This window comes from Chryseobacterium sp. KLBC 52 (assembly GCF_003347605.1).
Classification (GTDB): Bacteria; Bacteroidota; Bacteroidia; order Flavobacteriales; family Weeksellaceae; genus Chryseobacterium.
In genome coordinates this window covers 1-57,671 of sequence record NZ_QDFZ01000007.1, presented here as the reverse complement: position 1 = coordinate 57,671, position 57,671 = coordinate 1, and the positions used below count along the sequence as shown (strand labels likewise).

The window sequence follows — 57,671 nt, the reverse complement described above, 5'->3', positions numbered from 1 at the left end:
TCGTATCCGGTTCAGGAACCAATTTGCAGAGAATCATTGATACTATTGATTCCGGAGAAATCCAGAATGCAAAAGTAACTTTAGTTGTGGCAGACAGAGAATGTTTCGGATTGGAAAGAGCAAAGAATCACAATATAGAAAACATACTGATTCCGAGAGGAAAGAATTTCAGCAGTGAATTGGCTAAAGTAATCCCTGAAAATACAGATTTAATCGTATTGGCAGGATTTTTATCCATCTTAAAATCTGAATTCTGCGAGAGCTGGAATGGTAAAATAATCAATATTCATCCTGCTTTACTTCCGAAATTCGGAGGAAAAGGAATGTGGGGGATGAACGTTCACAATGCAGTTATTGAAGCCAAAGAAGTAGAAAGTGGGGCAACTGTACATTTTGTGACACCAGGGATTGATGAAGGAGAAGCTATTCTTCAGAAGTCTTTCGAAGTAACCGCTGAGGATACTCCTGAAACGCTGGCTCAGAAAGTTCACCAGATTGAATATGAAATATTCCCGATAGCGATCAATAAGGTCCTGGGAAATTAATAAATATAACCAATGTACCAGTGTACCAATTTACCAATGTTAAAGGTATTGTTACATTGCTAGACTGATACATTGCTGCATTAGCAAATAATCTAAGTAAAATAAAAGTAAGTTCGGAGGTGAAAGACCCGGACACAGTTTGAAATAGCTGTAAAAAGTAAAAAATTGAAAGTAAAATGAGTAAAAAGAGAGTTTTAATCAGTGTTTCTGACAAAAGTGGATTAATTGAATTCGCGCAGTTTTTGGAAGCTCAGAATTATGAGTTGATCTCTACAGGAGGAACGTTCAAACATTTGAAAGACGCTGGTTTAAATCCTATTCAGATTGATGAGGTAACCAATTTCCCTGAAATGTTGGATGGAAGAGTGAAAACTCTACACCCGAAAGTTCACGGTGGATTGTTGGCTGTTCGTAACAACGAAGAGCACATGAAAACCGTTCAGGAACACGGAATTGGTCTGATTGACATGGTGATCGTAAACCTTTACCCTTTCTTTGAAAATGTAAACAAAGACATTTCTTTACATGAAAAAGTAGAGTTTATCGATATCGGAGGTCCTTCAATGCTTCGTTCCGCAGCGAAAAACTTTGATTCTGTAACGGTAATCACTGATGTAGAAGATTATGCAGCAGTGAAAATTGAAATGGAGCAAAACGGTGATACATATATCGAAACCCGTAAAAAGCTTGCAGGAAAAGTATTCAACCTTACCTCTGCGTATGATGCTGCAATTTCAAGAATGCTTTTAGATGAAGAATATCCTACTTATCTGAATGCTTCTTATAAAAAAGTGGCTGACTTAAGATACGGAGAAAACCCTCACCAGACAGCAGCTTACTACGTTTCTACTTTCGAGAACGGAGCGATGAAAGACTTCGAGCAGCTTGGAGGGAAAGAACTTTCTTTCAACAATCTTCGTGATATGGACCTTTGCTGGAAAGTTGTCACTGAGTTCAAAGAAGAAATGGCTTGTTGTGCGGTAAAACACTCTACACCTTGTGGTGTTGCAATCGGAACTTCAGCATTGGAAACATACCAGAAAACATTCGAATGTGATCCGGTTTCCATCTTTGGCGGAATTGTTGCAATGAACTATAAGATTGATGCAGCTACAGCTGAAGAATTAAATAAAACTTTCCTTGAAATTGTAATGGCTCCTGAATTTGATGAAGAAGCCCTTGAAATTTTGAGAAAAAAGAAAAACCTGAGAATCATCAAAATCGTAAACCCTGTTTCAGACAAACAGACCTGGGTGAAAGTAGACGGAGGAATCCTTGTTCAGGATAATGACCTGCACTTCTCAGACGATATCAAAGTGGTAACTGAAGTACAGCCTACAGAAGAACAGAAAAAAGCATTACTTTTCTCTCAGAGAGTCGTAAAATATGTGAAGTCTAATGCCATCGTAGTTTCCAACGGAATTCAGGCGTTCGGTATCGGAGGCGGTCAGGTAAACAGAATCTGGGCAACTCAGCAGGCTATCGAAAGGGCAAAAGAAAAATTCTCAGGAGATTTGGTACTGGCTTCAGATGCATTTTTCCCTTTCCGTGATGTGGTAGATTTCTGCGCTCAGGAAGGTATCAAGGCGATTATTCAGCCGGGTGGAAGTGTAAAAGATCAGGATAGTATTGAGGCTGCCAACGAGCACAATATTCCAATGATGTTTACAGGTGTCAGACACTTTTTCCACTAATTAAAATAGAATTAAAAAATAATTAGGGATTGTATTTTTAGCATTCAAAATTATATATTTGTAAAATAAGACTAGATAATAATATAAAGTATGAGAATATTAATCATAGGTGAAGGCGGTAGAGAATCTGCTTTAGCGGCAAAGCTTCAGAATGACTCAAGAATTTCTAAAATGTTTTTTGCCAACGGGAATGCTACTACCGATGTAATAGGGAAAAATGTTCATTTATCAGAAATCAAAGAACTTAGAGATTTCGCTATTAAAGAAAAAATTGATCTTACGATCGTAGGTCCTGAAGCTCCTCTTGTAGCGGGTATCAAGGACGAATTTAAAAAGCATGATCTTAAGGTTTTCGGGCCTACTCAAAAAGTAGCGAGCCTGGAAGGAAGTAAAGCTTTCTCTAAGAAATTTATGCAGACCTATGATATCAAAACAGCTAAAGCTGTAGTATTTGATTCATATAACGAAGCTAAAGAATATGTGCAGACACAGCAGTATCCTTTGGTAATCAAGGCAAGTGGTTTAGCTGGCGGAAAAGGTGTTGTTATCTGTGACAACCTTGAAGAAGCTGAAGCTACAATCCATGATTTCATGATCAGAAGAATCTATGGTGATGCTGGTATTCGTTTAGTTATTGAAGAATATTTACAAGGTTTTGAAGCTTCTATTATTGCTTTCTCTAACGGGGAAAAATTATTCCCATGTGTAGCAGCTAAAGATTATAAAAAAGCTGGAAACGGAGATACAGGACCTAATACAGGAGGTATGGGTTCAGTAGCACCAAGCCCGGAATTTACTCAGGAGCACTACGCAGATTTTGAGAGAAATATCTTGGAACCTACTGTTAAAGGTCTTAAAGCTGAAGGTTTCGGATTTAAAGGAATCATCTTCTTCGGATTGATGGTAACGAAAAACGGAGCTTACCTTCTGGAATACAACATGAGATTCGGAGATCCTGAAACTCAGGTATTGATGGCATTGATGGAAAACAATCTTCTGGATGTGATTCAGGATTGTATGGAAGGAAAAGAAATTGAGCTTAAGTTTAAAGACGAAAAAGCAGTTTGTCTGGTAATGTGTTCAGGAGGTTATCCGAGAAACATCGAAATAGGTTTCGAAATTACCGGAGAAGAGAAATTGAAACACAGTAAATTGTTATACGCAGGAGCAATCAGCAAAGGAGATAAAGTAGTTTCCAATGGAGGTAGAGTACTGAACATTGTGGCTACAGGAGCTACTTACGAAGATGCCCGCAAAAAAGTTTACGAAGACGCAGGTCACGTACATTTCGATTACGGCTTCTACAGAGAAGACATCGGAAAGTTTTAATAAAAATCACGAAAAAAGATTTGGAGCTAATCCAAGTCTTTTTTTGTAAAACAGTTAATAATTAGAAGTTAGACGCTAGAGGTTAGAAATTAGTTGCTGAAAATGGAATTGGGAAATTATTTCCAAGCCAGAAGCCATTAGCCAGTGGCCATTAGCTCTATCATTTATCAATCATCATTTATCAATTATCAAAAATGAACAACGGTATTATTATTTTAGATTTCGGATCCCAGTACAACCAGCTTATCGGAAGAAGAATCCGTGAGATGGGCGTGTACTCTGAAATCTTGCCTTACAATACACCATTACAAGATATTTTAGCAAAGCAGCCAAAAGGAATCATCCTTTCCGGTGGACCAAGTTCTGTAAATGCAGAAAATGCTCACCTGGTTGAAAAAGAATTATACGAGCAAGGAGTTCCTGTATTGGGAATCTGCTACGGAATGCAGATGACTGCTCACCTTTTAGGAGGTAAAGTAAACAAAGGAGAAAAAGGAGAATACGGTAAAGCCAACTTAGAGATCGTTAAAGAAAGTTCTTTATTAAAAGGAGTGACTCAGAACTCTGTGGTTTGGATGAGTCACTTTGACGAAGTAGGAGAATTGCCTGCAGGTTTTGAATTAAATGCAAAATCAGGAGTCATTGCTTCTATCGCTAATGAAGATAAAAAAATCTTCTGCGTTCAGTTCCACCCGGAAGTTTCTCATACAGAAGAAGGTGGGAAGATGCTTGAAAATTTCGTTTTCAGCATCTGTAACTCAGAAAAAAACTGGAAACTGACTAACTATATCGAAAAAACAGTTGAGGAGATCCGTGAGAAAGTTGGAGACAACAAAGTAATCCTTGGACTTTCAGGAGGTGTAGACTCTTCTGTAGCCGCTGTTTTGATCCACAAAGCCATCGGTGATCAGTTAACTTGTATCTTCGTAGATACGGGATTATTGAGAAAGGATGAAGGCAAAAAAGTAATGGATCAGTATGGAGAGCATTTCCATATGAACATTAAAATGGTAGATGCTAAAGAAAGATTCCTTTCAAAACTAGCGGGAGTAGACGATCCTGAAGCAAAGAGAAAAATCATTGGAAACGAATTCATCCATGTTTTTGACGAAGAATCTCACAAAATTGAAGGGGCTAAATTCTTAGCTCAGGGAACCATTTATCCTGACGTTATCGAAAGCCAGTCTGTCAACGGACCATCTGCTGTAATCAAGTCTCACCACAATGTTGGAGGGCTTCCTGAAGATATGGAATTCGAATTATTAGAGCCATTAAGAGAGCTTTTCAAAGACGAAGTAAGAAGAGTAGGAGAAGAATTGGGTATTCCTCATCACCTGGTATACAGACACCCTTTCCCAGGTCCTGGATTAGGAATCAGAGTATTGGGAGCGGTAGATGCTGAGAAAGTAAGAATCCTTCAGGAAGCTGATGATATCTTCATCGAAGAATTATATAAAAATGACCTTTACGAAAAAGTATCTCAGGCATTTGTAGTACTTCTTCCTGTAAAATCTGTAGGAGTAATGGGTGATGAAAGAACTTATGAATATACTGCTGTAGTACGTTCTGCCAACACCATCGACTTTATGACAGCAACATGGAGCAGACTTCCTTACGAGTTCCTGGATACCGTTTCCAGCAGAATCATCAACGAAGTAAGAGGAATCAACAGAGTAGCTTACGATATTTCAAGCAAACCACCTGCAACCATTGAGTGGGAATAATTTTTGACTTGAATTTAAAATATAAATCCTGCCCGTTTTTGGGTGGGATTTTTTTGTTAAAACTGTTTCAATGAAGACATGATCAATAAAATATTTAAAGCAATTAATAAGCAATATATCAGTTTGAAGAGTATATGCTTATGGAAAATAAGATAGTTTAAAAATATTGATCCTGCTACATGTACATAAATAAAAGTTTTCACTTCCTCGGCATTGAGTTCAGATGCCGAAAATAAGTTGAAATTATGTGAAAGATTAATGATTGAGTAAGGATAAAAGATTCTTAAAATCAAAATAAGTAAGGTGCTTATAAGTAAAGTTACTGCGTATGGTTTCATTATCATTAGCTAATAAAAAATTTAATTAATCCTTATTGTCCGATAAAAAGTATAAATACATTGAAAATATCAATTTTTACATCATGAATTAACAGGTCGCTCCTCCGGAGCTATAATTTTAAAACAAATATGTTCTATTAACAGTTAGCTCCTAGTGGAGCTTGATTTGATCCCGTAGGGATCTGCTGTTAATAGAAAAAAAGAAGTTCCCATAAAAATAAAGCTCCGGAGGAGCGACCTGTTAATTACGCTTTAATGTAATCGGACAAGAATGATTTTTAATTGACATTGTAAAAATAAAAATCTTCAGCAGAAAAAGCATTCAGGCTTTCCATAAAATCAAAATAAGCATTATAAAAATCAGGATCTACAGAAAGGTATGGATTAGATAGCTTATCGACAAGAATGTATTCTATATCATAAAATGCATGCAAAATATTTTTTATTTGTAACGCATATTGACTTTCTATAAAAATCAGAGGATAATTCAAACAGATATATCCGATGGTTTTATCTCCCAACAGCAGAACAACAACTTTTTCTGTATCCATTTCCATACTAATATTATAATGGGGTTTAAGGGTTTCCATTACAAAGCCAAAATCAGAATGTTTCCAGTAATTATTTGAGTAAACTGCTGCTTGTAAAATCTCAGAGATATCCACTGTTAAATTTTGTATAAATAGTTGGGAAGTACTTTTCTATAAGGATTAAAGTAAAATATTTTCACTAAATTTAAGTAAAATTACATCAAATGCAAATAGAAACAAGAAACCTGACCCTTCAGGATTATAATGAGCTGGCGGAAACGATGAAAAGGGCCTACCCGCAGATGTCGGAATCTATCTGGTCCAAAAAAAGTATTGATAAACTCACAAAAATATTTCCGAACGGACAGATCTGTATCACCGTTGACGGAAAACTGGCTGCTGTAGCACTTTCCATTATCGTTAATTACGAAGAATTTGGAGATGATCATACCTACAGCGATATTACGGGAAATTACACATTCAATACCCACACTTCAACGGGGAATGTTCTCTACGGAATTGAAGTTTTTGTCGATCCGGAGTTCCGTGAACTGCGTTTGGGAAGAAGGCTTTATGATGCCCGAAAAGAGCTTTGTGAATTATTAAACCTGAAATCTATTGTTCTGGGTGGCAGAATCCCGAATTATCACAAATACAGCCATGAATTTTCTCCAAGAGAATATATCCGAAAAGTAAGAGATAAGGAAATCTATGATCCTGTATTATCTTTCCAGCTTTCCAATAATTTTCTTCCGATAAGAATCCTGAAAAAATATCTTCCGGAGGATGAAGCTTCCAGAGAGAATGCAGTTCTTCTACAGTGGAATAACATTTACTACAGCAGAAAACCAAATACGATGCAGGACAGCATTATTCGTCTTGGATTGGTACAATGGCAAATGAGAACCTTTAAAGATATTGAGGCGTTTTATGAGCAGGTAGAATTCTTTGTCAATGTGATGGGAGATTATAAGTCTGATTTTGTCCTGTTCCCGGAACTCTTCAACACGCCTTTGCTGGCTCCTTTCAATAATCTTTCCGAAAGAGACAGTATGATAGAACTGGCTAAGCTTACCGAGCAGATCAAAAATAAAATCTCAGAACTGGCGATCAGTTACAACGTGAATATTATTTCCGGAAGTATGCCTGTTTTTGATAGTGATAATAATGATTTGTACAATGTAAGTTACCTTCTTCATCGTGACGGACGTATGGATGAATACAGAAAAATTCACATTACTCCGAACGAAAAAAGGTACTACGGAATGAAAGGCGGAAATGAAATCAAAGTCTTTGATACCGACTGTGGGAAAATAGGACTTGTCATCTGCTACGACGTAGAATTCCCGGAACTCCCAAGAATTCTGGCTGATCAGGGAATGAAAATCCTGTTTGTACCGTATCTGACAGACACTCAGAATGCCTATATGAGAGTACGTCACTGTGCTGCTGCAAGAGCCATAGAAAATGAATGTTATGTGGCCATTGCCGGTTGTGTAGGAAACCTTCCGAAGGTAAACAATATGGATATTCAGTTCGGACAGGCTGCCGTATTTACTCCTTCCGATTTTGCTTTCCCATCTAATGCCGTGAAAGGGGAGGCTACTCCTAATACAGAAATGACCCTGATTGTAGATGTCGATCTTAACCTCTTGAAAGATCTCCATCACAACGGTTCTGTTCAGGTCATGAAAGACCGCAGAAAAGACCTTTACGAAACGTACCTTAAATAAAAAATATCAGCGGCAGCTCCATTGGAGCTGCCGCTGATATTTTTTTTCCAACCAGACCGAACTATTCTTTCTTAGCGGATTCTCTGATTAAATCCTGATTGTTTTTATAAACCTCATATTGCTCAGGACTCAGTATCTTTTTAAAATCTTTATCAAGGACTTTAAAATCACTGATGATAACCTTTTTTGCCTTATTGCTGTCAGCATCTTCAGGACTCGCATTTTTCTTGTTGAGACGCTTTCCAAAATCTTTCTGAACTTTCTGTACTCCTTTGAAGTTGATCTCGTATACCTGCTCAACTTGTCTTTCAGTCAGATCCAGAATAGGAACCATAATCAATGTTCTGAAAAGCGCAATCTTTTCTGCCCGGTCTTGTTTTACGATTGCCATTTGCTCCGGAGTAAGGATTTGTTCCATTGCCTTATGACGCTGAGCGATGATGCTAACAAATTCGTCAGCAATTACTTTGTTGTTCTGGGAACTGCTATTATCACCAGCTTTATTATCAAGAGCAATAAGCGCATCTGCAGTCATTTTATTGATCTCTGTCACTTTACTAACCTGTGATTCTGTAAGTCCTAAATAACTCATTTCTTTTGTGGCTACTTCGGCAATAGAATGAGCTGATGCTACCTGCGCTTTTATTTGTGTTGTAAACAGAACTGCTGATACAATAAGACCAGCTGAAATAATTTTTTTTAACATAGTGTTGTATTTAAATATTTATAAATTTTTTTGTTCTTCCAGATGGAAATAATGTGCCGGAAATTGAGGTACGTAGGCATTTTTCAGGGCAAAAAAAATACCCGAAGAATATTTCTTCGGGTACTGTATAATTCTGTATAAAATCTGATCTTACATATACTGAGGGCATACTACAGCAGGACAGATCAGTCCAGGACATTTTGGTCTTCCGTCTGTAGGGCAGCATTGGTTTGAGCAGTTTCCGATAATGATTCCGCTTCCTGCAATTCCTTTTAATTGCTCTCTTGATAGTTTGTTGTTGCGTAAATTTTTCATGTTCTAATACTTTTGATTTGTTTTAATTTGTACGTTGTAAATATATTAATTTTTACAATATATGATGCGTTTTTATTGATATTGGTGTATTTTATTCTTTAAAATACTGATTATGTGTTGTTATTTTTAATTTTATTCGTTAGCGTTGTTATCATAATTGTTTTCATAAAGGAACAATTTTTGGAGTAAATTGCACCTACTATTGATACACTATGTTTGATAAGCCTCAAAGAAAACTGAAAAGATCCGCAAGACTGATTTCCGTACTAAGTAAATATGGGTTCAAAGATCTTCTGGCCAGAATGAATGGAAATAAACAGGAAGAAACTTCTGGTCATTCAGATGAAATCATTTCAAAAGGAACCGTTTACGAAAGAATAAGACTCGCTCTCGAAGAGCTGGGACCTACGTTTGTAAAACTGGGGCAGACATTCAGTAACAGGGAAGACTTATTGCCGCCGGAATTGATCCAGGAGTTGCAAAAACTTCAGGACAAAGTGGATACAGTAGATATGGATGTAGAAGAAGCGCTGGAAACTGAGTTTAATATTTCCGTCAAAGATTATTTCAGTGAAATCGAGAAAAAGCCTTTGGCTACAGCTTCTATTGCACAGGTTTACAAAGCTGTTCTGCTGGATGGCAGTCCTGTAATTTTAAAATTGAGAAAACCCGATGTACAGTCAGTCATTGAAGATGATTTACTGTTGATCAAAGATATTGAAAAGCTCATATCTGCCTATTCGGAAATAGGAGAAAAACTGAATCTGAAGCAGGCGATTTCTACCTTTGAAAGATCTTTACTTGAAGAAGTTTCTCTGATCAATGAAAAAAATAATATCCAGCAGTTCCGACTGAATTTTAAGAACAATAAAGAAACCTATGTTCCTAAAGTGTACGAAGAATTTTCCAACAACAATATTCTTTGTATGGAATTTATCGATGGGATTAAAGTAACCGACAAATCTGTTCTGCTGGCCAATGATATTGATCCTGTAAAAGTTTCAGAAACAGGATTGAGGCTTTTTGTATCGCAGATTTTAGACTACGGATTTTTCCATGCTGATCCTCACGCCGGAAATATTTTAGTGAGAAAAGACGGTAAAATTGTTTTCATTGATTTTGGGGCAGTAGGTAAAATTCAGCCCAATGATAAAGAAATTCTTGAAAATCTTATCGTAAGTTTTGTCGCCAAAAATGCTCATAAAATAGTCCGTTCCCTTAAAAAAATGGCCATAAGCTATGAAATTCCGGATGAAAGAAGGTTTGAAAATGATGTGGAAGAAATCCTGAACTTTGTACACAGCTCATCATTACAGGATATCAATGTACAGGTGATTATCAATAAGATGAAAGATATTTTGAAGGACAACAGGCTTTATATGCCGGATTATTTCTATCTTCTGTTCAAAGGAATAAGCCTGATAGAAGGAGTGGGAAGGAGTATTAATCCTGATCTTGATATCGTTAAAAGTCTTCATCCTTACACCAAAAAGATTTTCACCAAGAAAATCAGTCCTAAAAATCTTTTAAAAACAGGAATGGACCGCATGATGAACTTTACGGATAATGTCGATGAAATTCCGAAAGAACTCCGTTCCGTTCTCCAAAAGCTGGATGAAAATAAATTTACGGTTTCCAGCGAAATCAAAAATATTGATAAGACCAACCAACTGATCAAATCCAGTGTCATCAATCTGATTCTGGCTATGGTTTTAGGAGCAAATATCATTGCTACAGCCATTGTTTTTTCTTCCGAATCCGGACCAAGAATCGGAGAACTATCTTTGGTAGCAGTTCTGGGCTTTATCTTTTCAATCCTTTTAGTCATAATCCTCCTACTAAGAGTAACCAGAAAATAAACCCGAAAAATTCAAAAACTCGAAACCCTAAACTTCGCATCTCGCATCTCGAAACTCGTACCCTGTAACTCGTACCCCGAATCCGCAACTCATAACCACAAACCAACAATGAAAACACTTATTATAACCGCAATCACCTTATTCAGTTCACATTCTATGGCTCAACAAGCAAACGAAGAGAAGCTTCAGGGAGATTTTGACGGAAATGGAACAAAAGAATACGCCTATACAAAAGTCAGCGACTGTGGTGACGAATGTGAAGGAAAGTGTGAAACAACCATTTATTTCAGTGATAAAAATATAAAACCCATAACAATTTCTCCTGCCAATCAGGGAAGTTTGTATAATTTGGGAGATCTTAATGATGACGGTAAAGAGGAGATCGGATTTTATCCCAACTGGTGTACCAGCTGCTGGCATCCTTTTTATGTGTATACTTTAAGTAAAACGGGCTGGAAGCCATTATTGCCTTCTATTTCAACCCATTGTAATCAGTGGGAAGAAGATCAGTTCCCCATCAAAAAAGATCCTAAAAAGAAAGGATATGTTATCGTTACCTCCAGTAAATGGGAAGATGATGATATTAAAATCAAAGTCAATAGTGTAAAGATGAATGAGTGATTAATTTGTTGCTGGCTGTTCTTTGTTGCCAGAAAGATCAGTGTATTTGGTAGTGATTCCCTATAATCAGATAGCTACTCTCTGCAACCTGCAGCCTAATATCTGCCACCTCAAATTTTCAACTTGTAATTAAATACCTATCTTTGCAAAATGGAAAAACTCACTTTTGCGGATTTTGACCTTCCGGTTAAAATTCTTGATGTTTTAGCGGATCTGGAATTATTTGAACCTACTCCTATTCAGGAGAAGAGCTTGAAACCTATTCTTTCGGGAAGAGATGTAATGGGAATTGCACAGACCGGAACCGGAAAAACATTGGCTTATCTTTTACCCGTTCTGAAAACATGGAAATACAGCAAGACAGGAAATCCAACTGTTTTGGTGCTTGTTCCTACAAGAGAATTGGTGGTACAGGTGACTGAAATCCTTGAAAAACTGACGGAAAATATTACCGCAAGAGTAATCGGAATTTATGGTGGAAAAAATATCAATACTCAAAAACTATTGTTCAATGATGGTTGTGATATTCTGGTAGGAACACCGGGAAGAGTGATGGACCTTTCCATAGACAACGCAATCTCTCTGAAGGAAGTTCAGAAGCTGATCATTGACGAGTTTGATGAGATGCTTAACCTTGGTTTCAGACCGCAGCTTACTCATATTTTTGAAATGATGAAAGAGAAAAGACAAAATATTCTTTTCTCAGCGACGATGACAGAAGCGGTAGATGATATGCTGGATGAATATTTTGCAAGTCCGGTAGAAATTTCATTGGCAAAATCAGGAACTCCGCTTGAAAAAATTGAACAGACTGGGTACAAGGTCGAAAACTTTAATACTAAAATCAATTTACTTGAACATTTGCTGAAAAGTGATGCTGATATGTCCAAAGTATTGATCTTTAACAATAATAAAAGGCATGCCGACCTGCTCTTTACTAAAATCGATGAACTTTTCCCTGAACAGTTTGATGTGATTCACTCCAATAAATCGCAGAATTACAGACTAAAAGCGATGAAAAGGTTTGAGAATGAAGAGATCAGAGGTTTGATTACGACAGACGTAATGGCAAGAGGTCTTGATATTTCAAACATTACGCATGTCATCAATTTTGAAACCCCTGATATTCCTGAGCAGTATATCCATAGAATCGGTAGAACGGGTAGAGCAGATAAAGAAGGGAAAGCTTTGGTTTTCGTAACGAAAAAAGAAGAACCTTTGCTGCTTGATATCGAGCTGTTGATGGACAAAGAATTGAAATTTAATGAATTCCCTGAAGGCGTTAAGATCAATCCTAAGAAAATCGCTGCCGAAGAAGATCAGGTTGTGATGAAAAATCCTGTACAGGTAAAACTGAATGAAGGAGGTGGAGCATTCCATGAGAAAAAGGCTAAAAATACCAAAGAAAACTGGGGTGGACCTTCCAAAAGAAAAGCACCTAAGAAGTTTGGAGCCAACAGAGCTCAGCAGAAAGCAATTTCGAAGTCGAAAAGAAAGAAATAAAATAAAAAAACGATTCCTGGTATGGGAATCGTTTTTATTTTTTAATCAAATTGAATGTTATTGTTCTTTAAAATTTCCTTGAATTTATCCATTTTGCCTTCCTCTTTCATACCCTTGTAGATACTCCCTATTACAGCTTCTGCATCAGAACGGTAAGGGGATTTCTGCTGAGTATAAATTCTATAAGCTTTGCAGATATAATCAAGTCCTTTTTCATTATTTTTTAAATGAGCGAAGTAGATTTGTCCTATCCCATAATAAACCTCGGGATCATTGGCATATACTTTGTCAAAATCATTATAGGCATCTATAGCTTTCTGATATTCTTTTTTATAAATATAAGCTATTGCTATATTCTGTAAAGGCATTTTACCCTTTGGATCAACAGCTAATGACTGTTTGTAGGCATAAAGAGCTTTATCATATTCTCCGATCCTTCTATAAGTAATTCCCAGATTATCCCATGCATAAATAAATTTTGGATCAATCTTTACAGCCTGTTCGTAATTCTGAATGGCTTCTTTCCAATCTTCTCGTTTCCCTGCTTTAGTGGCTTTTGTATAAAAGTCAATGGCTATATTATTTTTTGAGAACTTGTCATAATCTGTTTCAATAGTTGTAGTAGCTCTCTTTACACTTTCGCAGTTTTGCATCAGGTAGCGCTCAAGTTCATTATAGCTGTCTTTATACTGTTTTGAATTTTTATTGGTGTCAAATGTCAGGTTAATCTGTTTTTTTCCGTTTACTTTAGGTGCATTTTCAGTTTGTTTTTCAGCTCCTTTCAAAAGATTTGAGATCTGAAGTGCTCCTGTGTATTTATCAATGCATGCATGAACATCTTTGATGATATCTTCCTTCTTTCTGTTACCTAAAGCAATAGAATCAGCGCATTTACAGGCGTTTTCTGAAAGTTCCTGTAGAATTGTTTTTTCATTCGGCTTCTCCTGAGAAAATGAAAGAGAATACAGTAGAACAAAGAATAAAATGGTTATTGGTTTTTTTATCATGGGTTGTAGTTTATTTCAGGTAAGGAGTGATAATCTTTGTCCAGATTCTATATCCCTCCGGTTTAAAATGAAGCATATCTTCCACAAAAAAATCTTTTCTTACATTTCCATTAGCATCTTCCATTGCCTTGGTAACATCAATAAATTCTGCGTTTGGTTCTTTTTTCATAAAAGCAGCAATCTTTTTATTGGCAATTTTCATCTGTGGCCAGATCACTTCTCTGCTCGGCGAATATTTGATGGAGATATAGTCTACCTCAATATCAGGGAATCGCTCACGTATTTTTTTGTAGAAAGCTTTGAATCGGTCAACGACTACTTTTGCTTTTAGCTTATGATTATCTGCAAAATCATTTTCGCCACAGTAAATAATGATCTGTTTGGGTTGGTAAGGTGCTAAGAGATCATTTGCAAAATCATTAAGGTCTGTAAGTCTTGATCCCCCGAAACCTCTGTTGATGATTGTTTTGCCGGGAAAATAATCCGCTACATCCGTCCATTTGGTGAATGAGGAACTTCCGATAAATAAAATAGCGTCCTTTTGAGGCGGATTTTGCTGATCCAGCTTTTTAAACTCCTGGATGTCCTGCCAGAACATCGGTTTTTTTTCCTGAGAAAAGGCAATAGCAAAGTACAGCAATAGAAATGCTGATAGAATCTTCTTCATTATATTCAGTTTTAAATTAGATATAAAAGTAATAAAAAACTCCCGATTAGCGGGAGTTTATGATTTATCTTTTGTAGGTAACGTAAGGGATATCCGGAATTTTATCTCCATCCATATCAAAGATCCCTGATTGCTGGGCAAGTTTAAGATCTTTGGCCGTTAACATATCAATTCTGTAATTTACAGATCCTTCGTCGCCAAGTTTAATTCCAATCACTTTTGAATCAGCATCGTAGGTGTATCTTCCTTCGGTTTTCGGAGATGGAGTACAGTTGGCACCCTCTCCCGTATACGCTGTATAGCTTACATAATAATCCGTTCTTAAGAAAAGAGTATTTTTAGCTGCACATCCTGTTAAAGTTTCAGTATAAAGCACTGTTTTATTATCTTTTCCGGAAATTACTTCCCTTTTAACTTCCTTCCAATCTCCTTTCATGATATCCATATCATAAGCTTCAAGATTGTCATCTTTACAAGAAGTAAGTGCCAGGGCAGAAAAGGCAAATAAAAGTAGCTGTTTTTTCATTTTCACAAATTTAAGAATATGCTAAAATATAAATAAATTTGAAATATCTGTAATGAAATAACGATTTTTTAAACGAATGTTTGTAAATTAAATAATTTTATGAATGCTGCGATACGAGATACAAGTTTTGGATTGTATATTTTCAACTTGAAAATTAATAAATCCATTCACCCGAATCTCGAAATAGCGTAGCTCAAACCTCGTACCGCGGAACCCGCACCCCGAATCCCTTAATAGCTCATCTCTACAATCTTATAAGCATCCTGTGGAGTCAGTTTTTTATATTCTCCAAGACCCAGCCAGTTTCTGTCTGTAAAGGCTTTTTCAACTTTTTCAGCAGTTCCTTTAAAGTCTTCTGTATACTCGGAAAGTTTGGTTTTGATGTGAAGACTATGGAAGAATTCCTCCAGTTTTTTGATGCCCAGTTCAGCTTTTTCCTCTACGCTTCCGTCTTTGATTCCCCAAACTCTCTCAGCATACTGAGCCAGTTTCCCTTTTTTATCTTCGAAATTGTAGCGGTAATGGGATGGAGCAATAATTGCCAGTGTTCTTGCATGGTCAATACCGAAGTAAGCCGTTAGCTCATGTCCCATAGCGTGTACAGCCCAGTCTGTAATCACTCCTTTCTGGATAAGTCCGTTCAGAGCCATTGTACAGCACCACATAAAGTTTCCGGCAGCATCGTAGTTGAAATCATCAGCTAATACTTTAGGAGCCGTTTCCTGCAGGCTGATCAGAATACTTTCTGCAATTCTTTCCTGAAGATCAGCAGAAGAAGGAACTGTCATATATTGTTCCAAAACGTGAGTGTAGGCATCTGTGATTCCGTTCACGATCTGATTTTTTGGAATAGTTCTGATCACTTCCGGATCCAGAACAGAAAATTGTGGGAAAAGTCCAGGTCCTCCTGAAGATAATTTTTCATGGGTTTCCCTTCTTGAGATCACATAACCGGAATTCATTTCTGAACCTGTTGCAGGTAGTGTTAAAATACTTCCAAAAGGCATCCCTTCTCCTTCAAATGTTCTTACTGATTTTCTCAGGATATCCCATGGTTCACCATCATAATGGGCTGCTGCAGAAAGGAATTTTGTTCCGTCAATCACAGATCCGCCACCTACAGCAAGAAGGTAAGTAATATTTTTCTCTTTGATAAAGTGTAAAGCATTGATCAGGACTTCATATTCAGGATTGGCAGGAACTCCGCCAAACTCATATAATTCATGATCTTTTAAAGCCTCTTTTACCTGATCGTAAACACCATTGTTTTTGATGCTTCCGCCACCGTAAATCATTAATATTCTTGCGTCCTGAGGGATTTCTTTGGAAATTTTAGCGATTTCGCCTTTCCCGAAAAGTATTTTTGTTGGGTTTTTAAACTCGAAATTAAGCATTGTTCTAAATTTATTTTAAGTCAAATTTACGGAATGAAAAAGGAAAACTGAGTTAATGAAATTTTAAAATTGCTATTATTCATTTTTATGAAAGCTATTGCTTTGAACTTCTTTGATTAATGTTTTTATTCCTTTCTAATGTAAATACTATGCTTCAGGAGAAAGATAGGCTTTTGCCCTTTTTATAAAGGCTTCCTTATCTTTTTTGATCTCTTCCAATAGTTTTTTCCGGTCATCAGGAATGGTAAGATACTGATCACCCCAAAGATTGATTTCAACGATCACCGGAATAAGATCAATCCCTTTTTGAGTCAGAAAATAAAGAATTTTCAGCTTGCTGTCCGGATGGTCTTTTTTGTCAATGATTCCATGGTCCAAAAGGTTTTGAAGCCTTGTCGCCAGAATATTGGTGGCGATTTTTTCATCAGCTTTGAGGAAGTCACCATAAGTACATTCCTTTTTCAGCATGAGGTCTCTTATAATGAGCAGAGACCATTTGTCACCCCACATTTCCAGGGAACAGCTGATCGGGCAGTCGGATCTTTTTTTACTCATTCTGTTAATTTTAAAATAATACTTGCAAAATGAAAGCGTTTGTTTTAATTTTGCTTTTATTTTGCAAGTAAATTTAATCATAAAAAATTAATTAATCAAATGGATCATTATGACATTGCCGTAATTGGCTCAGGACCCGGCGGATATGTGGCTGCCATTAGAAGCGCTCAGCTGGGTTATAAAACAGTGATTATAGAAAAATATGATACATTGGGAGGAACATGTACCAATGTAGGTTGTATTCCAACTAAAGCATTATTGGACAGCACCCATCATTATGTAGAAGCACAGCATCAATTCAAGGAACATGGGATTAAGCTGGATACTATTGAACTTGATTTTTCCCAAATGTATAAAAGAAAAGCAGACGTAGTTTCAAAAAATACAGGAGGGCTGGACTTTTTAATGAACAAAAATAAAATTACGAGATTAAATGGAACAGCAAGTTTCATCAACAATTCTACCATAGAAGTTGTCAGCGAATCTGAGATTAAAGAGATTACTGCGCAACATTATATTATTGCTACGGGCTCAAAACCATCAAGTATTCCAGGAGTCGAGATTGATAAAAAAAGGATTATTACTTCCACAGAAGCATTGTCTTTACAGGAAAAAACGGAATCTATGGTAATCATCGGCGGTGGAGTGATAGGAGTGGAAATGGCTTCTATTTTCAATCGTATCGGAACGAAAGTGACTATTCTGGAATATGCTGATCATCTGATTGCCACAATGGACCATGAGTTGGGGAAAAGCCTTCAGAAAATCCTTAAAAAAGAAGGAATTGATATCCGACTTAATCACGCGCTATATAAAACTGAGAATGCGGGCTCTAAGGGCAAAGTTTTCTTTAAAGATAAAACCGGAACAGAAGGTGAACTGGAAGCAGATTATGTATTGGTAGCGGTGGGAAGAAGTCCTTATGTAAAAGGTTTGGGTCTGGAAAATACAGAAGTACAGTTGGACGAGAGAGGTTTTATTAAAGTAAATGAAAACAATCAGACTTCAGTGCCTGCTATCTATGCAATAGGAGATGTTATCGGGGGAGCAATGTTGGCTCACAAAGCGGAAGAAGAAGGTGTTTTTGTAGCGGAAACCATTAACGGACAAAAACGTCATATTCATTATAACCGTATTCCTTCCGTGGTGTATACATGGCCGGAAGTAGCTTCAGTAGGATATACGGAAGAATATCTGAAACAAAATAACATCGCATATCATGTAGGGAAATTCCCGTTTTCTGCCAGTGCAAGGGCCCGCGCATCTATGGATACGGAAGGTTTTGCCAAAGTTTTGGTAGATCCGAAATATGGAGAAGTGCTGGGAGTTCACATCATTGGAGCCAGAGCAGCAGATTTGATTGCTCAGGGTGTTATCGCTCAGGAATATGAGGTGACTGCAGAAGATATGTTTCGTATTTCCTATGCCCATCCTACCTATTCCGAAACGTTGAAGGAAGCTTACTTGATTGCATCTGGGCAGGGAGCTATTAATATATAAGAAATTAAACCATTAAGGTTAATGAAGACAATAAGAATAATTAAGATCCATCTTTGATGGAAGATAAAGCGGATCGCTGAAAAATAGCTTTAGCTATTCCCTTAACTATCCTTATCAACTTAAAAAATCTTAATGGTTTACATTAGCAGTTTGTAAATTTTATTGCAGATAAAATCCTCGCGCCTTAAAGCTGTATCTTGATAAATTAATTTGCGCCTTGGCGTTTTTTTAAATTCAGTTACAAAGAAGTACAGTTTTCATCCTTCGTATAAACTCCATTGCTTTTTGCTTCCAGCTTTCCTGTTTTTCTATTGATTTTAACCCAAAAAGATTCTTTCACAGCCGGACAACCCTTTGACTGCATAAGGTACATTGAAATATGGCGGTCTTCAATTTTATAAGCTCCGGTAAATCGTTTACTTGTATCCACAGAATATCCATACGTTTTTGCCAGTAAAATAGCCTCTGGAAGATTATCAACCGTTCCGATAAACTCTCTCAACTGTTGCTCATTGGAAAAATAAACAGATCTTTCATTTTTACATGCCAAAATGTATGAAAAGCAATTATTTCCAATGCACTTCTGGAAAAAACCTTTTTCAGGAACTGGTTCATTGATGGTCATAAAATCAGGAGCCTGGCTTTCATAAAGTACTGATTTTTCATAATCCACATCATTACTGAGAACGCGCCAGTAAGCATAGTCTCTATCAGGAATAATGAACGGATAGAGATATTCTACCGTATCAAGAATATCAGGAATTTTTTTATAATCATCAGGAACCTTGATCTGGCTGTAAAGCAGATTGGAGAGAATCAGGGAAAATGCGATGATTACTTTCATAGAGAATGTGTTTCCGGTGCAAATTTAACAAAGAGAATTATTCCAATACAATTTTATAATATCCTTTTTCAGCAGTTACATCAATATCTATACCTGTAAACGTTATTTTATTGATTTGATAGCCATCACAACCTCCATTAAATTCTGAGGATTGGATTGAAAAATCTAAGTCTTTAATATTAGAAAAGAATTTATACTTTTTTGTTCCATTATAAGCACCTACGTTTTCTACAATAATCATATTGTCAGATGTTTTGGATAGTTGTATGCTATTGTTATCTTCGTCCTGAACTGAATAAGTGGTCAATGTTCCATTGGCAATAAGATTTTCATCATTAGAATCCACAAACTTAAAAAGGATCGGCAGAGGTGGGTTGTAACAATCTTTTTCACAAGAGATGAAAAGAAGGGCTATGAGTAAAAAAGTAAATATTTTTTTCATGGATGATGGATGGTGTGAAGAGTAAAGTTAATTATTAATGTCTAATAATCAAATTTATAAAAACTTCATCGGATATCCCACGGTAACATTTCCATTGATGATTTTTTTTAGCTTAGATTCCATCATTTTTTTGGTCAGAGGTTTCAGGTGATCGGTATATAAAATTCCCAACGTATGATCATATTCATGCTGGATAATTCTGGCGGTTAATCCAGTGAAAATTTTCGTATGTTTTGTGAAATCCCGATCCTGATATTCAATGGTAATTTCCCAGGGCCTTTTTACTTTTTGAGAAAGTCCCGGAATGCTCAGGCAGCCTTCATGATCTTCCCAGGTTTCTTCCGAAGTATAGACTATTTTTGCATTGATAAAGGTTTCTTTAATCCCCTTATCATCCTTTCCGAAATATAGAATCTGATCTTCCATATCCAGATTTTTATAAACAATCTCACTGTCAACAATGAAAAGTTGTAAAGATTTTCCGATCTGAGGAGAGGCAAGGCCGCATCCATTGGCATTTTCCATGGTCTCCCACATATCTGTTACCAATTTCTGGATTTCAGAGGTATTTTCTATGATTTCTGAGCATTTTTGCTTTAAAATCTGATTTCCGTAAGCGAGAATAGATAAATTCATTGTCGTATTTTCCCACAAAGTTCAGGAGAAGAGAACAGATATACAATGAACCTATGTTAAGTAATCTGTCTGCGGATTCTGCTTAAAGCCTGTGGTGTAATTCCGATATAGGATGCAATGTATTTTAGAGGAACGCGCTTGATCATTTCCGGCTGTTCTGTAAATAATTTAAGATAACGTTCTTTCGCCGTAAGTTTTAGTAGAGAAAGCTCCCTTTTGCTTTTTGCCAGAAATAGTTTTTCAGAAGCGAAACGTCCCAGTTGATTTCCAACATGGGTGTGGTTGTAGACTTTCTGCAGATCATCATAGGAAATTTGCCATACCACAGTTTCTGTTAAGGCCTGCATCTCATATTCAGAAGGCGTTTGGGTAAGAAAAGAATCATAGGCACAACTGAATTCTTTTTCAAAACTAAAGCTGAAAGTATAGCCATATTCATCATCAGGAATATAAAATCTTACCAGTCCGGATTCTATAAAGGATAAGTAATTCTCCGTATCGCCTTGCTGGGTAATGATGTCATTTTTAGCAAAAACCTTTCTGTGAAAATGACCCGCTATAAATGCCCATTCTGATTCCTGCAGTTTGACAATCTGTTCGTAATATTCTCTGATGTAGCCCATAGGGTTTAATTTATCAGATAAAGGTACGAAATCTGATAAGATGTAAGTGAGTGACCTTTAACATCCATATTGTTATTGAAATTGACTTCAATCATAGGATTCACCTGATTATTAAAGTAAATCAAATTTTAAACAAAAATTAATATTATTTTTTTGTATTTCGACCTTAATTTTTGTCATTTGTCAATTAAATTAATTTCAAAATCGCTTACATTTGTTACTATGATACATGACCAACGCGCAGAAAAATTCAGGCAGATTGTGGAAAATAAGTTCCAGATCTACAATTCATTATTTATGAGCCTGCCTTATGATAAAATGACGAATATCGGAATGCTGCTTCCGTTTCTCTATGAAGAAAGCAGAACCGGTTATGAAGCAGGGAAAACCCCTGAAGATATCGTCGAAGAATTCTTTAAAAACCATACCGATCTTCAGAACGAAGAGCAGAAACTGGAACTGCTTTTCAAGATCATCCAGTATATAGAAAGACAGGTAGTTTTGTTTGATAGTATTGAAGATGCTGCATTTCCTAATCTCCATTCAGAAAGTGATAACGGAACGGTAACGAATCTTTTTGAACGTTCTTTTCAGGATCATAAAATTGAAAAGGTACGTGAGAAATTAAAAGATTTCAGTGTTAAGGTTGTATTTACTGCGCACCCGACTCAGTTTTATCCGAGTTCAGTACAAAGAATTATTCAGGATTTGAGAGGGGCCATCACCAGTGATTCGGTGACGCAGATCGATATGCTTCTGCAGCAGCTGGGGAAAACTCCTTTTGTCAACAAAGAAAAACCGACTCCGATAGATGAAGCGCTGAGCATTATTTCTTACCTGAGATATGTGTATTATGATACCATTGGTGAACTGTTTACAAAGATCAAAAAGACTTTCGGGAACGGTCATTTCCACCTTCATGAAGATATTATCCAGCTTGGTTTCTGGCCGGGAGGAGACAGAGACGGAAATCCTTTTGTAACCGCAGAGGTAACGAAAAGAGTAGCAGAAGAACTCCGTTCAGCCATTCTGAAGTCTTATTACAGCCATTTGAAATTTATCAGAAGAAGATTAAGTTTCAGAGGTGTTTCCGAAGTGCTGACCCAATTAAGTGAAGAACTGTATGCTGCAATTTTTGACGGGAAAAGCATTAAAGCTGAAGATATTTTAAAGAAAGCCAATGAAGCAGAAAAAATATTAATCAATGAGCATAACGCTTTGTTTTTAGATCTTTTGGTCAATTTCAGAGACCGTGTGATGATTTTCGGGACTCACTTTGCAACATTGGATATCCGTCAGGACAGCAGAATTCATCAGAAAGTGATTGATGAAGTATATGCAAAAGTTTACGGAAATGAAGAGGCTGATGACGAACAGAAGTTCAATAAACTGATTCAGATTTCAGAAACTGTCAAAGCAAATGATTTCGAAGATATTGTAAAAGATACTCTGTTAACGGTTTCTCAGGTTACAGAAATCCAGAATCTGAATGGACTGAGAGGAATGAACCGTTATATTATTTCCAATTCTGATGCCGTAAAAGATGTTATGAATGTATATGCATTCTTTAAAATATGCGGTTATCAAGATGAAGCTATCAATATGGATATTGTTCCACTCTTTGAAACAATGGAAGGGCTTGCCAATGCAGAGCATGTAATGAATGAGCTGTATCATAATCCAGTTTACAAAAAGCATCTTGAGAAAAGAGGAAACCAGCAGACGATCATGCTCGGATTCTCTGATGGAACCAAAGACGGAGGATATTTAAAAGCCAACTGGGAAATTTATAAAGCCAAAGAAGTTTTGACAAAACTTTCTGAGCAGAATAATATTAAAGTGGTATTCTTTGACGGTAGAGGCGGACCACCAGCCAGAGGAGGAGGGAAGACCCACGATTTCTATGCTTCTCAAGGAAAAACGATTGCGAATAATAAAATAGAACTGACAATTCAGGGACAGACGATTACCAGTATTTTTGGAAATAAAGAACAGGCAAAATACAACTTTGAGCAGCTTCTGACAGCCGGAGTGGAAAATGACGTATTCAAAAATGCCAAAAAAGAACTTACTGAGAAGGAAAGAGCTTTGATTATTGAGTTGGCGGATATCAGCTATCAAAAATATTCAGATCTGAAAGCGCACCCAATGTTTGTTCCTTACCTTCAGGAAATGAGTACACTTGAATACTACGGGAAAACCAATATCGGAAGCCGCCCTTCCAAAAGAGGAAGCGGAAGTGAACTGAAATTTGAAGATCTGAGAGCCATTCCATTTGTAGGTTCATGGTCACAGGTAAAACAGAATGTCCCAGGATTCTTTGGTTTTGGATATGCGATGCAAAAGATGAAAGAACAGGGTAGATTTGAAGAAGTAAGAGAATTGTATAAAGGTTCTGACTTCTTTAAAACTTTAGTTTTGAACTCCATGATGAGTATGAATAAGTCTTATTTCCCTTTGACCTACTATATCAAAAACAATCCGAAGTTCGGTGCATTCTGGAATGTTCTTTTCGATGAATATGAGCTTTCAAGAGACATTATGCTGGAGCTGACAGGATTTAAAATGCTTCAGGAAGAAGATCCGTTATCCAGAAAATCTGTGAAGATCCGTGAGAAGATTGTCCTTCCATTGCTAAGTATCCAGCAGTATGCGTTGATGAAAATTCAGAAAGGAGAAGGAAACAAAGAGGCTTATGAAAAGCTGGTAACCCGTTCCTTATTCGGGAATATCAATGCGAGTAGAAATTCTGCATAAATTATTACGAAAGTTTTGTACCTGTCGTACAATAGTATATCAATAGGAATGGGCCAAAGCCCATTCTTTTTTTTTGCCCCATCCTTGGGCTTTAGCCAAAATAGGTTGCAACCAGTTTTACAAGAATATCTCCCGCAGATTATGCAGATCACACAGATATTTATGTTGTACTAAATCTGCTCAATCTGAATAATCTGCGAGAAACAAAAAGATTACTCTTTTAAGAATTTTTCATAGAAAACTTTATCCTTCGTCTGAATTTTCAGATAATAGGTTCCCTTTGGAAAATCCTCTACTTTTATAGATTTCTGGTGGTTGCTTTTTCTGATGAGTCTCCCCAGGTTATCATAAATTTCAAGGGACTGAACTTCTTGTTCTGATGCAATATTCAGAATGCTTTTTGCAGGATTCGGGAAGATAGAAAACGTTTCTTTTTTTACAGTGTCAGAGGTATTTAGAACCAGATTATATAAACTTCCGAAATTAAGAATTCCATATCCCGTCTGATCTGAATGAAGAGGATAAAGTGAAGCGGTTTGTCTTAGCTTTGTTCTCATCTGCTCTCTGTTCATCGTTGGAAATGCCTGAATAAGACATGCAACACCTCCGGCAGCAATAGGAGTAGCAATAGAAGTTCCGTTTACAATTAAGGTCGCACTATCATACACGGTTGTTGTGCCAGTTCCCTGGGTACTTCCATCTGGTTTTACCACTCCGAGAGCATTAGGCCCGAAAGAAGAAAATCCGGAGGCATTTCCGGCTGAATCTACAGATCCGATAGAAAATACTTTAGCATTATCAGAGGGTGTCAAAAGATAATGCCAGGGCTGTTGTCCGGAGTTACCTGCTGCGGCAAGAACAAAAATTCCTTTTTCAGCGGCAATACCTGCTCCACGGGCAATAAAAGAAGTATTCCCGTCCATATTGGCATAGGTGTAATTGTAACGGCTTTCGTCAAAAATATTGTATCCCAGAGATGAGGTGATAATATCAACCCCTTTTCGATCTGCTTCCTCAGCTGCTTCAATCCAGTATAGCTCTTCTTCGGGGATTTCTACAGCAGCATTTTCACTTCGGTAAAGATAAAAATCAGCATCAGGTGCTGCTCCTACAAAAACATCCTGCAGATATCCACCGATAGCACCTAACACAACAGAACCATGAGTACTGAGCGCTGCATTGTAAATATCTCCGGTTTTGGTTACAAAATCATAAGAGGCCTTGATATGATTATTGGTCCACAATCTTGAAAAGGCAGTTCCTGTATTCACCGTTGGGAATCCGGCATCAATCACCGCTATGGAAACTCCTGTTCCTGTATAGCCTGCCAGATGAAGCGGGCGGATATTCACCTGGTCTATTTGTCCGGCTCCGGAACCGTAATTAAAATTGGTAAGTGTTTTATTGATGCTGGCATCGTCCTTCCATTTTCCTGGTGTTGTTTTCACAGTAGTAGAGCTGTTTCTGGCAAAACTTTCAACAGATGAAACATAAGTTTGAGCCTGAAGTAATGTTTTTTGTGCAGGAGTGGCATTGACTGCCGCACCATTAAGCCATTTTGAATAATCCGTAACAACAAATCCCAAATTTTGAAGATTCTGAAGGTAAGACTGCTCAATAGGAGCATCCTGATCATTGAGCGGAATTCCCAGCGCGGTACGCCTGTTGAGTGATTTCTGGCTGAGTTCTGACAGCGGATTGGCGTAAAAAGCAGCTTTATTAGGCTTATCCGTGAAGTAAACAAAAACGAGCTCCGTTTGTGCGGAAACAGTAAGGTAACCAGTTAGGAAACAAAAGAGTAAAAGTTTTTTCATAAAATTTATTTGTATAAAGATAAAAACAAAATCAATAAAATTTTTGATAGGATTTTAAATTCCTTATTTTTACAGAAATATTTAGTATATGAAAAAAATTCAGATGGTTGACTTGCAAAGTCAGTATTACAAAATAAAGAATGATGTAGACAATGCAGTTTTGAATGTAATGGATTCTGCGGCATTTATTAACGGTCCTGAAGTAAAGTCTTTCCAGAATGAATTGGAGTCTTATTTAGACGTAAAACATGTGATTCCGTGTGCCAATGGTACAGATGCATTACAGATCGCCCTGATGGCTTTGGATCTGAAAGAAGGAGATGAAATTATCACAGCTGATTTTACTTTTGCTGCTACGGTAGAAGTTATTCACTTGCTTAAATTAAAGTCTGTACTGGTAGATGTAGATTATGATACATTCACAATTTCTACGGAACAGATTAAAAAAGCAATTACGCCCAAAACAAAAGCGATTATTCCGGTGCATATTTTCGGACAGTGTGCCAACATGGAAGAAATTTTAAAAATTGCTGAAGAACACAATTTATTTGTTATTGAAGACAATGCTCAGGCAATTGGTTCAGAATATACATTCTCTGACGGAAGTGTAAAACAGGCAGGAACAATGTCTACTGTGGGTACCACTTCTTTCTTCCCTTCAAAAAACCTGGGATGCTATGGAGACGGAGGTGCTATTTTTACCAATAATGATGAATTAGCCCACCGTTTAAGAGGAATTGTAAACCATGGAATGTACGAAAGATATTACCATGATGAGGTAGGAGTAAACTCACGTTTGGACAGCATTCAGGCAGCGGTTTTAAGAAAGAAACTTCCTCACCTGGATTCTTATAACGAAGCTAGAAGAAAAGCAGCTGATTTTTATGATGAAGCATTTGGAGGAAACCCAAATATCCTGACTCCAAAAAGAGCGGAGAACTCTACTCACGTATTCCACCAGTATACGTTAAGAATACTGAATGGAAAACGTAATGAGCTTCAGAAGTTTTTAGCGGAAAAAGAAATTCCTGCAATGATCTATTATCCGGTAGCATTAAGAAAGCAGAAAGCCTACTTCCAGGAAAGTAATGCTGCAGACTTTGTGAATACTGATAAGCTTTTGGATCAGGTAATTTCGTTGCCAATGCATACAGAATTGGACGAAGAGCAGCTGAAGTATATTACGGATGCGGTGCTTGAGTTTATGGGATAATTAATGAAAAGAAAGATATTTAAATATAAGCTGGTATACTACTTAGCCGTTTTAATCAGCTTAGTTTTTTTTATAATATCAGCATTTTCAGTTCTTGAAATATTTAATGACTTTAATCTTTTTAAAACATTACTTATTACTATTTCGTTAGTTATTAACTCATCTGCTTTTGTCAATCTTGTAGAAAAATATGATAAAGCTATTTTGTTTTTAAATCTTAGTTTATTTTTATCCATCTTTGTTTTAGGTTACCCTCTACTACTTGGATTTTTAAATGGAAATAATATTTTAGAACATTTTACTTTTAAATTATTAACTATCCTCATATTGAGTTTACTGATTGTTAATGTATTTAAAGTGAAAAATTATAATGGAGTTAACGAAATTGAAAGTATAGGAGAACACAAAGACTAAGAAAGCACAAAAGATAAAAAAATGGCAATACTTGTTACAGGTGGACTTGGATATATTGGTTCTCACACTGTTGTAGAACTTCTTAATAACGGCTTTGAAGTGGTTATTGTAGATGATTTATCCAACACGGAAAGGTTTATTTTAAAAAATATAGAGGAAATTACAGGTAAGAAGCCTGTTTTTTATCCTTTTGATTTAAGAAGAAAAGAACTTCTTACTCAGGTGTTTGATGCTCATCAGATTGATGGCTGTATCAATTTTGCTGCGTCTAAAGCGGTAGGAGAGAGTCAGATCATTCCTGTAGATTATTACGAGAATAATCTGTTTTCTTTGATTAATATTCTTCAGGAATTTAAAACAAGAAAGATCTCCAACTTTATTTTCAGCTCATCATGTACGGTATACGGACAGGCAGATGTAATGCCGATAGATGAAAATACCCCGTTGAAAACCCCTGAAAGTGTCTATGGGAAAACAAAACAAATGGGAGAACAGATCCTGATTGATTTTGCAAAAGCCTATCAAAGTAAAATATCACTATTAAGGTATTTTAATCCAATCGGAGCTCATCCTTCCGGAAAACTGGGAGAATTGCCGATAGGGATTCCTAATAATTTAGTACCTTATGTAATGCAGACGGCTTCCGGAGTACGTGAGAAACTGAATATCTGGGGAGATGATTATCCTACTGAGGATGGAACGGCCGTTCGTGATTATATCTATGTTGTTGACCTGGCAAAAGCACACGTTGCCGCATTAAAGAAACTGATAGACGACTCTTCATCGGATACTGTTATAGACATCTACAACCTGGGAACAGGAAAAGGCTCATCTGTACTGGAAGTAGTGAAAGCATTTGAAAAAGCCAATAGTGTAGAGGTGCCTTATCAGATCTGCGACAGAAGAGAAGGAGATATCACGATTGCCTATGCCAACCCTGAAAAAGCAGGCAAGGAACTTCACTGGAAGTCTGAAACCTCGCTTGAAGAGGCTTTAAGAACAGTTTGGGAATGGCAAAAATATCTGAACACCAGAAATTCGTAATTTAGCATTGAGAAATGCTTATATTGAAAGAAGAATTTAAACGATCATAAAACAAATTACAAAAACATCTTCCTGAATATTCATTGTTTTACCTTTTAAGAACATTTATTTACGGAAGCTTTAATTTAAAATTAGTATGAAGACACAGAGAATAGGTATTACATTTTCGTCATTTGACTTATTACATGCGGGCCACATCAAAATGCTTGAAGAAGCTAAAACGGTATGTGACTATTTAATCGTCGGACTTCAAATTGATCCGTCCCACGATCGACCAAACAAAAATAAGCCAAGCCAGACTATTGTTGAAAGATATATTCAGCTAAAGGCAGTGAATGCTGTGGATGAGATTGTTCCTTATTACACAGAAGAAGACCTGTTGGATATCCTTAAATCATTTGTGATTGATGTAAGAATCATTGGAGATGATTATATGGACAGAGACTTTACAGGGAAAAAATACTGTGAGGAAAAAGGAATTGAGCTATTTTTCAACAAAAGAGACCATCGGTTTTCCACCAGTGATCTGAGAAGGAGAATTTATGAAGCTGAAAAAGAAAAATACACAAAAGCAGAACCTGTAAAATAACAGAAATAAAAAATCCCGAAAGTTTCTTTCGGGATTTTTGCTGTATTACATTGGGCCGCCTTGTTCTTCGTCCCCTTTTGTATTAGAATTAATATCTTTTTTAATTTTAGGTTTGGCATCAATTTTCTCACCTTGCTTGAACTTATAAGTGAAGGATAGAGCAAATTGTCTTGGCTGCCATTGCATTTCCATTTCTCGGGTAAACTGAGCATTATCAGAGAAGTTTTTCATTTTTCGGGTATTAAAGATGTCTCTGATGTTGAATCCTATAATTCCGTTTCCTTTCCAGATGGTCTGGCTTACTCCTAAATCTATACCATACATTGCCTTTCTGTCATTCATAGCTGTTTTCTCAGCAGCTCTGTAGAAACTTTGGATTTGAAGGCTTAAGTTTTTAGTCGGTTTAAATGTATTGTTAAAACGTATTCTGTATGAAAATCCGGAACCTGAGAAATCATTTACAGTTCGTGGATTGTCAGGGAACAGGTTAAAACTTCCTGTATTTTTATATCCGTAAAGGTCAGCAGAAAGCATTATTTTCCACCAGCTGTAAGGATCGTAAGTTCCATTCAGATCCAAACCATAGTTGGTCTCCGTACCCACGTTGAAAGGCATGGTGTTGACAGCTCCGGTCTCATCGATGTATTGATATCTGTTTTGCTCATCTTCAGACTTTTTAAAATACAGAGTTGGATTAAATGTGATCTTTTTATTTGAAAGATTGTATCCAACTTCAAAAGAGTTTTCATAGGTTGGATTAAGATTCGGGTTTCCTTTGAAGTAGTTTCTGTCATCATCAAAAGACATAAAAGGAATCAGGGAAAAAGCTCTCGGACGGTTAATTCTTCTTGAATAGTTTAACAAGATCTGATTGTTCTTGGCCAGATCATAGCTTAAAAATACAGAAGGGAAGAACTTAGTATAGTTTTTATTAACCTCCGGAGTATTTGCCGGGTTTCCGTTTACATCATAATTTTGAAAATTAACGTCAATCTTTGAAGTCTCACTTCTTAATCCTAACTGATACGCAAATTTTTCTCCAATCTTACTTTTAAACTGTGCATACACCCCAAGAATATTTTCAGAATATACGGTGTTACTTGTAAAATCAAATCTTGTAAAGGAAGGCTGTCCGTTATTACTTTGGTCTACAAAATAATCATACGTGTTCCTGTTATAATCATAACGTGCTCCTGCTTCTAATTTAGACTTTTCACCTATTGGAAGTTCATAATCGATTTTTCCAATGAAAGTGTCTGTTTTAGAATCTGTAATTACATTATTAGTAACATTACCATTAGGCTGTAAAAGATTATTGACAAATGTTTTCTGTTCAATCTTATTGGTTCCGTCTGTTTTGTTCGTCTGGTAACTTGCGGATGCGGATAGTAGCTGGCCATTATCTCCAATTTTCTGATCAAGCCCAAGATCAAACTGTGTTGCCAGGTTTTTATTATTTCCAAAGCTGTTTCTTTCTCTTAAAACATTGCTTACACCAGAAGTAGGAGTAGTATACTGCCTTTCATCATAAGAATTAAGACCTGTCTGATCCGTATCAAAACTTCTGATCATTCCCGAGAAATTGATGGAAGTCTTATCACTGAAGTCATGAGTAAAACCAGCCGTCACGTTATAAGTATCACTTTCTCTGGTTGTCTTACCATTTTGTTGGGAATACTGAGTAAAAGGGAATGCTGTTGAGGCTAAGCTGCCAATATCATCCTTTCTGGTAGTTGTATTCTTCATGGTACTTTCATTCTTCTGGTAACCGCCGCCGCCATTTAAGAACCAGGTCCAGTTACCTTTTCTCCAGTTTAAATTTGCATTAAGATTGGTTCTTGGAAGATAACCTAAAGTTCCGGTTACACTACCGTTGAATCCCATCTTTTTATCCTTTTTAAGAATGATGTTCAGAATACCGGCAGTTCCACTTGCCTCAAATTTAGAAGAAGGGTTGGTAATTACTTCTATTCTTTCAATCTGATCAGCCGGAATACTCTGCAAAGCATTGGCTCCGTCATCTATTCCAAGAAGAGAAGATGGCTTTCCGTTGATAAGAAATTTTACATTTGAATTTCCTCTCATTGATACTGTTCCGTCTGTGTCTACGGAAACCGAAGGAACATTGGTTAAAACATCCTGAAGATTTCCTCCTTTGCTCACAATATCCTGTGACGGATCATATGTTTTCTTATCAAGCTCTACTTTATATGCTTTGGCTGCTGATGCGGTAATAACAACACCCTGTATTTCTTTCGTTTTGCCATCTACAGTAGAGGTAGCCTCTGCTTCAATAGACAGAGCACCGATATTACCTGCTTTTGCAATATTTTTGCTGACTACACTTTTTTTATAATCAATCGCTTCTACGGTAATGTCATAGTCTCCTGGCATAAGCTGAAGGGTATATTGCCCTTTTTCATCAGTTAGTACAGCATCACTTAAAGTCTTGTTGGCTTTATTGCTGAAAGTTACAGAAGCGTAAGGAACCGGTTGATTTTTTTTGTTGACAATGATTCCTGAAACTCCAGCCTTTTCTTGTGCAAAAGCCAGTGCTGCCGCCGAAAGTACTAATGTAAGTCCTAAAGTTTTTCTGGTGAAAATAGTGACAATTTCTGTCTTATTCTTCATAGGTTATTTTTTTGTATAAGATCGTGAAAGAATAACCCTTAATATTTTGAGTATCCATACCTAGTTGAACATCAAAACATTATGGTTGTATATTTTTTTCTAACTGTTTAAATTTTCTGGTGCTTCTAAGCTTATTTTATATTTTTTGAATTGAGCCAGTCCTGATAAGCCTTTGCATTCACCGCATGTTCTTCAGCACTTGCAGTAAACTTATGGTACCCGAATCTTGCCGGATCAGCACACATAAATATAAAATTGTTGTTTTCAGCATTTAAAACAGCATCTATTGAATTCTTATCCACCACACAGATCGGTCCCGGAGGAATACCTGCATTGGCATAAGTATTATAAGGTGATGGTGTAGACAAATGCTTATATAATACCCTTTTTATAGGTTCTTTAAAATTAGTCTGCTTATTAATTGCATAAATTACCGTAGGATCAGACTGAAGTTTCATTCCTTTTCTGTATCGGTTTAAATATAATCCTGCAATCGTTTTCATTTCATCTTTTTTCCCTCCTGATTCTTTATAAACAATAGAAGCCAGGGCATAAATCTGATCTCTTGTAAGACCGGACTGCTGTTCTTTATTTTTCCTTTCACTGGTCCAGAAATCGTTATACTGATTTTCGAACTTGGAAAAAAATTCTCTCGGACTTACCGTCCAGAAAAAATTATAAGTATCAATGAAAAAATATTTTTTTAAATCTTCAACATTTTTATAGCCTTTCTCCTGCGCAACAGCATCCAGATCATTCACAAAATGCATTGAATCAATTTCTGTTTTTTTTGTCACCTTACCAATCATCTGATACATATCTCCAAAATCACCGATTCTGTAAGAATTTGCAGTCTGGTTACCCGCTTTGATCATATTGACAAGGTTTTTGTTGCCTGTTCCGCTCTGAATATGATATCGCCCTGGTTTAAAATTTGTGTCAAGGCCTTTTTCCTTAGCCACAGCTTCAAAAGATTCTCTGTCTTTAATATAAGGAGCAATAGAATCGAGGATCTGTTTAAAACCTGCTCTATGAGGAATCAGAACATAACCATCCTTTTCTACATTATTTCCTAAATATTTATTATAAAATCTCAAACCAAAAAATCCTGCCACTACAAAAACCAGCAGAATGACAATGAGAATTGCTTTTTTCATTCTTTATAAATGTTGATTAAAAGTTTTTTGTTTTTAAAGAAGATCTGTCTTACCTCTAAAAACCTGCTTTGCAGGACCCTCCAGCCAAATATTCTGGAATGCATCACCGCTTTTTTCAGCATATACTTTAAGGTTTCCACCTAAAGTTTTAACTTTTACAGAGGTTAGATTATGTTTTTGAAGAAAAGTTAAAGCAGAAGCTGTAACTCCTGTTCCGCAACTGTAAGTTTCGTCCTCAACGCCTCGTTCATAGGTTCTTACAAAAATTTCATTATCAGAAATTTTTTCCACAAAGTTCACATTGATTCCTTTTTCTTTATATTTTTCAGAATTTCGGATGCCATATCCTTCGTTATACACGTGAAAGTCTTTCAGGTTGTCTACATATTTTACATAGTGGGGAGATCCGGTGTTCAGAACAAAATCATTTCCGTCATGGGAAACAGTATCCACATTGATCATTTTTAATTTAATGATTCCGTTATGGATTTCAGCTTCATGTTCACCATCTGTTGCAATGAATTTACATTTGTCTTCAAAAATGTCCAGGAAAAAAGCAAAAGCAACAAGACATCTTCCTCCGTTTCCGCACATTGTACTTTCTCCGCCATCTGAATTATAATATACCATCTTGAAATCATAGTCTGGATCATTTTCCAGGAGAATAAGGCCGTCAGCACCTATTCCGAAACGTCTGTCACATAATTTTTCAATACTGTCTTTATCTTTGGTAAATTGCAGATCACGGTTGTCTACCATTACAAAATCATTTCCTGTTCCCTGATATTTATAAAATTCCATATTTTTTTGTTAAATGAAGAAGCAAAATTACTATATTTAAAATGAAAAACGAACAGTGTTAGCTGTTCGTTTTCTTATTTATAATCGTTTTATCTAAAGCCGCCTCCGCCGCTCTGCTGTCTGCTTGAACTGGTGCTCTGGCTGCCTGAGCTATTTCTGAATCCACCGCCGGAAGATTCTGATCTGCCACTGTTACCATTGGAATTTCTGAACCCGCCGTTATTCTGGTTTCTCTGGCTGTTGTGATTACCATTGTTTTGGTTTCTGAACCCACTGTTATTTTGGTTGCCCTGATTGTTTTGATTACCATTATTCTGGTTTCTGAATCCGCTGTTGCTGTTGGAGTTTCTGTTGTTATTAAATCCTCCGTTATTATTGTACGAACCGTTACTGTTCGTTGTACGCGTATTCTGGAATCCGTTCTGAGGTCTCGAAGATGAAGAAGATCTTCTTTCTACGTATACTTTTCTTCTGGAGTTATTGTAGCTATCGTAGTAATAAGGAATACCATTATCATAGTAATAATTAATGTTGTTTCTATAATAGTAGCCGTCATTACCCCAATATCCGCCATTTCCGTAATATCCTGACGGAGCATAATAATATCCGTTGTTATAATACGGATCTCCATATCCATAGCTTCCGCTGCTTCCGTATCCGTCGGTATATGCTAAACAAGAGGTTAAACTGGTAATAGCAAAAATACTGAATGCTATTTTAAATAAATTTTTCATGACTTTATTGTACTTTTTTTTCTTTAAAACTTTTTTTCCAATTGACGTATCCTGAGACCGCCATTATAGTAAATACCAAATATTGAACCGAAGTGATTCCAAGTCCCTTAAAAATCATCATAGGGATGCAAATCAAATCTCCGAGAATCCAGAAAATCCAGCTCTCAATGCGCTGTTTGGCCATCAGCCACATTCCTACTAAAAATATGGAAGTGGTAAAAATATCCATCCAATTGGCCCAATCAAGATGATATAATCCTAAATAACTACCTTCTAAATGATCAATATAAGGTTTACAGTAATAAATAAAAGTAACAAATGCCAAACTCAGCACAAAAAGAATACTTGCATATATCCAGTCTTTTCGGCTAGCCCATGTAACTTCTACGTGAACATGATCTTCGGAATTTTTGGCCCATAAAATCCAGCCATAAATACTCATGGCAGAATAATAGACATTGATCATACAGTCTCCCAACAGACCGGCATTGAAAAGAAGGTATACATAGATCAGGGTTGAAATAATGCCGGTAGGATATACCCATATATTTTTCTTAATGGAAAAAAATACGCTCAGGATTCCGAAAACTGCACCTGATGCTTCCAATGTAATCTGTAAAGAATCATAGCCTTCATAAGGCTTTATGAAAAGATCATATAAATTCATAGCATCAAAAATAGAGAAATCTTACTTTTCTTGAAGAAGTTCTTTGTAGTTTATCAAAAATAGTGATGTTCCTGTATGGTTTTCCGGTTTTTTGAAAAGTAATGCCTTGTTAGGAATTTCGTTTATTTCTATTCTGAAGAATTTGTCTGACCATTATCAGATTGTTGTAGTTTTTAAACTACAATCATTATTATTTATGCTTACAAACATTTTTTTTATAAAACTACGGATTACGGCATATTTGTAATACAACTGGCTTCCTGATTTTGCGGTTCAAAATCAGAACGCAAAAACTTCATGTCTGAAGAAATACTATGAATAAGGTGTTGGTCAGGTTTTTAAAGTCTTTAATGTAAAATAAATGATGAAATTTTAACGATTAACGTGAGAGTTTCTAAATTTTTTATATTTTCGTAAATCCTTAATAAATAAAAAAACATGTCGAAAATTTGGGTTAAAAAGCCACTAAGTGCCTATGAGGCAGATATGAAGAAAAGTGAGCTGAAAAAAGTCCTTGGAAAATGGAGTTTAACAGCAATTGGAGTGGGTGCTATCATCGGTGGTGGAATCTTTGTTCTTACCGGAACAGGAGCCTATTATCATGCAGGGCCTGCACTTGCAATTTCCTTTATCATCGCAGGGATCGCCTGCGTTTTTGCTGCATTATGTTATGCAGAGTTTGCATCCATTATTCCTGTAGAGGGTTCAGCTTATGCTTATGCCTATGGAACTGTAGGAGAAATTTTTGCATGGGCCATGGGATGGTGTCTCATCCTCGAGTACGCCATGGCGAGTATGGCGGTTTCCGTGAGCTGGTCCGGATATTTTAACAAATTTTTGAAGATTTTTAATATTCATTTACCTGCCTATCTGACATCAGATCCGGCAAGTTATACCGGAGATGGTTTTTCCATGAACCTGCCTGCGTTTATTCTGGTTCTTTTAATTACTGCATTATTGGTAAAGGGAACTAAAGAAGCTGCGGGAGCGAATAACCTGATTGTTTTAATGAAAACTTCAGCGGTTATCTTTGTAATTATCGCTGGTGTATATATCATTTTCTCCAATACAGATCTTTACAACGCGGTAGACGGCGTTAAAAACTGGAAACCTTTTATTCCTGATCCGATAAAGATCAAGAACTCTGAAGGAGATCTGGTTTCTGCCTACGGGATTAAAGGAATTATTTCCGGAGCAGCAGCTATTTTCTTTGCTTATATTGGTTTCGATGCTGTTTCTACACAGGCTGGAGAGGCTATTAATCCTAAAAAAGACGTGCCTTTTGCTATCATTGCTTCACTATTGATCTGTACAGCTTTATATATCTGTGTATCTCTTGTATTAACAGGAATGATGCATTATACAGACTTTAATCCTGAAGGAAAATATCCGGATGCTATTAAAGCTCCTGTAGCCTATGCTTTTGAAATTGCCGGGAAACACTGGGCTAGTAACATCGTAACGATTGCTGCCACTGTAGGATTAATTTCTGTAGTAATGGTAATGATGATGGGGCAGTCAAGAATTTTCATCGGAATGGCAAAAGACGGCTTGATTCCTAAATTCTTCGGACAGCTCCACCCAAAAACAAAAACACCTTACAAAGGAATTATTCTGTTAGGAATTGTAGTGGCTTTAATCGCTGCATTTACACCAATTTCAACATTGGCAGATATGACAAGTTTCGGAACCCTGTTCGCATTTACATTGGTTTGTATTGCCGTTTGGGTAATGAGAAAGAAAGAACCTAATCTGATCAGACCTTTCAAAGTTCCGGCTTATAAAATTGTAGTGGCATTAGGGGTAATTATCAACTTATATTTGATCTTTAACTTAAGTGCTCATGCATTGGAACTTTCTGCGGTATGGTTGTTCTTAGGAGGTTTGGTATACTTCCTGTACGGAAAATCAAACAGTAAGCTTAACAATCCTGAAAAATATCAGAATCAAGATTAATCATCATATTAAACCGCTTCGGCGGTTTTTTTTGTCACAATACTATTACTATGAAAAATATTTTGTCCATTTTATTCCTATCCGTAGGTCTTACCGCATTTTCCCAACAGGTGGAAAGCCTTGAAACCATTCTTAATGATAAGATCAGTATCAGAGCCCTCGAATTATATGACAACAAGGTCTGGTACAGCGGTACAGATTCCAAATTCGGGTATGTAGATCTTAAAGATTATAAAACTCAGAAACAGATAAAACTTTCTGAAGAAAAACTTCAGTTCAGAACTTTAGCACAGGACAAAACGTCTTTTTATGCGATCAATATTGAAAGTCCCGGACGTTTCTTTGCTATCGATAAGAAAACTCTGAAGTCACAAGTTGTTTTTAAAGATACAGCGAAAACAGCTTTTTATGATGCTTTGCATTTTGTGAATGATAAGCTAGCCTATACTTTTAGTGATGCAGATAAAGATCAGATGTTGAAACTTGCTGCATACAAAGAAGGGAAATGGAGCATGTTTAAGAATAATGTAAAATTAAATGAGGGTGAAGCTGCTTTTGCTGCAAGTAATACCAATATTTCCTCCTCTAAAAAATACTTATGGATTGCAACCGGAGGGAAAGCTTCAAGAATTTTAAGAATGAATCTGAAGGATGAAAAGTTTGAAATTTTCAATACACCATTTGTACAGGGAGAATCTTCACAGGGAATGTATTCTGTAGATTTTTTTGATAATAATTTTGGAATTGCAGCGGGAGGAGATTATACTAAGCAGGATGCCAATATCAATAACATCGCAACCACAATTGATGCCGGCGAGACCTGGCAGATTCAGGCTTCAGGACAGAATGCGGGATATACAACCTGTGTAAAAATAAAGCCAGGATCAAAAGGAAAAGAAATTATTGCAGTAGGAGACAAGCATATCAGCTATTCTTCAGATTTTGGAAAAACATGGACTAAAATTTCTGATGAAAAAGGATTCTTTGTCTGCCAGTGGATTGATGCTAATAAAGTGGTTCTTGCCGGAAATAACAAAATTGCGGTGATGAAATTAAAATTTTAAATATCAGGAATAGAATTTATCACTATTTACCAAAAGCCTGATCATACGTATTTAGACTCATTATAAAATAGAACCTAATATAATTCATAGGCTAAAATTCATAACTAATGGTTAATTTTGTAAGATGAAATTTTAATGATGTTAAATTTCATGTCCTTATAAAATTTTAATTTTCAAAATGAACTCTTTAATAGATAAGTATAATATTCCCGGACCGCGTTACACTTCTTATCCTACCGTTCCATATTGGGATGAATCAACGTTCTCACCGGAACAATGGAAGGAAACGGTAATCAGGTCTTTTCATGAAAGCAATGCAGAGGAGGGAATTTCTATTTACATCCATTTGCCTTTCTGCGAGGCGTTGTGTACGTTTTGTGCTTGTCATAAGCGTATTACCAAACAGCACAGTGTTGAAATACCTTATCTGGAAAGTGTTTTAAAAGAATGGAAACTCTATCTTGATCTTTTCAATGAAAAACCAAAGCTGAAAGAATTACATCTGGGAGGAGGTACACCCACGTTTTTCTCTCCTGAGAATTTGAGAACATTGTTGGAAGGAATTTTCTCAACAGTAGATATAGCAGAACATCCGGAATTTTCTTTTGAAGGGCACCCAAATAATACCACGAAGGAACATCTTCAGACATTATATGATCTTGGTTTCAGAAGAGTGAGTTTTGGGGTTCAGGATTACGATCCTAAAGTTCAGAAAGCCATCAACAGAATTCAGCCTTTTGAAAATGTAAAAAACGTTACAGAATGGGCTAAGGAAATTGGTTACAGAGGAATCAGCCACGACCTTGTTTTTGGATTGCCACACCAGAATTGGGATGCCATGGAACATACGATCAGAAAGACAATGGAGCTGAAGCCGGATAGATTAGCATTTTATTCTTACGCACACGTTCCATGGGTGAAAGGTGTTGGGCAAAGAGGATTTGATGAAAATGATCTTCCAAGTGGAGAAGAAAAACGCCGTTTGTATGAAGATGGTAAAAAGCTTCTTCAGGATTTAGGATATATTGAAGTAGGGATGGATCACTTCTCTCTTGAGCACGATGATCTGTATCAGTCTTTGATTCATAAAAAACTTCACAGAAATTTCATGGGCTATACTTCAAGTAATACCCAGCTGATGGTTGGACTTGGGATGTCTGCTATTTCAGACTCATGGTATGCTTTTGCCCAGAATGTAAAAACAGTGGAAGAATATCAGAAAATGGTTGAAGAGGGTGAGATTCCTGTTGTAAAAGGACACGTTCTGAGCGATGAGGATCTTACGGTAAGAAGGCATATTCTGAATCTGATGTGTCAGCTTGAAACCACTTTCGATGTTAACAACTCTTTCCCTGAACTTGAAAATGCACTGGAAATGCTGAAAGAGATGGAAAATGACGGTTTGGTTGAGATCAACGGAACTGAAGTTAAAATCACAGAAGCAGGTAGAGCATTTACAAGAAATGTAGCCATGGTTTTTGACCTGAGAATGATGAGAAATAAACCTGAAACAAGGATTTTCTCAATGACAATATAAAACAAAAGCGGTTCAGTTCTGAACCGCTTTTTTATTGACCCGTGGGCTTATTTTGAACTTGTTTAAACTTTTTTGAAACATTAGGATAGCATTAAGGTGTTTAGAGTATTAAGATGAGCTTCGCTTTAAGCTTAAAGATCAGAATGATTTATCTTAACTTAACTATGCTTTACTCATTAAATCCTTCTTAATGGTTTAAGAAATATCCAATGTTTTTTGCTTAGTGAAACCCTTTTGTGGTCCTTTTTTATAGAATGTAAAAGCCTTAACGTTTCGTTTGCGTTTACGACCAGCTACTACTATTTAATAATCAATTTCTGACTATATGATTTCAGGTCCCCGGATTTCAGATTAATATAATACACTCCGGCAGGAATCCCTGAAATATTAATTCCTTTGCCATTAGTAATCTGATCCGTTTCCATCACTTTTCTTCCCTCCGCACTGATGATTTCCAGGTTTGCTCTTTTATCTTTCACCCCATCAATGAAAATTTCCTTGGAAGCAGGATTAGGATAAACTTTTACTGTTCCTAAAGTATTTTCACTAGTTCCTAAAGTTCCTGTAGATATTTTGAAAATTTTTCCATTGGTTAAATCTGCTACATACAATCCTTTTTGATAATCTTCTCCGAATGTAGAAAAGTTATTTCCGGAATAAGGAGTCGTCCACGTAATGGCATTATTGGTATCCAGCATTCCGATCTGAGAAGAACAATAGTCTGCAAAGAAATATTTCCCCTGAAGGGACGGGTATTGGGTTCCTCTGTAGACGTAGCCGCCTGTGATGGAACATTTCCCGCCAGAATGGTCATATACGGCAACAGGGAAGGTCATGGTAGACTGTCCGGCACATCCTGCAGTATTGTACGCATTATTCCCTTCATAACATCGCCAGCCATAATTTAATCCGGCTGTAGTAATGGGCATTTTGTTGATTTCTTCTATGGCTCCCTGGCCAACATCTGCAATCATGGCATTGCCGGTTGTCAGATCAAAAGAAAACTTCCATGCATTTCTGAGTCCGTATGCCCATATCTCGTCTGCACCATCCACTCCGGCTCCTGCAAAAGGATTGTCTGGCGGAATATTGTAAGGGCCGGTAGCATTTACATCGATTCTCAACATTTTACCTAATAACACATTTTTATTTTGGGCATTATTATTCGGGTCACCGCCGCTTCCTCCATCTCCGGTGATGATCCAAAGTTTTCCGTCAGGGGCAAAATGGATACTTCCACCATTGTGATTGTCGAATGGTTTGGGAATATTCAACAGGATTTTTTCGGAGGCAGGATCTGCTGCGTTTGGATCTGTTGAACTTACACTGTACCTGGCAACAATAATATTGCCTGCAAGATTGTTATAATACACAAAAAAATACCCGTTGGCAGAGTATTGAGGATGAAAGGCAAGACCGAGAAGGCCTCTTTCACCTCCGAAAGTAATTTTTGATCCGATATTCAGAAAGTTGGTTGTGTTAATTGTCCCATTGGGTTGAATAATTTTAATGATGCCGTCCTGTTGAACCACAAAAAGCCGGCTGTCATTGGCGTTCGTAATCTCTACAGGGCTGGTAAGTCCTGTAGCAAATTCTTCCAAATTAATGCTTTGAGAATTAACAATTAAGGAAGAAAAAATACTGATACTAAAAAGTAATTTTTTCATAATATTTTGAGAGTTAGTGTGTTGGAAAAGTAAATGAAAATTTTATACCAATCGATTTTGAAGACTTCATTATGATAGTATGAAAAAATTGTTAAATCTTAAATAGAAATCACGATACCAATATATCTGGAAATAAACCATTTCTGTTGTTAAAAATTCATAAAATACAAGAAAATCATTATATTTGCCGACTTAATTTAACGTAGTTATAACAAAATGCAAGGAAAAGGACTTATTACAATTGTCGCTATTGTACTAGGGTTGATTTGCTTAAACGAGCTATTACCAACATGGTACGCCAGCAAAATTGAAAAGCAGGCGACTGCTATTGCAGGAGATAATCCGGAGAAGTATCAGAAAGAAATCGCAAGACTTTCTAAGGATACTTTGAATTTAGGATTCACAAAACTTTATTACACTAAAGCCAAAGACAAGGAAATGAAACTTGGTCTTGACTTGAAAGGAGGGATCAACGTTCTTTTGGAAATCAACCAGAGAGATCTTGTGAATGATTTAACCAATTATTCTACCAATCCTGTTCTTATTGAGGCTTTAAACAAAACTGATGAAGCACAGAAGAATTCTACTAAACCTTACATCGACAACTTCTTCGAGCAGTTCGATGTAATTAACAAAGCTAAAGGTACCAACCTGAAGTTGGCAGATCCGGAAATTTTCGGAAACACAACCCTTACTGAGGTGAAGTACAACACGCCTGATGAGCAGGTGAAAAGCATTGTTAAAAGAAAAATCGATGCGTCTGTAGGAACAGCTTTCGAGGTAATCAGAACGAGAATTGATAAGCTTGGAGCCATCCAGCCAAACGTTCAGAGAGTACCTGGTACAGCGAGAATTTCTGTGGAAATGCCTGGTATGAAGGACATCGATAAAGTGAAGAAAATGCTTCAGACTTCTGCAAAACTTCAGTTCTGGGAAGTACAGCAGGTTCCTGAAATTGCACCTTATTTCCAGACTTTGACAACTATGGTTGCTACAAAAGGAGATTCTATGGGAGTGGCAAAGAATGTGAACTTCATGAGCCTTTTACAGCTTGACAAATTAAGAACAAATGGTGTTGCTAACGTAAAATTATCTGATACTGCAGTTGTAAACAAAATCTTAAACAGCAAAGTAGGTCAGTCTTTACGTCCGGCTAACATTAAATATACACAGTTCATGTGGGGTTACAAACCTGAAGCTACAGATAGCGAAAGCTTGGTATTGTATGCGATCAGAGGTAACATCAACCAGAAAGCTCCGGTAGACGGTGCTGTGGAAACTGCTGCGATCAGCTACGATGAACTAAGCAGAGTAGTGGTAGATATGCAGATGGACTCTAAAGGAGCAAAAGAATGGAAAACATTAACTGAGAAAAACGTTGGAAAACCGGTTGCCGTAACTCTTGATAACAGAGTATACACAGCTCCTAACGTTGTAAATGCTATCCCTAACGGTAGAACTCAGATCTCTGGTAACTTCTCTCAGGAAGAAGCTAAAGAACTGGTAGACGTGTTAGGTGCTGGTAAATTGCCTGCAGGTGCAAAAGTAGTTCAGGCTACCGTTGTAGGTCCGTCTTTAGGACAAGAGGCTATTGATTCTGGTTTAATGTCGTTCATTATTGCATTCGCTATTATCATTGTTTATATCATTTTCTACTATGGTGGAGCTGGTGTATATGCGGTAATTGCAATGGTGATCAACTTATTCTATATTTTCGGTATTATGGATTCGGGTGACTTTACCCTTACGCTTCCAGGTATCGCGGGTATCGTTTTGACGATGGCAGTAGCGGTCGATACAAACGTTATCATTTATGAAAGAACTAAAGAAGAATTATTCGCTGGGAAAAGTATCCTTGAAGCTTACAAAGATGGTTTCAAACATGCATTAAATGCGATTATCGATGGTCACACAACGACTTTCTTAACGGCAGTTGTATTGTTCTTCTTCGGAACAGGACCTATTAAAGGTTTTGCATTGACGTTGATGATCGGTATCTTAATGACATTATTTACGTCTGTATTGCTTTCAAGAGTAATGATCTTCTCAAGATTAAATAAAGGAAAAGGACTTTCTGTTTGGACTCCGGCTACGAAGAACCTATTCAGAAATACCTGGATCGATTTCATCGGAAAGAGAAAATATGCTTACATCGTTTCTGCTGTTCTTACCGTTATTTGTGTGATTTCAATCGCAACGCACGGTTTCAAATACGGTATCGACTTTACCGGTGGTAGAAACTATGTGGTAAGATTTGATAAAGATGTAAAAGCTGAAGATGTTGAAGAAAAACTAGTAGCATTATTCAAAACGGAAGATGGTAAGAACTCTTCTGTAGAAGCTAAAACTTTCGGAAACAACAAACAATTAAAGATTTCTACCGATTACCTTATCGAAGACGAATCTTTGAAAGCTGACCAGATTATCGAACAGAAATTATTCGAAGGTTTAAAATCAAACTTACCGGCAGGAACTACATTGAAAGATTTCAAATCTGCTGATAAAGACCACGCAGGAATCATTTCTTCCGAGAAAGTAGGACCTTCTGTTGCTGATGATATCCAGACACACGGTATCTATGCGGTATTAGCGGCATTAGCAATGATCTTCATCTATATTCTTGTAAGATTTAGAAAATGGCAGTTCTCTCTTGGAGCAGTTGCTGCTCTATTCCACGATGCGGTAATTATTTTAGGAGCCTATTCATTGCTTCACAAATATATGCCGTTCAACATGGAGATCAACCAGGATTTCATCGCTGCGATTCTTACTGTATTAGGTTACTCAATCAACGATACGGTAATTATCTTCGACAGAATCAGAGAATACCTGAGAGAGAAAAAATCTTTAACATTAGCAGGTCTGTTTGATGACTCTATTTCAAGTACATTGGGTAGAACATTCAACACTTCATTTACTACGATTCTGGTGATCCTTGCGATCTTCATTTTCGGTGGTGATAACTTAAGAGGATTCATGTTTGCGATGTTAATCGGTATTGGATTCGGTACTTACTCATCCATCTTTATTGCGTCTGCAATTGCTTACGACTTCCTTAAAACAGGAAAAGAAGAAGAGGTACATGGAAAATCCACTTCTGCTAAAGAAGAGCTTGCTTCAAAGTAATACAAACTACAATAAATTAGTAAGGGCCGTTTCGAAAGAGACGGCCTTTTTCTTAAATCAAAGTCAAAAAACAAAGGTTACCTATTCATGATCATGTTGGCTTTACTTTTTTTAATAATCATATTAACTATTCATATCATAATTTAGAATCATTATTTTTCAGATTTGATTAATTTTGCACCATCATGGAAAATTCAAAGAAAAAAGCGGCTATAGGCTTCATATTTATTACTTTACTGATCGATATTACGGGATGGGGGATTATCATTCCTGTTGTTCCCAAATTAATTGAGGAACTTATTCACGCAGATATCAGTGAGGCTGCAAAATATGGAGGCTGGCTGGGATTTGCCTATGCATTTACCCAATTTATTTTCTCTCCTTTAGTAGGAAACCTTAGTGACAAATACGGACGAAGACCCATCATTCTGATTTCTCTTTTCGGATTTGCAGTAGATTATATTTTCCTTGCACTGGCTCCCACCATCTGGTGGTTGTTTTTGGGAAGGATTATCGCAGGGATTACGGGTGCGAGTGTCACCACGGCCAGTGCTTACATTGCAGATATTTCCACAGATGAAGACAGAGCTAAGAATTTCGGACTGATAGGGGCTGCTTTTGGGCTCGGATTTATCATAGGACCGGTTCTGGGCGGAGTTCTTGGACATTATGGCGCCAGAGTTCCTTTCTATGCTGCTGCGGGCTTGTGTCTGCTTAATTTCCTGTATGGATACTTCATCCTTCCTGAAAGTTTGGATAAAGATAAAAGAAGAGGATTCGACTGGAAACGTGCCAACCCTATTGGTTCATTTAAATTTTTAGGAAAACATCCTGAAATTTCAGGTTTGATTGTTTCATTGATCTTAATCTACATTGCAGGTCATGCTGTACAGAGTAACTGGAGTTTCTTTACCATGTATAAGTTCAGCTGGACAGAAAGAATGGTGGGGATCTCATTAGGAGTAGTAGGTTTGTTGGTTGGCCTTGTACAGGGCGGGCTTATCAGATATACGACTCCAAGATTGGGAGAGCAGAAAAGTATTTATTACGGATTGGCTTTCTACGCTGTAGGAATGCTGTTATTTGCTTTTGCTTCAGAAGGCTGGATGATGTTTGTGTTTCTGGTACCTTACTGTTTAGGAGGAATCTGTGGACCGGCTTTACAGTCTGTCATCACGAAAAGTGTTCCCTCTAATGAACAGGGTGAACTTCAGGGAGCATTGACGAGCTTAATGAGTGCCACATCCATTATCGGACCTCCGATGATGACCAATTTATTTTACTATTTTACGCATGATGAAGCGCCGTTCAAATTTTCCGGTGCACCTTTCTTTTTAGCTTTTATTTTAATGGCGGTCAGTGTGGTAATTACCTATTCTGCTTTTCAGAAGAAAAATAAAAATTTAGTTGATGTGACTTCAAAAAAAGATTTTCATTAAATAGATTTGTTCTATTGATGAGATATAGATGATTTTGCGTTATATCTTTGAATAATTTTACAGGAGTGAAATAGTTTTACTCATTGTTGAAACAGGAAAAACCAAATTATGAATACAGCAGATCTGGAAAAGTATTTTGAACGGATTCATTTCTCCGGAACTCCGGAATTGAGTATGGAGACATTGAAAAGAATACATCAGCTCCATCCCAAATATATTCCCTTTGAGAATATTGATTCTTATACAGGTATTGTTCCTTCTTTGAATGTAGATGATATTTTCAGAAAGTTGGTTATTGAATCCAGAGGCGGATATTGTTATGAACAGAATCTGCTTTTAAGTGAAGTTTTAAAATCCTTAGGCTTCAACATCAAACTCCAGCTTGGAAGGGTAGTGTGGGGAAGGCAGGAGGATAGTATTGCTGCACAGACTCACCTTTTGCTTATTGTCGATTTTGATGGAGATCAATATGTGGCAGATTGTGGATTTGGAACAGCCACGCTCACTGCACCTGTACTTTTAAATGAAGAAGAGCAGCAGCAAACACCCAACGGAATGTTTAAAGTTTCCCATAAAGAAGAAACCTATACACTTTGGATGTGGAAGGAGCAATGGCTTCCGGTATACCGGTTTATTCCTGAACATGTAGAACCTGTTGACCTTGATATTGCCAACTGGTATTTGTCTACTCATCCGGATTCTCATTTTAAGAACAGACTGATTCTTTCAAAAGTAGATGAGAATGCCCGCTATACGTATACAGATCATGTGCTGAATATACGTTCCGGTGATGGTGAAAAGGAATCTGTAACGATAGAAAATGATATACAGCTCTATGAAATATTGATTAATACCTTTGGGCTTAAAGAAAATGCAATAGAAGCGTTGAAGTCAAAAGTCAGAATCTGGTAAGACTTATAAAATATAATAAACGGGAAGCTCACTGAGCTTCCCGTTTTGATTAAAATCTGATTTTTATGAAAATAACTATGGATAAAGGGATTTTGTCCCGTTACTTACAATATTACTGCCCAATCCGGAGAATGATACCGAGAAATTGGTTGAGTTAAAGCTTAAAGAACCTGTAGGGGTACAAAGTCCCAGTGCATAACGGCACTGCCCATAAGCTCCGGTTCTTTTTGTGATCTTACTTTCGCTTTTTGCTTTTCCTAAACTGATATATCCCCAATCGCTTACATCCGCATTGGAAACTGTAGATCCTGAATAATAAATAGTAATCTGATATCCTGCTTCACCTCGTTTAGATCCCCATAGCCAGTTGGCTGTCCACCACTGTTTATACCATTTGGATGCTACTTTAGAAGCTTGGTCAGATGCTTCTGAATTTCCACGGGTGTCCATCATCACAAGACCTCCGAAGATATTATCCCAGATAATTCCTGAGTCGCCATAAAAACATAAGGTGGTAAATTTTCCGTTTTTGCCGCTCCATGTTACTTCCATAACCTGGGTGCCGGGTTTTACTTGCTCAGTGATGGCTTCATTTAATCCTTGTCGGGCGATTGTTAAATCCTCACCATGATACAAATCTCCAATTTTTCCGATTTTTACAGAAGATGGATCCATAATATTTCCGGATGCAATGAACTGATCTTTATCTGTAATCAGTTTTTTGGAAAGTTCTACCCCTTGTTGGGTTGAAATTTTCCCAAGTACAGTTACACCAACAATCTGTAAATCATTTTTTAAATAGGTTTCAAGATTTTTGGTGGATTCATTCAGTTGAAGTTGTACCGCGTCAGGAACAATCTGAGAAGAAGAAGGAGTAATTTCTTTTTTCAGCTCATCGATGGTTGTCTTAGCCTGAACCGCTTCCTGTTGGTTCATTTCATTGTTTTCATTCTGGCAGCTGTGAAGTGCCATTACCGATAACAGGGCGAAAACTTTAAAAGTAGTCACTAGTTTTTTCATAATTAATATTTATTTGGTTGTGTGTTATAAATATACAGAATTGTTATGTAATTCTCTTTGTTTTGAATTAAATATTTGTTAATTAATAAATCGAGGTTGCGGGTTGCGGATGTCAGGTAGCTAAGTTTGAGAGTGGGAGAGTTTGAGAGTTTGAGAGTTTGAGAGTTTGAGAGTTTGAGGGTTTGAGAGTTTGAGGGTTTGAGGGTTCAGGGTTCTTGGTTTAAAGTTTGTGGGTAAACAGGAATAAAAAGAACCAGCACCTCGTCCCTTGTACCAACGCCAAAAACTCTTCACCAAGCAACCTGCAACAAAATAATCTCGAAACCCGCAACCCGCCCACAAAACATTAAACATTAAACTTTGAACCTTGAACCTTGAATCCTGAACTTCATTATAAAATCTTAAAATTTGTTTAAATTTTTAGTTTACAGTCTATAAATGCAATAATCTTTCGTAATTTTACGCCATGGAATTAAGCATTGGAGAAATGGCACTCATTGCCATTGCAATCGTTGTATTATTCGGTCCGGATAAACTGCCTCAGATTGCGCGTGACTTAGGTGCAGGCGTTAGAAAAATGCGTGGAGCAGTGGAAGATATCAAAACTGAAATCATGAAGGAAACGGATAATCCTGTTTCTGAAATCAAACGTGAGATTGAGAAGGTAAAAGACGCTGCCAAGGATTTCAACCCTATGAATGATATCCAAAAAGATATTCTGACGGAACCTTCTTCAGTGGTCTCTAATGAGCCTCCAAAACCGAAACCGGCAGATGATGAGACTTACGAAGGACCTGTAAGCAGATAAGTATGGAGGAAATCATTCAGGAAGATAAGAAGGTATTTCTTTACCTTAACAATTTGGGGGATTCATCTTTCGACCAGTTCTGGATGCTGATTTCCAGTACCTGGATCTGGGTACCTCTTTATATTATATTTCTTTATTTTTTATACAAAAATTATCAACTAAGATCATTAGTTTTTATTCTTATATTTCTGGCTATTGGGGCAACGGTTTCTGATCAGTTGGCCAGTGTCTTTAAATATGGTGTGGCAAGGTTGAGACCTTGTCATGATCCTACGCTGGAGCATCACATGAGAATCGTGAAATGTGGTGGACAGTTTGGGTTTTATTCTGCTCATGCTTCCAATACATTCTTTTTGGCTGCCTTTTTAAGTATTTTATTAAAAAATAAGCTTAAATGGTTTCCATATGCTATATTTGTGTGGGCTATAGTGGTTTCCTACAGCCGTATATATTTAGGAGTGCATTTCCCGATAGATATTTTGGTGGGGGCGTTTGTTGGATCTTTATTGGGAGTGATATTTGGTGCACTCGCCAAAAAAGTGATCAACAAACAAACTATAAATTCATGAAAAAAACTTTACCAGCAGTAATTTCCCTCTTTTTCGCCCTTCATTTCTATGCCCAGAATAAAAAACTGGCTGAAGAATGCTTCCAGAAAGCTGATTATAAATGTGCAGAAGAGCAGTATTTAAAATTGGCAGAGAAAGAACAGATTCAAAAATTTCAATCCGAATATTACGATTATCTGGGGACAGCCCAAAGAAGGCTTGGAAAAACGACTCAGGCTTTTAAATCCTACGATTCTGCTTTGAAAGCAAATCCCTTGTCGGTTTCTGTGTACGTAAATCTTTCATCGCTTTACAGCCAGAAAGGAAACAAAGTGAAGGCATTGGAGTATATAGATCAGGGACTCAAAGTAAATCCTGAAACAGCTGATTTGTATCTTACCCGTTCCAAAATTTACGACAGTCAGGGAAAAAAGGATCTTGCCATCAAAGATCTCAATCAGATCCTGACTTTTGCTCCTGACAATATTTTTGCAAAGACAGGATTGGCCAATCTGAAAAAAAATAATGGTGACCTGGACGGAGCTTTAAAAGATTATAATAAACTTATTGCCGAAAAACCAGAATCACTACTCTATAACGGTAGAGCAGACGTCTATTTTAAAATGAAGAAATATAAAGAAGCTCTTACAGATGCCAATAAAGCGATTTCCATAGACCCGAAATTTGCCCAGTCTTATGTGAGCAAAGCTATGATTCTGATGGACACTTCCAAAATTAAGGAAGCTTGTGAAAATCTGGATAAAGCAGTTGCTTTAGGCTATGAAAAAGCAGTCCTTACTGATTCTTATGCTAAATGTGTAAAGAAATAAATTAAAATACACTCTACCCCAAATCATTTAAATAAATCCATACCAAAAAAGAATAAAGAGATAGAAAGATGTTGAATATTGTTCTTGTAGAGCCCGAAATACCCAATAATACAGGAAATATCGGAAGATTGTGTGTAGGAACCGAAAGCAGATTACACCTGATTCATCCGTTTGGATTTGTAATTAATGATAAAAACCTGAAGCGCTCCGGATTGGATTATTGGGTACATCTCGATGTTACTGAATATGCAGATGTGGAAGAATGGATTAAAGTAATTCCTGATGTGTCACGTGTCTTTTTAATGAGTTCACATGCTGAAAAATCATATCTTGAAACTGACTTTCAGGATGGAGACTGGCTGGTTTTCGGAAAGGAGAGTGTGGGACTGAGTAAAGAGGTTCTGGACCGTTTTGAAAATCATCTGACCATTCCTATGTCGAAACTCATCAGAAGCTTTAATATTGCCAATTCCGTTGCTTTTGTGGTAGGAGAGGCAAAGAGACAGATAGGCTTGAAATAAGAAAGGGGTTGTCTCAAAAATGTCATTCTGAATGAAATGTAATGAAGAATCTCATACTTTTGGTTATCCATGAGATTCTTCCTTCCTCAGAATGACAAAAGCCAATTGTTTGACTTTTGAGACCATCTCTTTTGTTTTAATCGTTATGGTAAGGTTTTCCCTGCAGAATCTGGTCAGCACGGTAGAGCTGTTCCACAATAAACAGGCGGATCATCTGGTGGGTAAAAGTCATTTTGGATAAAGACATTTTTTCATTGGCTCTGCTGTAGATGTCTTCAGAAAAGCCATAAGCGCCTCCAATCAGAATATGTACTTTCTTTACGGAAGAATTCATCCAGGTATCAATTTTCTGAGAAAACTCACGGCTGGTAAACTGTTTTCCCTTTTCATCAAGAATCACTACCAGATCGTTTTTATCAATATGGTTTAAAAATAATCTGGCTTCTTCCTTTTTAAGAAGGTCAGGGGATAGGTTTCTGGCATTTTTTACATCCGGAATTTCTGTGATTTCAAAATTCCAGTGTTTGGGGAGACGGTTGAGATAATAATTGATTAAAGAGGTAATTTCCTTATCATCTGTTTTACCGATACAAAGTAAACTGATTCGCATTGTAAAGTAGTTTCAGAGTGCAAAGATAGGGTTTCGCGGCTAATTTGTTGCTGGTTTTTGGTTGCAGTTTCGGGATTCAAGGTTATTTGTTTCGGGCTCCGGGATTCGAGTTGCAAGTTATATCAGTTGCGGGTTACCTTAAACTCTAAAGCCTTCCCACTCTCAAACTCTCAAACCACTAATCCCTAAAACCTGCCACCTGCTACCTAACATCTGCCACCTATCTTTTCCCCATTTAATTTAATTCCCCTACCTTTGTATAAAGATAAACAGATCGATGAGTGTAAAGCTTCCTAAATTTATTTTAAAGATTCAAGAGTTTTTTGACAGCATTCATATTCCTGTTTTGGGAATATCGCTTTGGCAGATGTTTCAGATCTATATCTCCGGGATATTTAAAGGAAAAATTGGAAGAAAAGCGGCTGCAATTTCCTGGAGCTTTACCATAAGCCTCTTTCCGTTTATTCTGTTTTTGCTTTCTGTACTGCCTCATATGCCGCTGTATGATGAGCTTCAGTTTTATATTTTTGATGTGCTGATGCATAATGTTTTCCCTTCCAACATGGAAGGAGATGTGAAAGGATACATCGTAAGCAATATCATTCCGAACATGAAAGGAATCAGTAACCTGACCATTCTTCTGGCTCTTATTTTTGCTACCAATGGTACATTTTCCCTGATTAACGGTTTTAACGAAAATACAGATGAAAAATTAAGTGATGTCAAAGAGTTTATTCTTTCATTTTTTATCACGATAGGCTTTATTACCATCGTTTTTTTAACACTGTTTGGAGTGTATTATGCCGAGGTTGTAATGAAGCTTTTTACGCCTGCTTATGATGTAACGTGGCTTGTAGATAACCTGTCTAAAATTATCGGGTTTGTTTCTTTCCCGCTTTTCTATTTTATCCTTCTTACCTTATTTTACTGGTTGGGAACTGTAAAAATCACAAGATTCAGGCAAGCGGTTCCGGGAGCTATTCTTACCACGGTACTGTTTGTGGTGACAACGTATATCTTTGCCATCTATGTAAAGGATATCGCCCGATATAATGTTCTGTACGGCTCTATTGGAAGTATGATTCTACTGATGGTTTGGGTGAATGTCAATGTATATCTTCTTTTATTTGGAAATGAGCTGAATATGGCGATCAGAAAACTCAGAATTGAAAAGCTGCTGTCTGATGAGATCCAGAAAGAAGCGTTAGAATATCATGCCCAGATTACTGAACCGGACTTTGATAATGATGAGGAACACAAGAGAAAATTGGAGAACGGGAAGAAAGACTAATTTTCTTCCAGTTCAGGGTTTTCTTTTGAACTTATGCTCAATATGGTAAATCCGGCAATAGCAGCGATAAACGACGCAATCAGGATGGCAAACTTCGCTTCATCCTGAATCGGAATTTCTCCTTTAAAGGAAAGCAATGCAATAAAAATGGACATGGTAAACCCGATTCCGGCTAACAATCCTACACCAATCATCTGTAGCCAGTTGCTGTTTTGAGGAAGGGAACTCAGTTTTAATTTAATGGCAATCAACGAGAATAAATTGATCCCGATCAGCTTACCCAATACCAATCCACAGATAATTCCCAATCCTAATGTACTAGTTACTCCGGCAACCATTTCACTGGAAAACGTAATATTGGTATTCGTTAAAGCAAATATTGGCATGATCAGAAAACTTACCGGAATATGAAGCTGATGCTCCAGTTTTTCCAGGGGTGAAATTTCTACATTCGAAGCATTGGTAGGAATGGAAAATGCCAGTAAAACACCTGCTATCGTCGCATGAATTCCGGAATGATGAAGGAAATACCATAAAAACAGTCCCGGAATGATATAAAATATTGTTTTGGTTACTTTTAAAAAGTTTAAAATAAAAAGTAAAGCTGTTACCCCAAAAGATAAGAGCAGATAGCTCCAGTGAATTTGCTCTGTATAGAAAATCGCAATCACGAGGATCGCTCCCAGGTCATCTACAATGGCTAATGCCGCTAAAAATATCTTAATGGAATTAGGAATCTTTTTACCTAACATCGAAATGATTGCCAGGGAAAATGCAATATCAGTTGCCATCGGAATTCCCCAGCCATTGCTGTATTCCGTTCCTGTATTGAAAATGCTGTAGATTACAGCTGGGACAAGCATTCCGCCTACCGCAGCAAAAATAGGAAGGGAGGCATTTTTAAAGGATGAAAGCTCACCTTCTACAAGTTCACGTTTTATTTCAAGACCTACCAGAAGGAAGAAAACCGCCATTAATCCATCATTGATCCAGATGCTGACAGGATATTCCAAACCAAAAAGATGCGTTCCCACCTCTTTGTCTAAAAAATGCTGAAAATTCTCTGCAGCAGACGAATTGGCAATTAGCAATGAAATAAGCACACAGAAAATAAGAATAATTCCTGAGGACTGACTGTTGTTGAAAAATTTTTTAAAATAAAGAGATAAATTCATGTTTACGATTGTACCCGTCTCACTCTGGAAACACCATTAATATTTTTAAGTTTTTTAAAGGTCTCTTCCAACTGACCTTTATTTTTGACTTCGAGGTTGATATTTCCTGTGAAAACACCATTGTTGGATTCAATAGACATACTTTTCATATCCATTCCCATACTGCCACTGATGACAGTGGTGATATCATTAATCATCCCCATTCTGTCTAGTCCTTCAATTTCAATTTTTACTCTGTTTTTGAAGCTTTCCGCATTTACCCACTTGGCCGGAATAACACGGTAATCATACTGAGCTCTCAGATTGATGGCATTCGGGCAGTTGTCACTATGCACCTTGATTCCGTCTGAAATGGTGATGAATCCGAAAATTTTGTCTCCCGGAATCACGGTACAGCATTTTGCATACGTGTAATTAAGCTTCTCTTCGTCCTTCCCAAAGACAATCATGTCAAGGTTTTCCTCTTTCGGATCCTCGAAATGCTGGCTTTTATTGGGTGATTTTCTGAATCTTGAAAGTAAGTTATTGAATACATTTTTACTTTCTATATATTTTCTAAGGCTGCTTACATCCAGTTCGTTACTTTGGAATTTAAGGAAGAGCTCCTGAGATGATTTTAAATTAAAGAACTTCTGAAGCTTATTGATTTCTTCATCATTAAAATTGATTTTCGCATGACGAAGTTTTCTCTGCAGAATTTCTTTTCCTTCTTCTACCAATTGGTTTTTCTGAGAGTTCAGATAACTTTTAATCTTGGATTTGGCTTTCGAAGTTACTACAAATTCCAGCCAGTCAGATTTTGGCTTCTGATTCTGTGACGAAAGAATGTCTACCTGATCTCCGTTTTGAAGTATATAGGAAATAGGAACCAGTTTTCCGTTGATTTTGGCACCTAAACATTTCATTCCCAGATCGGAGTGTACAGAGAAGGCAAAATCAAGTGCAGTAGCATTTGTTGGAAGGATTTTAATTTCTCCTTTTGGAGTAAAGACAAATACTTCTTTGGAATATAAATTAAGTTTAATATTATCCAAAAGTTCCGAAGTAGAAAGGTTCTGCTGCTGTTCCAGTACTTCACGGATTTCAGTTACCCATTTTTCAAAGTTTCTGTCATCAGAACTCTGTTTGTACCCTTCTTTGTATTTATAGTGAGCAGCAACTCCTTTTTCTGCAATTTCATCCATTCTTTCCGAACGGATCTGTACTTCAATCCATTTTCTGTCCGGCCCTAAAACGGTTAAATGCAAACTTTCATATCCTGTAGAACGGGGCTGTGTAATCCAGTCACGCATTCTCGAAGGATTACTGTGGTATACGTCCGTAACGATAGAGTAGATCTTCCACGCCAGAAATTTTTCATTTTTCGCATCTGATTTATAAATAATTCTGATGGCGTAATTATCAAAAACTTCTTCAAAGGAAACTCCCTGCTTCAGCATCTTTCTGTAAATGGAAGAGATCGCTTTTGCACGGCCTTTGATCTTAAAGTTTAAGCCTTCTTCGTGAAGTCTTTCAGATACTTCTTTTTTAAACTCTTCGATATACCTTTCACGGCTTTCTTTGGCCAATTCCAACTTCTCCGTAATCTCGTTATAGACTTCAGGACTATTGTATTTTAAGGAAAGATCTTCAAGTTCGGATTTAATATTATACAATCCAAGACGGTGAGCCATTGGAGCGTAGATATAAACCGTTTCGGAAGCAATTTTTTTCTGCTTGTCCGGAGCCATGCTTTCCAGAGTCCTCATATTATGGAGACGGTCAGCAATTTTGATCAGAATAACCCTGAAATCCTCGGATAATGTCAATAACAGTTTTCTGTAGTTTTCAGACTGTACCGAGATATTCTGATGGTTCATGATGGAAATTTTGGTCAATCCATTCACGATATTGGCAATCTTCTCACCAAAGATTTTCTTCAGATCTTCGTAGGTATAATCGGAATCTTCAATCACATCATGCAAAAGCGCACAGGCAATAGAAGTAGCACCCAGACCAATCTCTGTTGCTACAATCTTAGCAACAGCAATAGGGTGGTAGATGTAAGGTTCTCCGGATTTTCTCCTTTGATCCTTGTGGGCATCCAGCGCAATATCGAATGCCTTTCGGATGAGTTTGTTGTTTTCCTCATCCAATGTTCTGTATGTGTTAGAAATCAGGTCCTTGTATCTGGCAAGGATCTCTTTATTCTCTTGTTCTAAATCGTAGCTCATTTGTGCACATGCCTATAATTAGACGAAAATACGAAATTTTTTAGTTTTTTCAAACATAAAAGATCCGCAGTATACACTACGGATCTTCGGCTATTAGATTTTATATCGATTAGAATTTTACTTCAGAATTCATACCGTCACTTGACGTTTTGATTTTAATATCAGGGCTGCTGTGGATTTCAGCTCTGTTTCTTGCATCAATATACCTTTTGATGGTATCGTAATTGGTTTCATTGATCTTCATATTTTCAAATAAATAGGATTTCAATGCTGCATTCTGAACAAATGCATTCCGTGCAAGGTCAATCTGATTAAGATCATTAACGGTAACACTTGCCAAATATTGAGAATTACCGGAACCATCAGTAAGGTATACAATGTAATCTGAGTTTTCAAATCCTGAATTTTCCAGATCACTTTCCAGTTTTTTGTAGTCGCTGTGATGACCAAATACTCCAGCTAATATATGTGACATAGTTAATTGGTTTTAAGTTCCCATTAAAGTTACTAATAATTTTCTGATTATCATTGCATTTGAGTCAATATAATTTGTTAATTAATATTCAGTTTTCAATAGATGATGATAATGTTTAAGAACAGTTGTTGAACGGGTGTTTAATTTTAACAATTGGATAATATATGTCTTTTTGAAACCTGGATGTCTCTTTCGCTTTGTTTTCCATTTGAAAACAGAAGGCTATAAATAAAAAAACCTCACAACTTGTGAGGTTTTTTGTTTATTTGTCTCGTCCTGAAAAAGGTTGACTAAAAAACCATAAAATTAGTCACCCTTATGAATCTAAAAAAAACATCGTCCCCTGTCCAAGAATACAGTGAGGCATTCAAACGACAAGTTGTCTCTGAATATGAACGGGGATTATATACAAAATCCCAATTGCAAACTCGATACAATATTCGGGGTAATTCATGCATTTCAAGTTGGTTAATAAAATATGGTAACTTTACTTATGAAAAACAATTAAGTAAAGGCAGACCTATGAAAGATCCACAGAAACAAAAGATTAAAGAGCTTGAAGCTGCTTTATCCAAAAAGGAAGAAGAGCTCAAAGTGTTTAAGAGATTTATAGAAATCGCAGAGCGTGAGTTGAAGATTGAAATTGTAAAAAAGTCTGGTTCCAATCAATCCAGGAAATAAGGCCGTATACAAATCTTTCACTGGAAGATATCTGCCGATTGTTTGGATACAGTAAACAAGCTTATTATAAAAGGAAGAAACAGCCTGATTCTATCAATAATCAAAAAAGGATTATAGAACTGGTATTATCAATTCGTAAGAAGATGCCTAAAATAGGGACTCGAAAACTTTATGTATTACTTAAAAATGATTTTTCAAAAGAGGATCTTCGTATAGGAAGAGATCGGCTATTTCAACTTTTAAGATCGAATTATCTTTTAATTCCCAGAAGACACAGTTATTTTAAAACAACCAATTCCAGACATTGGATGAAGAAATACCCGAATATTATTAAAGAAAAGGAGTTGAAATGTTCAGAAAAAGTTTGGGTTGCAGATATTACCTATCTGAAGACTAAAGAGAAAAATTATTATCTTCATTTGATTACCGATGCCTATTCAAAGAAAATTGTAGGATATGAACTAAGTGATAATTTACAGACTGCCTCCACATTGAAAGCATTAAAACAAGCCATAAAGAACAGGGTGTATAAACATTCTTTAATTCATCATTCAGACAGAGGATTGCAGTATTGTAGTAAAGAATATACTGAAACGTTAAGGAAAAGTGATATTCTTATCAGTATGACCGAGAACTCGGATCCTTATGAGAATGCTGTAGCAGAGAGGGTAAACGGCATTCTGAAATATGAGTTTGGATTGATTGATACTTTTGAAAACTTTAAGAATCTCTCACAGCAGCTTGATCAATCAATTTATTATTATAATAATTTAAGACCTCATTTTTCCCTAAATTATAACATCCCTAGCCAAGTGCATATGAAAAATAACGTGAAATTAAAAACATACAAAAAACAAAATCAGAATAGGAAAATTCCTACTCTGAT

Annotated in this window: 50 protein-coding genes (1 of these 50 running past the window's edge); 26 read left to right on the top strand and 24 right to left on the bottom strand. The window is 36.8% G+C overall.

Going from position 1 to position 57,671, the window contains the following annotated elements; all coding sequences use genetic code 11:
* From purN to guaA, 4 genes are all read left to right on the top strand, one after another.
* Positions 1 to 545, top strand: the 3' portion of a protein-coding gene (gene purN, locus DDF69_RS09145) for a phosphoribosylglycinamide formyltransferase (RefSeq protein WP_114820661.1). Its footprint begins 19 nt before the window's first position; the window shows 545 of its 564 coding nt (coding positions 20-564); the start codon falls outside the window, past its left edge; it ends in the stop codon at positions 543 to 545.
* A 176-nt stretch (positions 546 to 721) separates the two neighbouring features.
* A complete protein-coding gene (purH, locus tag DDF69_RS09140; protein ID WP_114820523.1) occupies positions 722 to 2,239 on the top strand; it encodes a bifunctional phosphoribosylaminoimidazolecarboxamide formyltransferase/IMP cyclohydrolase in 1,518 nt (505 codons plus the stop codon).
* A 90-nt stretch (positions 2,240 to 2,329) separates the two neighbouring features.
* Positions 2,330 to 3,568, top strand: a complete 1,239-nt coding sequence (purD, locus tag DDF69_RS09135; protein ID WP_114820522.1) for a phosphoribosylamine--glycine ligase — start codon at positions 2,330 to 2,332, stop codon at positions 3,566 to 3,568.
* Positions 3,569 to 3,762: 194 nt separating this feature from the next.
* Complete coding sequence (gene guaA, locus DDF69_RS09130) at positions 3,763 to 5,292, top strand: glutamine-hydrolyzing GMP synthase (protein ID WP_114820521.1); 1,530 nt, start codon at positions 3,763 to 3,765, stop codon at positions 5,290 to 5,292.
* Positions 5,293 to 5,908: 616 nt separating this feature from the next.
* Here the strand turns inward: guaA and DDF69_RS09120 are convergent.
* Positions 5,909 to 6,181, bottom strand: coding sequence for a hypothetical protein (locus DDF69_RS09120; RefSeq protein ID WP_162800893.1), 273 nt, complete (start codon positions 6,179 to 6,181; stop codon positions 5,909 to 5,911).
* Positions 6,182 to 6,384: 203 nt separating this feature from the next.
* Between DDF69_RS09120 and DDF69_RS09115 the strand changes: the two genes are divergently transcribed.
* The gene (locus tag DDF69_RS09115; protein WP_114820518.1) at positions 6,385 to 7,893 is read left to right on the top strand and encodes a carbon-nitrogen hydrolase family protein; all 1,509 of its coding nucleotides are present in this window, start codon (positions 6,385 to 6,387) and stop codon (positions 7,891 to 7,893) included.
* A gap of 61 nt (positions 7,894 to 7,954) precedes the next feature.
* Here DDF69_RS09115 and DDF69_RS09110 read toward each other — a convergent pair whose 3' ends face one another.
* Both DDF69_RS09110 and DDF69_RS22175 read right to left on the bottom strand, forming a co-directional pair.
* Complete coding sequence (locus DDF69_RS09110) at positions 7,955 to 8,599, bottom strand: hypothetical protein (protein ID WP_114820517.1); 645 nt, start codon at positions 8,597 to 8,599, stop codon at positions 7,955 to 7,957.
* Between the two features lie 150 nt (positions 8,600 to 8,749).
* On the bottom strand, positions 8,750 to 8,914 hold the full coding sequence (locus tag DDF69_RS22175) for a hypothetical protein (protein WP_167497813.1): 165 nt from the start codon (positions 8,912 to 8,914) through the stop codon (positions 8,750 to 8,752).
* A gap of 212 nt (positions 8,915 to 9,126) precedes the next feature.
* On the opposite strand from DDF69_RS22175, the gene DDF69_RS09105 reads away from it, so the two are divergent.
* From DDF69_RS09105 to DDF69_RS09095, 3 genes are all read left to right on the top strand, one after another.
* The gene (locus DDF69_RS09105) at positions 9,127 to 10,773 is read left to right on the top strand and encodes an ABC1 kinase family protein (RefSeq protein WP_114820516.1); all 1,647 of its coding nucleotides are present in this window, start codon (positions 9,127 to 9,129) and stop codon (positions 10,771 to 10,773) included.
* A 108-nt stretch (positions 10,774 to 10,881) separates the two neighbouring features.
* Entirely contained in the window at positions 10,882 to 11,394 is a 513-nt protein-coding gene (locus tag DDF69_RS09100; RefSeq protein WP_228411954.1) for a hypothetical protein, read from the top strand.
* 150 nt (positions 11,395 to 11,544) lie between these two features.
* Positions 11,545 to 12,897, top strand: coding sequence for a DEAD/DEAH box helicase (locus DDF69_RS09095; protein ID WP_114820514.1), 1,353 nt, complete (start codon positions 11,545 to 11,547; stop codon positions 12,895 to 12,897).
* 41 nt (positions 12,898 to 12,938) lie between these two features.
* On the opposite strand, the gene DDF69_RS09090 is transcribed toward DDF69_RS09095, so the two are convergent.
* The 5 genes from DDF69_RS09090 to DDF69_RS09070 form a co-directional block, all read right to left on the bottom strand.
* Positions 12,939 to 13,904 carry a tetratricopeptide repeat protein gene (locus DDF69_RS09090; RefSeq protein ID WP_114820513.1) on the bottom strand — a complete coding sequence of 322 codons (966 nt, stop codon included), beginning with the start codon at positions 13,902 to 13,904 and terminating at the stop codon, positions 12,939 to 12,941.
* Between the two features lie 10 nt (positions 13,905 to 13,914).
* The gene (locus DDF69_RS09085; RefSeq protein WP_114820512.1) at positions 13,915 to 14,571 is read right to left on the bottom strand and encodes a GDSL-type esterase/lipase family protein; all 657 of its coding nucleotides are present in this window, start codon (positions 14,569 to 14,571) and stop codon (positions 13,915 to 13,917) included.
* A gap of 64 nt (positions 14,572 to 14,635) precedes the next feature.
* The gene (locus DDF69_RS09080; protein ID WP_114820511.1) at positions 14,636 to 15,097 is read right to left on the bottom strand and encodes a lipocalin family protein; all 462 of its coding nucleotides are present in this window, start codon (positions 15,095 to 15,097) and stop codon (positions 14,636 to 14,638) included.
* A gap of 230 nt (positions 15,098 to 15,327) precedes the next feature.
* Positions 15,328 to 16,491: an iron-containing alcohol dehydrogenase gene (locus tag DDF69_RS09075; RefSeq protein ID WP_114820510.1), complete on the bottom strand. Its 1,164-nt coding sequence runs from the start codon at positions 16,489 to 16,491 to the stop codon at positions 15,328 to 15,330.
* Positions 16,492 to 16,638: 147 nt separating this feature from the next.
* Positions 16,639 to 17,046 carry a winged helix-turn-helix transcriptional regulator gene (locus tag DDF69_RS09070; RefSeq protein WP_114820509.1) on the bottom strand — a complete coding sequence of 136 codons (408 nt, stop codon included), beginning with the start codon at positions 17,044 to 17,046 and terminating at the stop codon, positions 16,639 to 16,641.
* A gap of 99 nt (positions 17,047 to 17,145) precedes the next feature.
* On the opposite strand from DDF69_RS09070, the gene lpdA reads away from it, so the two are divergent.
* Positions 17,146 to 18,546 carry a dihydrolipoyl dehydrogenase gene (gene lpdA, locus DDF69_RS09065; RefSeq protein ID WP_114820508.1) on the top strand — a complete coding sequence of 467 codons (1,401 nt, stop codon included), beginning with the start codon at positions 17,146 to 17,148 and terminating at the stop codon, positions 18,544 to 18,546.
* A 238-nt stretch (positions 18,547 to 18,784) separates the two neighbouring features.
* On the opposite strand, the gene DDF69_RS09060 is transcribed toward lpdA, so the two are convergent.
* The 4 genes from DDF69_RS09060 to DDF69_RS09045 are packed head-to-tail and all read right to left on the bottom strand — an operon-like array spanning position 18,785 to position 21,091.
* On the bottom strand, positions 18,785 to 19,390 hold the full coding sequence (locus DDF69_RS09060; protein ID WP_114820507.1) for a hypothetical protein: 606 nt from the start codon (positions 19,388 to 19,390) through the stop codon (positions 18,785 to 18,787).
* 37 nt (positions 19,391 to 19,427) lie between these two features.
* Positions 19,428 to 19,832, bottom strand: a complete 405-nt coding sequence (locus DDF69_RS09055; protein WP_114820506.1) for a hypothetical protein — start codon at positions 19,830 to 19,832, stop codon at positions 19,428 to 19,430.
* 54 nt (positions 19,833 to 19,886) lie between these two features.
* Positions 19,887 to 20,468, bottom strand: a complete 582-nt coding sequence (gene def, locus DDF69_RS09050; protein WP_114820505.1) for a peptide deformylase — start codon at positions 20,466 to 20,468, stop codon at positions 19,887 to 19,889.
* Between the two features lie 56 nt (positions 20,469 to 20,524).
* Positions 20,525 to 21,091, bottom strand: coding sequence for a Crp/Fnr family transcriptional regulator (locus DDF69_RS09045; protein WP_114820504.1), 567 nt, complete (start codon positions 21,089 to 21,091; stop codon positions 20,525 to 20,527).
* 222 nt (positions 21,092 to 21,313) lie between these two features.
* Between DDF69_RS09045 and DDF69_RS09040 the strand changes: the two genes are divergently transcribed.
* Positions 21,314 to 23,848, top strand: coding sequence for a phosphoenolpyruvate carboxylase (locus DDF69_RS09040; protein WP_114820503.1), 2,535 nt, complete (start codon positions 21,314 to 21,316; stop codon positions 23,846 to 23,848).
* A 212-nt stretch (positions 23,849 to 24,060) separates the two neighbouring features.
* Here the strand turns inward: DDF69_RS09040 and DDF69_RS09035 are convergent, their stop codons facing one another.
* Complete coding sequence (locus DDF69_RS09035; RefSeq protein WP_114820502.1) at positions 24,061 to 25,662, bottom strand: S8/S53 family peptidase; 1,602 nt, start codon at positions 25,660 to 25,662, stop codon at positions 24,061 to 24,063.
* Positions 25,663 to 25,750: 88 nt separating this feature from the next.
* Here DDF69_RS09035 and DDF69_RS09030 point away from each other — a divergent pair, with 88 nt between their 5' ends.
* The 4 genes from DDF69_RS09030 (at position 25,751) to DDF69_RS09015 (ending at position 28,922) form a co-directional block, all read left to right on the top strand.
* The gene (locus DDF69_RS09030; protein ID WP_114820501.1) at positions 25,751 to 26,875 is read left to right on the top strand and encodes a DegT/DnrJ/EryC1/StrS family aminotransferase; all 1,125 of its coding nucleotides are present in this window, start codon (positions 25,751 to 25,753) and stop codon (positions 26,873 to 26,875) included.
* A gap of 3 nt (positions 26,876 to 26,878) precedes the next feature.
* On the top strand, positions 26,879 to 27,289 hold the full coding sequence (locus DDF69_RS09025; RefSeq protein ID WP_114820500.1) for a hypothetical protein: 411 nt from the start codon (positions 26,879 to 26,881) through the stop codon (positions 27,287 to 27,289).
* Between the two features lie 21 nt (positions 27,290 to 27,310).
* The gene (gene galE / locus DDF69_RS09020) at positions 27,311 to 28,333 is read left to right on the top strand and encodes a UDP-glucose 4-epimerase GalE (RefSeq protein WP_114820499.1); all 1,023 of its coding nucleotides are present in this window, start codon (positions 27,311 to 27,313) and stop codon (positions 28,331 to 28,333) included.
* Positions 28,334 to 28,469: 136 nt separating this feature from the next.
* Positions 28,470 to 28,922, top strand: coding sequence for an adenylyltransferase/cytidyltransferase family protein (locus DDF69_RS09015; protein WP_114820498.1), 453 nt, complete (start codon positions 28,470 to 28,472; stop codon positions 28,920 to 28,922).
* 45 nt (positions 28,923 to 28,967) lie between these two features.
* Here DDF69_RS09015 and DDF69_RS09010 read toward each other — a convergent pair whose 3' ends face one another.
* The 5 genes from DDF69_RS09010 to pnuC form a co-directional block, all read right to left on the bottom strand.
* Entirely contained in the window at positions 28,968 to 31,553 is a 2,586-nt protein-coding gene (locus DDF69_RS09010; protein WP_114820497.1) for a TonB-dependent receptor, read from the bottom strand.
* Positions 31,554 to 31,684: 131 nt separating this feature from the next.
* Positions 31,685 to 32,710: an endolytic transglycosylase MltG gene (mltG, locus tag DDF69_RS09005; protein ID WP_114820496.1), complete on the bottom strand. Its 1,026-nt coding sequence runs from the start codon at positions 32,708 to 32,710 to the stop codon at positions 31,685 to 31,687.
* Positions 32,711 to 32,743: 33 nt separating this feature from the next.
* Complete coding sequence (gene dapF / locus DDF69_RS09000; protein WP_114820495.1) at positions 32,744 to 33,511, bottom strand: diaminopimelate epimerase; 768 nt, start codon at positions 33,509 to 33,511, stop codon at positions 32,744 to 32,746.
* Between the two features lie 89 nt (positions 33,512 to 33,600).
* Positions 33,601 to 34,245: a hypothetical protein gene (locus DDF69_RS08995; protein WP_114820494.1), complete on the bottom strand. Its 645-nt coding sequence runs from the start codon at positions 34,243 to 34,245 to the stop codon at positions 33,601 to 33,603.
* A 4-nt stretch (positions 34,246 to 34,249) separates the two neighbouring features.
* On the bottom strand, positions 34,250 to 34,912 hold the full coding sequence (pnuC, locus tag DDF69_RS08990) for a nicotinamide riboside transporter PnuC (RefSeq protein ID WP_114820493.1): 663 nt from the start codon (positions 34,910 to 34,912) through the stop codon (positions 34,250 to 34,252).
* A gap of 438 nt (positions 34,913 to 35,350) precedes the next feature.
* Here pnuC and DDF69_RS08985 point away from each other — a divergent pair, with 438 nt between their 5' ends.
* The 3 genes from DDF69_RS08985 to hemN all read left to right on the top strand — a co-directional run bounded on the left by DDF69_RS08985 (position 35,351) and on the right by hemN (position 39,469).
* Entirely contained in the window at positions 35,351 to 36,868 is a 1,518-nt protein-coding gene (locus DDF69_RS08985) for an amino acid permease (RefSeq protein WP_114820492.1), read from the top strand.
* Positions 36,869 to 36,918: 50 nt separating this feature from the next.
* Positions 36,919 to 37,932, top strand: a complete 1,014-nt coding sequence (locus DDF69_RS08980) for a WD40/YVTN/BNR-like repeat-containing protein (protein WP_114820491.1) — start codon at positions 36,919 to 36,921, stop codon at positions 37,930 to 37,932.
* A gap of 178 nt (positions 37,933 to 38,110) precedes the next feature.
* On the top strand, positions 38,111 to 39,469 hold the full coding sequence (gene hemN, locus DDF69_RS08975) for an oxygen-independent coproporphyrinogen III oxidase (protein ID WP_114820490.1): 1,359 nt from the start codon (positions 38,111 to 38,113) through the stop codon (positions 39,467 to 39,469).
* Between the two features lie 299 nt (positions 39,470 to 39,768).
* Here hemN and DDF69_RS08970 read toward each other — a convergent pair whose 3' ends face one another.
* Positions 39,769 to 41,136 (bottom strand): PQQ-dependent sugar dehydrogenase, encoded by a 1,368-nt coding sequence (locus DDF69_RS08970; RefSeq protein WP_114820489.1) that lies wholly within the window; start codon positions 41,134 to 41,136, stop codon positions 39,769 to 39,771.
* 216 nt (positions 41,137 to 41,352) lie between these two features.
* Here DDF69_RS08970 and secD point away from each other — a divergent pair, with 216 nt between their 5' ends.
* From secD to DDF69_RS08955, 3 genes are all read left to right on the top strand, one after another.
* Complete coding sequence (secD, locus tag DDF69_RS08965; RefSeq protein ID WP_114820488.1) at positions 41,353 to 44,262, top strand: protein translocase subunit SecD; 2,910 nt, start codon at positions 41,353 to 41,355, stop codon at positions 44,260 to 44,262.
* A gap of 185 nt (positions 44,263 to 44,447) precedes the next feature.
* Positions 44,448 to 45,701 (top strand): TCR/Tet family MFS transporter, encoded by a 1,254-nt coding sequence (locus tag DDF69_RS08960; RefSeq protein ID WP_114820487.1) that lies wholly within the window; start codon positions 44,448 to 44,450, stop codon positions 45,699 to 45,701.
* Between the two features lie 108 nt (positions 45,702 to 45,809).
* Positions 45,810 to 46,613, top strand: a complete 804-nt coding sequence (locus DDF69_RS08955) for an arylamine N-acetyltransferase family protein (protein ID WP_114820486.1) — start codon at positions 45,810 to 45,812, stop codon at positions 46,611 to 46,613.
* Between the two features lie 75 nt (positions 46,614 to 46,688).
* Here DDF69_RS08955 and DDF69_RS08950 read toward each other — a convergent pair whose 3' ends face one another.
* Positions 46,689 to 47,633, bottom strand: coding sequence for a hypothetical protein (locus DDF69_RS08950; RefSeq protein ID WP_114820485.1), 945 nt, complete (start codon positions 47,631 to 47,633; stop codon positions 46,689 to 46,691).
* A 466-nt stretch (positions 47,634 to 48,099) separates the two neighbouring features.
* Here DDF69_RS08950 and DDF69_RS08945 point away from each other — a divergent pair, with 466 nt between their 5' ends.
* The 4 genes from DDF69_RS08945 to DDF69_RS08930 all read left to right on the top strand — a co-directional run bounded on the left by DDF69_RS08945 (position 48,100) and on the right by DDF69_RS08930 (position 50,340).
* Complete coding sequence (locus tag DDF69_RS08945) at positions 48,100 to 48,441, top strand: twin-arginine translocase TatA/TatE family subunit (protein WP_114820484.1); 342 nt, start codon at positions 48,100 to 48,102, stop codon at positions 48,439 to 48,441.
* Between the two features lie 2 nt (positions 48,442 to 48,443).
* A complete protein-coding gene (locus tag DDF69_RS08940; protein WP_034696278.1) occupies positions 48,444 to 49,010 on the top strand; it encodes a phosphatase PAP2 family protein in 567 nt (188 codons plus the stop codon).
* On the top strand, positions 49,007 to 49,819 hold the full coding sequence (locus DDF69_RS08935) for a tetratricopeptide repeat protein (RefSeq protein WP_114820483.1): 813 nt from the start codon (positions 49,007 to 49,009) through the stop codon (positions 49,817 to 49,819). Before DDF69_RS08940 ends, DDF69_RS08935 begins: the two co-directional genes overlap by 4 nt.
* Before the next feature lie 68 nt (positions 49,820 to 49,887).
* Positions 49,888 to 50,340, top strand: a complete 453-nt coding sequence (locus tag DDF69_RS08930) for a tRNA (cytidine(34)-2'-O)-methyltransferase (protein ID WP_114820482.1) — start codon at positions 49,888 to 49,890, stop codon at positions 50,338 to 50,340.
* A 136-nt stretch (positions 50,341 to 50,476) separates the two neighbouring features.
* On the opposite strand, the gene DDF69_RS08925 is transcribed toward DDF69_RS08930, so the two are convergent.
* A complete protein-coding gene (locus tag DDF69_RS08925) occupies positions 50,477 to 50,950 on the bottom strand; it encodes a 23S rRNA (pseudouridine(1915)-N(3))-methyltransferase RlmH (protein ID WP_114820481.1) in 474 nt (157 codons plus the stop codon).
* 277 nt (positions 50,951 to 51,227) lie between these two features.
* Between DDF69_RS08925 and DDF69_RS08920 the strand changes: the two genes are divergently transcribed.
* A complete protein-coding gene (locus tag DDF69_RS08920; RefSeq protein WP_114820480.1) occupies positions 51,228 to 52,241 on the top strand; it encodes a YihY/virulence factor BrkB family protein in 1,014 nt (337 codons plus the stop codon).
* On the opposite strand, the gene nhaA is transcribed toward DDF69_RS08920, so the two are convergent.
* The 3 genes from nhaA to DDF69_RS08905 all read right to left on the bottom strand — a co-directional run bounded on the left by nhaA (position 52,238) and on the right by DDF69_RS08905 (position 56,104).
* Positions 52,238 to 53,416 carry a Na+/H+ antiporter NhaA gene (gene nhaA, locus DDF69_RS08915; protein ID WP_114820479.1) on the bottom strand — a complete coding sequence of 393 codons (1,179 nt, stop codon included), beginning with the start codon at positions 53,414 to 53,416 and terminating at the stop codon, positions 52,238 to 52,240. The genes DDF69_RS08920 and nhaA overlap by 4 nt on opposite strands.
* Positions 53,417 to 53,418: 2 nt before the next feature.
* Entirely contained in the window at positions 53,419 to 55,629 is a 2,211-nt protein-coding gene (locus tag DDF69_RS08910) for a RelA/SpoT family protein (RefSeq protein ID WP_034696272.1), read from the bottom strand.
* Between the two features lie 109 nt (positions 55,630 to 55,738).
* Positions 55,739 to 56,104 carry a hypothetical protein gene (locus DDF69_RS08905; RefSeq protein WP_114820478.1) on the bottom strand — a complete coding sequence of 122 codons (366 nt, stop codon included), beginning with the start codon at positions 56,102 to 56,104 and terminating at the stop codon, positions 55,739 to 55,741.
* 318 nt (positions 56,105 to 56,422) lie between these two features.
* Between DDF69_RS08905 and DDF69_RS08900 the strand changes: the two genes are divergently transcribed.
* Positions 56,423 to 57,671, top strand: a protein-coding gene (locus tag DDF69_RS08900) for an IS3 family transposase (protein ID WP_114820660.1) whose coding sequence is annotated in 2 segments (ribosomal slippage) — positions 56,423 to 56,750 and positions 56,750 to 57,671 — 1,250 coding nt annotated over the 2 segments. Because the reading frame shifts where the segments join, the coding sequence is not laid out codon by codon here. This gene is flagged as partial in the annotation.

Excerpts from the sequence above, each read along its gene's own strand:
- purH (WP_114820523.1), top strand. The coding sequence starts at position 722 with ATGAGTAAAAAGAGAGTTTTAATCAGTGTTTCTGACAAAAGTGGATTA.
- purD (WP_114820522.1), top strand. The coding sequence starts at position 2,330 with ATGAGAATATTAATCATAGGTGAAGGCGGTAGAGAATCTGCTTTAGCG.
- guaA (WP_114820521.1), top strand. The coding sequence starts at position 3,763 with ATGAACAACGGTATTATTATTTTAGATTTCGGATCCCAGTACAACCAG.
- DDF69_RS09120 (WP_162800893.1), bottom strand. The coding sequence starts at position 6,181 with ATGGATACAGAAAAAGTTGTTGTTCTGCTGTTGGGAGATAAAACCATC.
- DDF69_RS09115 (WP_114820518.1), top strand. The coding sequence starts at position 6,385 with ATGCAAATAGAAACAAGAAACCTGACCCTTCAGGATTATAATGAGCTG.
- DDF69_RS09110 (WP_114820517.1), bottom strand. The coding sequence starts at position 8,599 with ATGTTAAAAAAAATTATTTCAGCTGGTCTTATTGTATCAGCAGTTCTG.
- DDF69_RS22175 (WP_167497813.1), bottom strand. The coding sequence starts at position 8,914 with ATGAAAAATTTACGCAACAACAAACTATCAAGAGAGCAATTAAAAGGA.
- DDF69_RS09105 (WP_114820516.1), top strand. The coding sequence starts at position 9,127 with ATGTTTGATAAGCCTCAAAGAAAACTGAAAAGATCCGCAAGACTGATT.
- DDF69_RS09100 (WP_228411954.1), top strand. The coding sequence starts at position 10,882 with ATGAAAACACTTATTATAACCGCAATCACCTTATTCAGTTCACATTCT.
- DDF69_RS09095 (WP_114820514.1), top strand. The coding sequence starts at position 11,545 with ATGGAAAAACTCACTTTTGCGGATTTTGACCTTCCGGTTAAAATTCTT.
- DDF69_RS09090 (WP_114820513.1), bottom strand. The coding sequence starts at position 13,904 with ATGATAAAAAAACCAATAACCATTTTATTCTTTGTTCTACTGTATTCT.
- DDF69_RS09085 (WP_114820512.1), bottom strand. The coding sequence starts at position 14,571 with ATGAAGAAGATTCTATCAGCATTTCTATTGCTGTACTTTGCTATTGCC.
- DDF69_RS09080 (WP_114820511.1), bottom strand. The coding sequence starts at position 15,097 with ATGAAAAAACAGCTACTTTTATTTGCCTTTTCTGCCCTGGCACTTACT.
- DDF69_RS09075 (WP_114820510.1), bottom strand. The coding sequence starts at position 16,491 with ATGCTTAATTTCGAGTTTAAAAACCCAACAAAAATACTTTTCGGGAAA.
- DDF69_RS09070 (WP_114820509.1), bottom strand. The coding sequence starts at position 17,046 with ATGAGTAAAAAAAGATCCGACTGCCCGATCAGCTGTTCCCTGGAAATG.
- lpdA (WP_114820508.1), top strand. The coding sequence starts at position 17,146 with ATGGATCATTATGACATTGCCGTAATTGGCTCAGGACCCGGCGGATAT.
- DDF69_RS09060 (WP_114820507.1), bottom strand. The coding sequence starts at position 19,390 with ATGAAAGTAATCATCGCATTTTCCCTGATTCTCTCCAATCTGCTTTAC.
- DDF69_RS09055 (WP_114820506.1), bottom strand. The coding sequence starts at position 19,832 with ATGAAAAAAATATTTACTTTTTTACTCATAGCCCTTCTTTTCATCTCT.
- def (WP_114820505.1), bottom strand. The coding sequence starts at position 20,468 with ATGAATTTATCTATTCTCGCTTACGGAAATCAGATTTTAAAGCAAAAA.
- DDF69_RS09045 (WP_114820504.1), bottom strand. The coding sequence starts at position 21,091 with ATGGGCTACATCAGAGAATATTACGAACAGATTGTCAAACTGCAGGAA.
- DDF69_RS09040 (WP_114820503.1), top strand. The coding sequence starts at position 21,314 with ATGATACATGACCAACGCGCAGAAAAATTCAGGCAGATTGTGGAAAAT.
- DDF69_RS09035 (WP_114820502.1), bottom strand. The coding sequence starts at position 25,662 with ATGAAAAAACTTTTACTCTTTTGTTTCCTAACTGGTTACCTTACTGTT.
- DDF69_RS09030 (WP_114820501.1), top strand. The coding sequence starts at position 25,751 with ATGAAAAAAATTCAGATGGTTGACTTGCAAAGTCAGTATTACAAAATA.
- DDF69_RS09025 (WP_114820500.1), top strand. The coding sequence starts at position 26,879 with ATGAAAAGAAAGATATTTAAATATAAGCTGGTATACTACTTAGCCGTT.
- galE (WP_114820499.1), top strand. The coding sequence starts at position 27,311 with ATGGCAATACTTGTTACAGGTGGACTTGGATATATTGGTTCTCACACT.
- DDF69_RS09015 (WP_114820498.1), top strand. The coding sequence starts at position 28,470 with ATGAAGACACAGAGAATAGGTATTACATTTTCGTCATTTGACTTATTA.
- DDF69_RS09010 (WP_114820497.1), bottom strand. The coding sequence starts at position 31,553 with ATGAAGAATAAGACAGAAATTGTCACTATTTTCACCAGAAAAACTTTA.
- mltG (WP_114820496.1), bottom strand. The coding sequence starts at position 32,710 with ATGAAAAAAGCAATTCTCATTGTCATTCTGCTGGTTTTTGTAGTGGCA.
- dapF (WP_114820495.1), bottom strand. The coding sequence starts at position 33,511 with ATGGAATTTTATAAATATCAGGGAACAGGAAATGATTTTGTAATGGTA.
- DDF69_RS08995 (WP_114820494.1), bottom strand. The coding sequence starts at position 34,245 with ATGAAAAATTTATTTAAAATAGCATTCAGTATTTTTGCTATTACCAGT.
- pnuC (WP_114820493.1), bottom strand. The coding sequence starts at position 34,912 with ATGAATTTATATGATCTTTTCATAAAGCCTTATGAAGGCTATGATTCT.
- DDF69_RS08985 (WP_114820492.1), top strand. The coding sequence starts at position 35,351 with ATGTCGAAAATTTGGGTTAAAAAGCCACTAAGTGCCTATGAGGCAGAT.
- DDF69_RS08980 (WP_114820491.1), top strand. The coding sequence starts at position 36,919 with ATGAAAAATATTTTGTCCATTTTATTCCTATCCGTAGGTCTTACCGCA.
- hemN (WP_114820490.1), top strand. The coding sequence starts at position 38,111 with ATGAACTCTTTAATAGATAAGTATAATATTCCCGGACCGCGTTACACT.
- DDF69_RS08970 (WP_114820489.1), bottom strand. The coding sequence starts at position 41,136 with ATGAAAAAATTACTTTTTAGTATCAGTATTTTTTCTTCCTTAATTGTT.
- secD (WP_114820488.1), top strand. The coding sequence starts at position 41,353 with ATGCAAGGAAAAGGACTTATTACAATTGTCGCTATTGTACTAGGGTTG.
- DDF69_RS08960 (WP_114820487.1), top strand. The coding sequence starts at position 44,448 with ATGGAAAATTCAAAGAAAAAAGCGGCTATAGGCTTCATATTTATTACT.
- DDF69_RS08955 (WP_114820486.1), top strand. The coding sequence starts at position 45,810 with ATGAATACAGCAGATCTGGAAAAGTATTTTGAACGGATTCATTTCTCC.
- DDF69_RS08950 (WP_114820485.1), bottom strand. The coding sequence starts at position 47,633 with ATGAAAAAACTAGTGACTACTTTTAAAGTTTTCGCCCTGTTATCGGTA.
- DDF69_RS08945 (WP_114820484.1), top strand. The coding sequence starts at position 48,100 with ATGGAATTAAGCATTGGAGAAATGGCACTCATTGCCATTGCAATCGTT.
- DDF69_RS08940 (WP_034696278.1), top strand. The coding sequence starts at position 48,444 with ATGGAGGAAATCATTCAGGAAGATAAGAAGGTATTTCTTTACCTTAAC.
- DDF69_RS08935 (WP_114820483.1), top strand. The coding sequence starts at position 49,007 with ATGAAAAAAACTTTACCAGCAGTAATTTCCCTCTTTTTCGCCCTTCAT.
- DDF69_RS08930 (WP_114820482.1), top strand. The coding sequence starts at position 49,888 with ATGTTGAATATTGTTCTTGTAGAGCCCGAAATACCCAATAATACAGGA.
- DDF69_RS08925 (WP_114820481.1), bottom strand. The coding sequence starts at position 50,950 with ATGCGAATCAGTTTACTTTGTATCGGTAAAACAGATGATAAGGAAATT.
- DDF69_RS08920 (WP_114820480.1), top strand. The coding sequence starts at position 51,228 with ATGAGTGTAAAGCTTCCTAAATTTATTTTAAAGATTCAAGAGTTTTTT.
- nhaA (WP_114820479.1), bottom strand. The coding sequence starts at position 53,416 with ATGAATTTATCTCTTTATTTTAAAAAATTTTTCAACAACAGTCAGTCC.
- DDF69_RS08910 (WP_034696272.1), bottom strand. The coding sequence starts at position 55,629 with ATGAGCTACGATTTAGAACAAGAGAATAAAGAGATCCTTGCCAGATAC.
- DDF69_RS08905 (WP_114820478.1), bottom strand. The coding sequence starts at position 56,104 with ATGTCACATATATTAGCTGGAGTATTTGGTCATCACAGCGACTACAAA.